This window comes from Cupriavidus sp. H18C1 (genome assembly GCF_049311595.1).
Taxonomy (GTDB): Bacteria; Pseudomonadota; Gammaproteobacteria; order Burkholderiales; family Burkholderiaceae; genus Cupriavidus; species Cupriavidus cauae.
Genome location: NZ_CP186008.1, coordinates 2,437,501 through 2,495,171 on the forward strand (window position 1 = coordinate 2,437,501; position 57,671 = coordinate 2,495,171).

Below are 57,671 nucleotides of genomic sequence, written 5' to 3' on the forward strand. Positions count from 1 at the left end.
CAGAAGGGTGACGGGGTTGCAATAAAATGGTGGCTGCGACTGTTTAATAAAAACACAGCACTCTGCAAACACGAAAGTGGACGTATAGGGTGTGACGCCTGCCCGGTGCCGGAAGATTAAATGATGGGGTGCAAGCTCTTGATTGAAGTCCCGGTAAACGGCGGCCGTAACTATAACGGTCCTAAGGTAGCGAAATTCCTTGTCGGGTAAGTTCCGACCTGCACGAATGGCGTAACGATGGCCACACTGTCTCCTCCCGAGACTCAGCGAAGTTGAAGTGTTTGTGATGATGCAATCTCCCCGCGGCTAGACGGAAAGACCCCATGAACCTTTACTGCAGCTTTGCATTGGACTTTGAACCGATCTGTGTAGGATAGGTGGGAGGCTTTGAAGCGAGGACGCCAGTTCTCGTGGAGCCGTCCTTGAAATACCACCCTGGTTTGTTTGAGGTTCTAACCTAGGCCCGTGAATCCGGGTCGGGGACAGTGCATGGTAGGCAGTTTGACTGGGGCGGTCTCCTCCCAAAGTGTAACGGAGGAGTTCGAAGGTACGCTTGGTACGGTCGGACATCGTACCTAAAGTGCAATGGCAAAAGCGTGCTTAACTGCGAGACCGACAAGTCGAGCAGGTGCGAAAGCAGGACATAGTGATCCGGTGGTTCTGAATGGAAGGGCCATCGCTCAACGGATAAAAGGTACTCTGGGGATAACAGGCTGATACCGCCCAAGAGTTCATATCGACGGCGGTGTTTGGCACCTCGATGTCGGCTCATCTCATCCTGGGGCTGTAGCCGGTCCCAAGGGTATGGCTGTTCGCCATTTAAAGAGGTACGTGAGCTGGGTTTAAAACGTCGTGAGACAGTTTGGTCCCTATCTGCCGTGGGCGTTGGAATCTTGACGGGGGCTGCTCCTAGTACGAGAGGACCGGAGTGGACGTACCGCTGGTGTACCTGTTGTCTCGCCAGAGGCATCGCAGGGTAGCTATGTACGGAAGAGATAACCGCTGAAAGCATCTAAGCGGGAAACTCGCCTGAAGATGAGGATTCCCTGGAGCCTCGAGCTCCTTGAAGGGTCGTTCAAGACCAGGACGTTGATAGGCTGGGTGTGGAAGCGCAGTAATGCGTTAAGCTAACCAGTACTAATTGCCCGTAAGGCTTGATCCTATAACCAGTGCGTTTAGATCCGCTGGTGTTGCCGCACACGTGCCATACAGCACAACCCGACGCTACATCCCAATACGCCAGATTGGCCCAGCCAGTCCGGCAACCCTTTATGCCTGGTGACCATAGCAAGTCGGAACCACCCCTTCCCATCCCGAACAGGACCGTGAAACGACTTCGCGCCGATGATAGTGCGGACTACCCGTGTGAAAGTAGGTCATCGCCAGGCTCTCCATCCCCAAAACACCCCAGATCTCCCAAGGTCTGGGGTGTTTTGCTTTGTGGCGGCGGGAAAGAAGACGACACAGACAACTCCCGCCGCGCAGACGGAATACAACAGATCGCCTCCGTGCGTGAAGTCACTGGTTCTCGCTCCGCATCGGCTCTGTTATGGTGTCGCTCGGCGCCGGCGCTTGCCCCACTTGTGGGCATCGCGGTGCCATCGTCACGCAATCAAGCCACGGCCCAACCAGGGGCGGGCAATCGGGAAGTTCGGGGGAAGGTATGGCCGCAAACATGGCCGGAATCATCGGCATGGGCCTGCGCAGGCCCCGGTTTGCAGGCGTTGTCCTGACGGCTGCGGCGACACTCGCGGGATGCGCGACATCCCCATTGTCGCCTCCCGACGCCGAGGCATCTGTGTCGAAGTCCCCCAAGGTGGCCAGGATCTCGCCGCTGGATTGCCGCAAGTTCCACCAGCGGCTGGCTGTCTCCACTGCCAAGTCGCTGCGGAACGAGGCATCGCAGCGCTCCGACTCCCCGGCCCAGCTTCGGAAAGTTAGCGACCAAAGCGAGCAGGAAGCTGCCGAGCCGATGCCGTTGCAGCAACTTCCGCTATTTTCGACATTCGGCCCAGAGCAGGCACTGCCGGTGGGCTGGCACAGCTGGACCGTCAACCGCAGCAAGACCCCCACGCAATACGCGCTGACCGAGGTCGACCAGCGCGTGGTGCTGCATGCCCGCGCCGATGGCTCCGCGTCCGGACTCTATGTTCCCCCTCAAACCGCGGGATCCCGGCAAGCTGCGCTGGGCCTGGAAGACGCGCGACGTCATTGCCGACGGCGACAACGCCAGCGGACCCCGCGAGGATGCGCCGCTACGGGTGTTCGTTGCCTTCGACGGCGACAAGAGCACGCTGTCGCTGAAGGATCATCTGATGGACGAGATGGCGCGGCTGATGACCGGGCGGGAGATGCCGTACGCGACGTTGATGTATATCTGGGGCGCCAAGCGTCCGGAAGGTACGGTCATACCGAACCCGCACACCGAGCGTGTCCGCATGATCGTCGTGGACTCGGGCACCCGGCACGCCAGGCAGTGGCGTTGCCACGAACGCGATCTGCGGGCGGACTATCGCGCCGCCTTCGGCAAGGAGCCGGGCCGGCTGTTGGCCGTCGGCATCATGACCGACACCGACAACACCAAGAGCCAGGCGGAAGCCTGGTATGGCGACATCGCGCTGGACTAGTGTGCGCAGGTCCGGCGCGTGCGCGGCCGGCAGGGGGGGCGAGCCCAGCAGGGCAGGCGTCGGTGGCGAAATCAGGGGACCACGGGATCGGTCAACGCCAGCGCCGCGAACGATGCCAGCCAGTGCGTCCCGACATAGTCCCCGCTGACCGCCTGCGCCAGCGACGCGTCCAGATGATCGACCCACGCACCCGCTGCCTTTACCCGCAACGGTTCCGGCATCGACGGTCCGAGCAGGCGCCAGCACCAGGCACGCGACAGGTTCAGCCCGTCCAGATGCACCAGCTTCGGATCGGTGCGATCGCCAACCACCACCGGTGTCAGCCACGTCGCCAGGTCGGTCGGTGCCGGTGCAAACATCTCCCACCATTCGGCGAACGCGCAGTCGTCCAGCACCCTGCGCATCAGCACCGCTTCCATCAGGCCGCCTGACAGGAACTCGTCGCCGCCCGGCTCGTAGCGGGCGGGGTAGCGCTGGTCATGGCCGAACCACCGATGCGCCCGTCGCGCGATTGCGCGGCGCAGTGCCGGATGGCTGTCCGCGCGAGCATAGCCGTCGGCCAGCACCAGCGCGAAGGCGCTGTTGGCATGCGTGCCGGTGCGGATCGGAAAGTCGGCGATATCGAGATAGTCGGTCAGCCGTCCGGCGAGATACGTCGCCAGCGGTTCGCAGGCGCGCGCCCAGCGCTGTACCTGTTCGTCGTCGCCCGGAAACTGGCGCAATTCCGCCTGCAGCCGCAGGATCCACGCCCAGCCATAGGGACGTTCGAACGTGCCCGAGCCCGACCGCCGGAAATACGCCAGCTCGGCTTCGACCGCTTCCGGCCGCCACTGGATATCGAGCGTCGCGCGGATCGCGCCCGCTTCGGGCAGGTCGGGCCGGTGCGCCAGCAGCCGGACCAGCAGCCAGTGCATATGCACGCTGGAGTGCCAGTCATAGCTGCCGAAATAGACGGGATGCAGCGTGCGCGGCTCGGCCAGGTCGCCGGCGCCCATCATCATGTGGTCGACCCGGTAGGGATAGGGCCGCAGGATGTTCTCGAGCGCGACCTGCGCGAAGGCGCTGGCGGTGGCGAGATCGAGCGCCGGCAGCGCCGGCCGGGTCGTGGCCGTGGCGGCCATACCGCCAGCATCCGTCCCGCCCGCGCCGCTCATGCCCGCCCCATCCGCGCTATCCGAACCATGCACGCCGCTCACGCCATTCACACCATTCACGCCGGCGCCAGCCATTTCTCGACCAGCTTGACGAAGAAAGTCGAGCCCACCGGCAGGATCTCGTCGTTGAAGTCGTAGCTGGGGTTGTGCAGCATGCACGGTCCGATGCCGTGGCCCGCCTCGCGGTGCCCGCCCTCGCCGTTGCCGATGAACAGATAGCAGCCCGGCCGCTCGAGCAGCATGAAGGAAAAGTCCTCGGCGCCCATGGTCGGTTCGGTATTGGCGTCGACGTTGTCGACCCCGACCAGCTCGCGCGCGACCTCGACGGCGAAGGCCGCTTCGGCGGCGCTGTTGACGGTCGGCGGATAGTTGCGGTCGAAGCTGAATTCGATGGTGCAGTCGAACGCCGTGGCGACCGCGCGCGCCACCTCTTCCATGCGGCGCTCGATCAGGTCGAGCACCGGCAGGGTGAAGGTGCGCACCGTGCCGCCGATCCACGCCTCGTTGGGCACGATATTGGTGGCGTCGCCCGCGTGGAACTGCGTGACCGAGATCACCGCCGCGTCGATCGGCCGCTTGTTGCGGGTGATGATGCCCTGCAGCGCACCGACGATCTGCGCCGCGGTGAAGACCGGATCGTTGCCGTTATGCGGCATCGCCGCATGCGCGCCCTTGCCGCGCACGACGATGCGGAACTCGTTGCTCGATGCCATCAGCGGGCCGGGGCAGGTGCCGAACGAACCGGCCGGCATGCCGGGCCAGTTGTGCATGCCGAACACCGCGTCGCACGGAAAACGCTCGAAGAGCCCGTCGCGGATCATCTCGCGCGCGCCGCCGCCGCCTTCCTCGGCCGGCTGGAAGATCAGGTTCACGGTGCCGTCGAAGTTGCGGTGCCGCGCCAGGTAGCGGGCGGCGCCGAGCAGCATCGCGGTATGGCCGTCGTGGCCGCACGCGTGCATCTTGCCGTCGTGCTGCGAGCGGTGGCCGAAGGTATTGGCCTCCTGCAGCGGCAGCGCGTCCATGTCGGCCCGCAGGCCGATGCTGCGCGTGCTGCTGCCGTTGCGGATCACGCCTACCAGACCCGTCTTGCCCAGGCCGCGGTGCACCTCGATGCCCCAGTCGGCGAGCGTGCGCGCGACCACGTCGGCGGTGCGCTGCTCCTCGAATCGCAGTTCGGGATGAGCGTGGATATCGCGGCGGATCGAACGGATCTCGTCTTGCGCCTGGAGGATTTCGGGGATCAGTGTCATGGCCGTGGCAAGAGCGGTAAGCGGTGATAAACGAGAGGGTAGAAAACCAGGGCGGAAAACCCCGGCCGGCAAACCGAATTGGGGAAAACAGCAGGGGTGAAATATCCGGATCATACGACGCCGCGCCCGAATGCGCCAAAACCATCACGGCGCGAGGTTTCCCCGATAACCCGCCCAATGGCGGCCACCATGCCGCCCAACATGCTGCCCAACGCGCCGCCCGGCATACGGCCCCGACATGCCGCCCCGACATGCCGCCCAATATACCGTCGAATATGCCGCCCCCATTCGGCGCGGTATCCACCGGAGGTGGGTTTCCCCGCATTGCAGCCGGTGCTTCTCTACTGGAACAGTTAATGCTTGCCGTACCGCGTCCGCGAGCCGGGCCCCGCTTGTATCACGACGCCTGCACCAATTTGCGGCGTCGCAGCTTGCGACGGTCACAGGCCGCTCGTTATAGTTGCCCCCACTTTTCGGGAGAATCGCTCGATGCCGCTTCGCCACCACCAGAAGGCATTTGCAACCGCTCTGCTCGCCGCAGCCATCAGCTTCGGCGCCGGCGGTCAGGCACTGGCAGCCGATTTCAAGCTGGCCATGAGCTCGCCGCCGACCTCGATGGACCCGCACTTCTACAACCTGTTCTCGAACATCAACGTGTCGGAGCACATCTTCGACAGCCTGATCAAGATGGACGCGGACAGCCGCATCATTCCGGGCCTGGCCGAGTCGTGGAAGCTGGTCAACGAGACCACTTGGGAGTTCAAGATCCGCAAGGGCGTCAAGTTCCATGACGGCTCGCCGCTGACCGCCGAGGACATCCTGTGGTCGCTGGACCGGCCTGCGACGATCCAGAACAGCCCCGGCAAGTTCGACGTCTACACCAAGGCCATCGTCGCCAAGAAGATCGTCGATCCGAACACGATCCAGCTGATCACCGCGCAGCCCTATCCGCTGGTGCTGAACGATCTGACCTCGATCTTCATCGTGCAGAAGAAGGCCACGCAGGGCCTGAACTCCGACGATTTCGCCCAGGGCAAGGGCATGGTCGGCACCGGCCCGTTCAAGTTCGTCAGCTACGCGCGCGACGACCGGGTCGAACTGACGCTCAACCCCGACTACTGGGGGCCGAAGCCCGCCTGGGACAAGGTGACGCTGCGCTTCATCCCGAACCCCGCCACCCGCCTGGCCGCGCTGCTGTCGGGCGACGTGCAGGCGATCGAGAACGTGCCGACGCCGGACCTGCCGCAGGTGCGCAAGAACCCGAAGCTGTCGTTCTTCTCGAAGATCTCGCACCGCGTGATCTACCTGTATTTCGATGCCAAGCGTGACAAGTCGCCGTACGTCACCACCAAGGACGGCCAGCCGATGGACAAGAACCCGCTGAAGGATGCGCGCGTGCGCAATGCCATCAGCATGGCCATCAACCGGCAGGGCATCAAGGACCGGCTGATGGAAGGCCTGTCCGAGCCGACCAACAACCTGGTGCCGGCGACGCTGTTCGGGCATAACCCGAACCTGAAGACGGTCAAGTACGACCCCGAGGGCGCCAAGAAGCTGCTGGCCGAGGCCGGCTATCCGAACGGCTTCGGCGTGACGCTGCATACGCCGAACAACCGCTACGTCAACGACGAGAAAATCGCGCAGACCGTCGCGCAGAACCTGACGCGGATCGGTATCGCCACGCGGGTCGAAGGCATGCCGATGGCAACGTACTCGTCCAAGGGCATCAAGCACGAGTGGTCGTTCGGCCTGCTCGGCTGGGGCGCGCAGACCGGCGAGGTCAGCTCGCCGCTGCGCGCGCTGCTGGCGTGCGAGGATGCCAAGAAGGGCTTCGGCACCACCAACTGGGGCGAGTACTGCAATCCGAAGATGGATGCGGTACTGGAGAAGGCGCTGTCGACCGTCGACGACGCCCAGCGCTCGAAGCTGCTGCAGGAGGCGACCGCGATCGCGATCAACGACGGCGGCATCATTCCGATCCATCAGCAGGTGACCACCTGGGCCACGCAGAAGGGCATCACCTACGTGCCGCGGACCGACGAACGGACCTACGCGCACAACTTCAAGCCGCAGCAGTAACCGCTGGCGGCAGGCTGTTCACTTGACAGCCCCGGCGCGCGCGGTGCCCAATGGCGCCGCGCGCCCAACCGGCCCGCGCCGCGCAGCCGGCCCCGCCGCCCGCGGGTCCGGCGATGCGCCGATCGCCACGAAAACAGCCGCCCGGCGATGATCGGGCGGCGATAGCCGTCAGCCGGTGCCGCGTCCCGCCCCATGCCTTCGCGCGATCCCTCGCGCGGGCCATGGCGGTGTGCGGCGCCGGCGGCGAAGGAAAAGCGTCCCGACTATGCTGGTCTTTATCATCCGGCGCCTGATGCAGAGCGTGGTCGTGCTCTTCGTCATGTCGCTGCTGGTCTTTCTCGGTGTGTTCGCCATCGGCAATCCGGTGGACATCCTGATCAATCCGCAGGCCGATCAGGAAGACATCAAGCGCACCATCGCCGCGCTCGGCCTCGACAAGCCCCTGTGGGAGCAGTACTGGATCTTCCTGACCAATGCGCTGCAGGGCAATCTGGGCATCTCGTTCGCGCACGGCACGCCGGCGCTGAAGCTGATCTTCGAGCGGATGCCGGCGACCATGGAGCTGGCGATCTCCGCCATCCTGCTGGCGATCGTGCTCGGCATCCCGCTCGGCCTGTGGGCCGGCCTGCGGCCCAACGGCATCGCCGGCAAGTCGATCATGACGGTGTCGATCCTCGGCTTCTCGCTGCCGACCTTCTGGGTCGGCCTGATGCTGATCATGGTGTTCGCGGTGCAGCTGGGCTGGCTGCCGTCGAACGGGCGCGGGCAGACCGTCTCGGTGCTCGGCATCCCGGTCAGCTTCCTGACCGTCGACGGCATCCGCCATCTGGTGCTGCCGGCCGTCACGCTGTCGCTGCTGAATATCGCGATGGTGATCCGGCTGACGCGCGCCGGCACCCAGGAGGCGATGCTGCAGGACTACGTCAAGTTCGCGCGCGCCAAGGGCCTGTCGAACACGCGCATCGTCGGCGTGCACGTGCTCAAGAACATCCTGATCCCGATCGTCACCGTGATCGCGCTGCAGTTCGGCTCGATCATCGCCTTCGCCATCGTCACCGAGACCATCTTCGCCTGGCCCGGCATGGGCAAGCTGATCATCGATTCGATCCAGCTGCTGGACCGGCCGGTGATCGTCGCCTACCTGATGGTGATCGTGACGCTGTTCATCCTGATCAACCTGGCGGTCGACATCATCTACAGCGTGCTCGACCCGCGCGTGCGCATCGCCGACAACAAGGGCTGATCCCATGACCATCGCTACGCAACCGGGCACGCCGGACGGGCTGCCGGCTCCCACCACCGATATCCCCGCCGGCCCGCCGGGCACCCCGACTGGCACGCCGTCCACCGCGGCGGGCGTCGACACCCCATGGCGCCGCTTCGCCCGGCAGTTCTTCTCGAGCAAGATCGCGGTGGCGGGCCTGGCCGTGCTGATCGCGATCGTGCTGATCGCGATCTTCGCGCCGTGGCTCGCGCCGCAGAACCCCTACGACCTGGCGACGCTGGACGTGCTCGATGCGCGCCTGGCGCCGGGCGAGGTGGCCGGCAACGGCATGACCTTCCTGCTCGGCTCGGACGAGCAGGGCCGCGACATCCTGTCGGCGGTGATGTACGGCCTGCGCATCAGCATCGGCGTCGGCGTGGTCAGCACGGTGATCGCGCTGGTGCTGGGCGCCACGCTGGGGCTGATCGCCGGCTTCGTCGGCGGACGCGTCGAGGCGCTGATCATGCGCGTCGCCGATCTGCAGCTGTCGTTCCCGCCGATCCTGCTGGCGCTGATCCTGCTGGCCTTCCTGCGGCCGGGCATCGGCAACATCGTGATCGCGCTGGTCGCGGTGCAGTGGGCCTACTACGCGCGCACCACGCGCAGCGCCGCGCTGGTCGAGCGGCGCAAGGAATATATCGAGGCGGCCACGTGCCTCGGGCTGCCGGCGCGGCGCATCATGTTCCGCCACCTGCTGCCCAACTGCCTGCCGCCGCTGATCGTGATCGCCGCGCTGCAGGTGGCCTCGGCGATCACGCTGGAGGCCACGCTGTCCTTCCTCGGCCTGGGCGTGCCGATCACCGAGCCCTCGCTCGGTTCCCTGATCTCGAACGGCCAGCAGTACATGCTGTCCGGCAAGTACTGGATCAGCTTCTTCCCCGGCATTGCGCTGGTGATCACCATCGTCGCGATGAACCTGGTCGCCGACCAGCTGCGCGACGTCCTGAACCCGCGCCTGCAGACGCTTTAAGAGACGCCACAAGGGGGAGTACCGGATGAGCGGCAAACCAACACTGCTGGTCGAGGACCTGGAGACGCATTTCTTCACGCGCGGCGGCGTCGCCCGCGCGGTCGATCGCGTGTCCTTCTCGATCGGCCGCGGCGAGATCATGGGCCTGGTCGGCGAGTCCGGCTCGGGCAAGTCGATGACCGGCTATTCGATCATGGGGCTGATCGACCCGCCGGGGCAGGTGGTCGGCGGGCGCATCGAGCTGACCAGCCGCGACGGCGTCACGCGCGACCTGCGCAGGCTGACGCCGGCGCAGATGCGCAACGTGCGCGGCAACCGCATCGCGATGATCTTCCAGGATCCGATGATGACGCTGAACCCGGTCCTGCGCATCGACACGCAGATGATCGAGGCGGTGCTGGCGCACGAGAAGGTCGACAAGGCGGTGGCGCGCGAGCGCGCGCGCAATGCGCTGGCGCGGGTCGGCATTCCCTCGCCGGAGGAGCGGCTGCAGGCCTATCCGCACCAGTTCTCCGGCGGCATGCGCCAGCGCGTGGCGATCGCCATCGCGCTGCTGAACAAGCCCGACCTGATCATCGCCGACGAGCCGACCACCGCGCTGGACGTGACGATCCAGGGCCAGATCCTCTACGAGATGCAGAAGCTGTGCCGCGAGTCCGGCACCGCGCTGATCTGGATCACGCACGACCTGTCGGTGATCGCGGGGCTGGCCGACAGCGTCTGCGTGATGTACGCGGGCAGGATCGTCGAGGCCGGCGACGTGCGGCAGGTGCTCGAGCGTCCCGAACATCCCTACACGCACGGGCTGATCGGCTCGGCGCCGTCGCGCAATCCGCGCGGCACGCCGCTGCGGCAGATTCCCGGCATGACGCCGTCGCTGCTGAACCTGCCCGGCGGCTGCGCCTTCCGCGAGCGCTGCCCGCGCGCCACCGAGATCTGCCGCACCGAGCCGCCGCTGAGCAGCACGCCCGACGGACGGCGCCTGCGCTGCTTCCATCCGGTGCTCGAAACCCAGGAGGCCGCATGACCGGCATGACCGATATGTCCGTGATCGACGCGCCCGCCGCCGGGGCATCGACCGCACGCCCGGCGTCGGCGAGCGAAACGCCGCTGCTCGAGCTGCGCGGCGTCTCCAAGCGCTTCGTCAAGTCGCTCGACGCCGCCGCCCGCATCGCCAATCTGTTCGGCGCGCATGCGAAGGAAGAGGTGGTGCACGCGGTCGACCATGTCGACCTGTCCATCCGCGCCGGCGAGGTGGTCGGCCTGGTCGGCGAATCGGGCTGCGGCAAGTCCACGCTGGGCCGGATGGCCGTCGGCCTGCATACGTTGACCGAGGGCACGAGGCTGTGGAAGGGCGTGGACCTGGAGCAGCTGCCCGCGGAGAAGAAGCGCGAGAAGCAGCTGGCGATCCAGATGATCTTCCAGGATCCGTACGCCTCGCTGAACCCGCGGCTGCGCGTGCTGGATATCGTCGGCGAGGCGCCGGTGGTGCACGGCATCGTGCCGGCCTCGGAGCAGAAGGCCTATGTGGAGGAGATGCTGACCCGGGTCGGCATGGATCCGACCGTGCTGCGGCGCTTCCCGCATCAGTTCTCCGGCGGCCAGCGCGCGCGCATCGGCATCGCGCGGGCGCTGGCGGTCAGGCCGGAATTCCTGGTCTGCGACGAATCGGTGGCGGCGCTCGACGTGTCGATCCAGGCCCAGGTGTTGAACCTGTTCATTCGGCTGCGCGAGGAGCTGAACCTCACCTACCTGTTCATCAGCCACGATCTGGGCGTGGTCAAGCACATCAGCGACCGCGTGGTGATCATGTACCTGGGCCGCGTGGTCGAGTCGGCGCCGACCGAGCAGGTATTCGCCGCGCCGAACCATCCGTACACGCAGGCACTGCTGGCCGAAGCGCCGAAGCTGGAGGTCGGCAAGAAGACCTATGTGGCGATCCAGGGCGAGATCCCGTCGCCGCTGCATCCGCCGTCGGGCTGCCACTTCCATCCGCGCTGCCCGTACGCGATGCCGCGTTGCCGGGAGGAGGCGCCCGCGCTGAAGGAGATCGCGCCGCTGCGGATGTCGGCCTGCCATCTGAACGACCAGCGCTGAGCGGCTCGCCGTACGGCCATCGGGGCACCGTCAGGCGGCCGTCCGTGGGCCATCGGTGAGGCGCCGGCGGGGCCTCGGTGGGCCGGTCGGCGGCGCCTCGGTGGGCCGGTCGGCGGCGCGGTGGATGGGTCGTCGGCCTGGCCGTCGGCGGGCGCCGGGCCCCGCCCGCCCGGGCGCGATCGAATACAATCGGGCACAAAGGAAAACGCCCCCCGGAGAACCCATGTCCACCCGCATCGTCCGCGCCGCCTGCCCGCACGATTGTCCCGACAGCTGCGCGCTGCTCGTCACCGTCGAGGACGGCCGCGCCGTCAAGGTGGCGGGCGATCCGGACCACCCGGGCACGCAGGGCGTGCTGTGCACCAAGGTGTCGCGTTATACCGAGCGCACCTACCATCCCGACCGCCTGCTGAGCCCGATGAAGCGGGTCGGCCCCAAGGGCAGCGGGCAGTTCGCGCCGATCGGCTGGGACGAGGCGCTCGACATCGTCGCCGAGCGGCTCGGCGCGATCGCCGCGCGCGATCCGCAGGCCATCGTGCCGTACAGCTATGCGGGCACGATGGGGCTGGTGCAGGGCGAAAGCATGGCCGCGCGCTTCTTCCACAGGCTCGGCGCCTCGCTGCTCGACCGCACCATCTGCGCCAGCGCCGGCGCCACCGCGCTGCGCTACACCTACGGCGCCAGCGTCGGCATGGATATCGAGCATGTCGAGGATGCCAAGCTGATCGTGATCTGGGGCGGCAATCCGATCGCCTCGAACCTGCACTTCTGGACGCGCGTGCAGCAGGCCAAGCGCCGCGGCGCGACGCTGGTGGCGATCGATCCGTACCGCTCGCTGACGGCCGAGAAGTGCCATCGGCACATCGCGCCGATGCCGGGCACCGACGGCGCGCTGGCGCTGGCGATCATGCACGTGCTGATCCGCGACGACCTGCTCGACCACGACTACATCGCCCGGCATACGGTTGGCTTCGATGCGCTGCGCGACCGTGCCGCGCAGTTCTCGCCCGCGCGCGCCGCGCAGATCTGCGGCATCGATGCCGAGGAGATCGAGTGGCTGGCGGGCCTGTACGGCACGCTGGCCGTGCGCGAACGGCAGCCTGTGGCGATCCGCCTGAACTATGGCATGCAGCGCGCGCACGGCGGCGGCCAGGCGGTGCGCGCGGTGGCCTGCCTGCCGTCGCTGGTGGGCGCGTGGCGCCACGCCGCCGGCGGCATGCAGCTGTCAACCTCCGGCTTCTTCCCGATCGACAACGCCGCGCTGCAGCGCCCGGACCTGCTGCCGAGCTGGCCCAAGCTGCCGCGCACGATCAATATGAGCACCATCGGCGATGCGTTGCTCGGCGAAGGGCTGCCGGCCGGCACGCCGCCGATCGAGGCGATCGTCGTCTACAACAGCAATCCGGTCGCGGTCGCGCCGCACTCGGGCAAGGTGGCGGCGGGCTTCGCGCGCGAGGATCTGTTCACCGTGGTGCTCGAGCACTTCCGCACCGACACCGCCGACTACGCCGACATCATCCTGCCGGCCACCACGCAGCTCGAGCACGTCGACGTCCACAAGGCCTACGGCCACACCTACTTCCTCGCCAACAACCAGGCCATCGCGCCGCTCGGCGAGGCGCTGCCCAATACCGAGATCTTCCGGCGGCTGGCGCGGCGCATGGGCTTTACCGAGCCGTGCTTTGCCGACAGCGACGAGGACATCGCCGCGCAGGCCATCGTGCGCAACGATCCCCGCGCGGCCGGCATCGACTGGCAGACGCTGAAGGAAAGCGGCTGGCAGAAGCTGAAGCTGCCGGCGGCGCCGTTTGCCGAGGGCGGTTTTCCGAGCCCCACCGGCAAGTGCCAGTTCTACGCGGCCGAGATGGCCAAGGACGGGCTCGATCCCTTGCCGGGCTACGTGCCGCCGTACGAGGCGCCGGCCAGCGCGCCGGAGCTGGCGGCCCGCTATCCGCTGGCGATGATCTCGCCGCCGGCGCGCAATTTCCTCAACAGCACCTTCGTCAACGTCGACAGCCTGCGCGCCACCGAGGGTGAGCCGCACCTGGACATCCATCCGGACGACGCCGCCGCGCGCGGCATCGCCGACGGCATGATGGTGCGCGCCTTCAACGACCGCGGCAGCATGCAGGCGCGCGCCCGTGTCACCGACCGCGCGCGCCAGGGGCTGGTGGTCGGACTGTCGATCTGGTGGAAGAAGCTGGCCCCGGACGGCAAGAACGCCAACGAGCTGACCAGCCAGCGCCTGACCGACATGGGCCGCGCGCCGGTCTTCTACGACTGCCTGGTGCAGGTGGAGGCCGCCGCGCAGGCGGTGACGTGATGGCACGGCGGCCGGCTCGCGTCCGCGTGGCGGCCGCGCTGGCCGCCGTCGCGTTTGGCGCGCTGCTGGCCGGCTGCGAGGCCGTCGGCTATTACGCGCAGTCGATCAGCGGCCATCTGGGCGTGATGGCCCAGGCCACGCCGCTGTCCGAGGCGATCGCCTACGCCAACGGCAGCAACGACAAGCGGCTGGCCGACCGGCTCGCGCTGGCCGGGCGCATGCGCGATTTCGCCTCGCGGGAACTGGCGCTGCCGGACAACGGCAGCTACCGCCACTACGCCAACCTGCATCGTCCCTACGTGGTGTGGAGCGTGTTCGCCACGCCCGAGCTGTCGATGGAGCTGCACAAGTGGTGCTTCCTGGTGGTCGGCTGCATCAACTACCGCGGCTACTACGCGATCGAGGATGCCCACCGCTATGCCGCCGCGCTTCGCAGCCAGGGGCTGGAGACCTATGTGGCCGGCGTGCCCGCCTATTCGACGCTGGGCTATTTCGACGATCCGCTGCTGAACACCTTCGTCTATCTGCCCGAGGGCGAGCTGGCGCGGATGATCTTCCATGAGCTCGCGCACCAGGTGGTCTACGTGCGCAACGACACCACCTTCAACGAGTCGTTCGCCTCCGCGGTGGAGATCGCCGGCGTCGAGCGCTGGCTGGTCCGCGAGGCATCGGCCGACGCGCGCGCCAGCTATCGGCAGTACGACGCGCGCCGGCAGCAGTTCCGCGCGATGCTGCTGCAGGCGCGCGCGGAACTCGACGCGCTGTACCGCAGGCCGATCGACGACGACGCCAAGCGGGCCGGCAAGGCGGCGATCTTCGCCGCGCTGCGCCAGCGCTATGCGGCGCTGAAGGAATCGTGGGGCGGCTACAGCGGCTACGACCGCTGGTTCTCGCAGCCGCTGACCAACGCCCACCTGGCCGCGGTCGCCACCTATCAGCAGTGGGTGCCGGCGTTCCTGGCGCTGCTCGATCAATGCGGCGGCGACTGGAAGGCCTTCTATGCCGAGGCCGAGCGCATCGGCAAGCTCAAGCCCGAGCAGCGCAAGGCGCGGCTGCGCGCGCTGGCGCCGAACGTCCCGGCGACCGGGGCGGCCACCGTGAACGCCGCCGCAGGCAACGCTGCGGCCGGCAACGCTGTGGCTGGCACCGCTGCGGCCGGCAATGCTGCGGCTGGCAATGCTGCGGTGAACGACGCCGCGGCGGCCCACACTGCGGCAGGCAACGATGCAACCACCGCCGCGCCGGGCGGGTCCTAGGGTATTCCCGCGCCTGCGCGCGCACCGATTCCGCGATCGACCGCCTTTACACTGGCAACGGTCCAGAGGACTTCATCTAACGTGTGGTCCTGGTGTTGTCTTAAGTGGGCCCGCCGTTTAGCATCGCCGTTTAGCGTCGCAAAAATCGAACGATCATTCAGAAACCAGGAGACGGCATATGGAAAAGCAGTGGCTGAAACACTATCCGGCAGGCGTGCCCGCCGAGATCGACGCCACCCAGTACCGGTCGCTTGCCCAACTGCTGGAGGAATCCTTTCGGGACTACGCAGACCGGCGCGCCTTCGTCTGCATGGACAAGGCAATCACCTATGCCGAGCTGGACAAGCTCTCCGGCCACTTCGCCGCCTGGCTGCAGGCGCGCGGGCTCAAGCCGGGCGCGCGGGTCGCGATCATGATGCCGAACGTGCTGCAATACCCGGTGGTGCTGGCCGGCGTGCTGCGCGCGGGCATGGTGGTGGTCAACGTCAATCCGCTGTACACGCCGCGCGAGCTCGAGCACCAGCTCAAGGACAGCGGCGCCGAGGCGATCGTGATCCTCGAGAACTTCGCCGCCACGCTGCAGCAGGTGCTGCCGGCCACGCCGGTGCGGCACGTGGTGGTCGCCAGCATGGGCGACATGCTGGGCGGCCTCAAGGGCGCGGTGGTCAACTTCGTCGTGCGCAACGTCAAGAAGATGGTGCCGGCGTGGGAGCTGCCCAACTGCGTGCGCTTCCCCACGGCGCTGGCCGAGGGCAGCCGGCTGCAGCGCAAGCCGGTCGACACCGGCCCGGACGATATCGCCTTCCTGCAGTACACCGGCGGCACCACCGGCGTGTCCAAGGGCGCGGTGCTGCTGCACCGGAACGTGGTCGCCAATGTGCTGCAGTCGCAGGCGTGGATGCAGCCGGCGCTGGCCAAGGGCGCGCCGATCGATCAGGTGGTGACGATCACCGCGCTGCCGCTGTACCACATCTTCGCGCTGACGGTCTGCGCGCTGTTGGGCATGCGCAGCGGCGGCCTGAGCGTGCTGATTCCGAATCCGCGCGACATCCCCGGCTTCATCAAGGAGCTGCAGAAGTACCGCTTCCACATGTTCCCGGCGGTCAACACGCTGTACAACGCGCTGATCAACCATCCGGACATCGACAAGGTCGACTTCTCGGGGCTGCGCGTGGCCAATGGCGGCGGCATGGCGGTGCAGGAGGCGGTGGCGAAGAAATGGCTGGCCAAGACCGGCTGCCCGATCATCGAGGGCTACGGCCTGTCGGAGACCTCGCCGTCGGCAACCTGCAATCCAACCGACACCGACGCCTTCTCCGGCACCATCGGCCTGCCGCTGCCTTCGACCGAGATCGCGATCCGCGACGACGACGGCCGCGACGTGCCGCTGGGCCAGCCGGGCGAGATCTGCCTGCGCGGGCCGCAGGTGATGGCCGGCTACTGGAACCGCCCGGACGAGACCGCCAAGGTCATGACGCCGGACGGCTTCTTCAAGACCGGCGACATCGGCATCATGGACGAGCGTGGCTATACCCGCATCGTCGACCGCAAGAAGGACATGATCCTGGTGTCGGGCTTCAACGTGTACCCCAACGAGATCGAGGGTGTGGTCGCGGAGTGCCCGGGCGTGCTGGAGGTCGCGGCGGTCGGCGTGCCGGACGAGCATTCGGGCGAGGTGGTCAAGCTGTTCGTGGTCAAGAAGGACCCCGCGCTGACCGAGCAGGACGTGATCGCGTTCTGCAAGGACCGGCTGACCGGCTACAAGCGGCCCAGGTACGTCGAGTTCCGCACCGAGCTGCCGAAGACCAACGTCGGCAAGATCCTGCGGCGGGAGCTGCGCGACTCGCGCAAGGCGGCCTGATCGCCTTCACGGCGCCGGGGCTCTCGGGAGCGTTCCCGGCGCCCGGAAGCCCGGCGCCGCGAGGAGCGGCGCCGCGGGGAGCGGCGTAGTGAGCAGCGGCGTTGAGAAGAGCGGCGCCCAGCAGCGCCGGCTCAGCACTCGTTGGACGGCGCCAGCCCCGGCTCGCGCCGTCCGTCCGCGTAGACCACGCGCACGCAGCTGCCGACATCGAGGCCCGGTGCGGCCGGGCCGTTGATGGTCGCACTGGTGCCGTCGTTCAGCTTGATCTCGTAGGCGAAGATGTCGACCTGCTGCACCGGCTGGCGATTGAGCAGCCGGCCGAGGTCGAAAGCAAGGCCGACGCCCACGCCGCCGCCGTGCCAGCCGCCGCCGCTGGCGGCGCCCACGCCCACTCCATAGCCGGAATAGCCGCGCGCCTGCTCGACGTCGACGCGCGTGACGAAGCGCTTCTCGGCGATCCGCCCCAGCTTGACGGTGGCATTGACCGGCGTGATCTGCGGCGCCGGCGGCGCGCTCGGCGACCTGGCGCAGCCGCCGGCCAGTGCGGCTACGGCGGCGGCCGCGACGGCCATCGCGGCGGCCCGCGCGGGCAGGCCGAACACACGCCACGCTTGCGGTTGCGGCCGCTGTTGCGACTTCGATTGCAACCCCGGTTGCGGCCTCGGTTGCGTCATCAGGGATTTCATGCGGACACCAGTGTCGATTTGAGGCGGCCCAGCAGCTTGAACAGCGCGCGCCGCTCCGTTTCGGCCAGCCCGTCGAACAGTTGCTCGACCCATTGCTCGTGCGCGCGCGCCATGCGCGTGAAGGCGGCGCGGCCGGCGGGCGTCAGCCGGATCAGAAAGGCGCGCCGGTCGTTGGCGAGCGGCTCGCGCGAAACCAGCCCTTCCTGCTGCAGCTGGTCGGTGATGCCGGTCACGTTGCCGCCCGTCACCATCATGCGGCGCGACAGCTCGCCCATCTTCAGGCCCTCGGGATGGCGCTCGAGCTGCGCCATCAGGTCGAAGCGCGGCAGCGTGCAGCCGAACGACTCGCGCAGCCGGCCGCGGATATCGGCCTCGACCAGGTTGGTGCAGGTCAGCAGCCGCAGCCACAGGCGCAGTGCCTCGTGGCTGGCGTCATCGGCGCGGGTTTCGAGATCGACTGGCACCGCGTTGGGCGCGGCGTCGGCGGCGGAGGTCGGCATCGCAGGCGGCAAGGGGAAAATGTTGACGCCTGAAGTATATGCGCTAAGCCGGCCGCGAGGCGCGCTCCCGCGGCCGCCGCGCCAGGGGCCGGATCAGTCGACCTTCGCGCCCGAATCCTTGACCACCTTGGCCCACTTGGCGGTCTCGGCGCGGATATGCTGGGCGAACTGCTGCGGCGTGTTGCCGACCGGCTCGGCGCCCTGCGCCTGCAGCTTTTCGCGCATGGCCGGCGTCCCCAGCGCCTTGGCCACTTCCTGCTGGATCCGCGACACGATCGCGGGCGGCGTGCCGGCCGGCGCCAGCAGCCCGAACCACGAGCTCGCTTCGTAGTTGGGCAGCTTTGCCGCCTGCGCGATGGTCGGCAGGTCGGGCAGCGCGGGTGACGGCTTGGCGCTCGTCACCGCCAGTGCCTTGAGCTTGCCGGCCTTGATCAGCGACATCGACGACGGCAGGTTGTCGAACATCACCTGCATGGTGCCGCCGGCCAGGTCGGTCAGCGCCGGGCCGCTGCCCTTGTACGGGAAGTGGACCATGAAGGTGCGGGTTTGCGTCTTGAACAGTTCTCCGGCCAGATGGATCGAGGTGCCGTTGCCGCTCGAGGCCATGTTGAGCTTGCCGGGATTGGCGCGCGCATAGGCGATCAGGTCGTTGACGCTGTTGATCTTGTTCTGCTGCGCGAACGCCGGGTTCAGTACCAGCACGTTCGGCACCGCGGCGACCTCGGTGATCGGCGCGAAGTCCTTGATCGGGTCGTAGGGCAGTTTGCTGTACAGCGACTGGTTGATGCCGTGGGTGCCGACCGTTCCCATCAGCAGCGTGTAGCCGTCGGGCTCGGCCTTGGAGACGATCTCCGCGCCGATATTGCCGCCGGCGCCGGGCCGGTTGTCGACCACCACGTTCCAGCCCGGCAGCTTCGACAGTTCCGCGGCGACCGCGCGCGCCAGGATGTCGGTGGTGCCGCCGGGGGCGAAGGGCACCACCATGCGGATCGGCTTGGCCGGATAGCCGGCAGGGTCGGCGGCATGCGCGGGCGATAGCCACGCGAGTCCGGCCAGCCCGCTCAGGGTGGCGGCCAGGGTCAGGCGCAGCGCGCGGCGGCGGGGGGGCTTGCATCGGGTCGTCTCCTTGCGCGCCTTCGGGAAGAGCAAGCGCGTCGTGTTGTCGGTGTGGTGTTGCTGCGTTGGCGCTGCGTAATTGCTGCGTTATTGCCGCGTTGTCGCGGCGTTGTTGCTCACGGGTCCGGCGGGTCGCCGGGACTGCTGCATTCTAGTGGCGCCGACGCGGCAATGCCGATGAGGTGAAGCCCTATGGCCTGGACGCCGCCGCTTGCCGGGCCGGTCTGGGCCGGCCGAGCCGAGCCGAGCCGAGCCGAGCCGAGCCGGGGCAGGGGCAGGGGCAGGGGCAGGGGCAGGGGCAGGGGCAGGGGCAGGGGCAGGGGCAGGGGCAGGGGGCAGAGCCAGGGCAGAGCCAGGGCAGAGCCGGGGCAGGGCCGGGCGGGGAGGCAGGGCGGCGCCGCGCGAGGCGTGGCCGATAAAAAAGGCACCCGAAGGTGCCTTTCGAAGACGCGCGTCAGGCCGGCGCATGGCCGGCCGTCCGTGCTCGCGTTCAGAACTTGTGGCGGATACCGATGCCCACGCCCACCATATTGTCTTCGCCTGCGCCCAGCGGGTAGCCGTTGGCGAAGCTGATGACGGCGCTGTCGAAGTTCAGGCCGGCGTTCTTGGTGTAGGCCGCGGTCAGGTAGATGTCGGTCCGCTTGGTGATGTTGTAGTCCGCCACGAAGCTGACCTGCCACGGGTTCGGTGCGTTGACGCCGTTCAGGTTCTTGACGTCGGCGTAGTAGTACGCCAGCGTCAGGCCCAGCGCGGCGGTGGCCTGGTAGTTGGCGCCGGCCCAGTAGTAGTCGTCGCGATAGACGGTGGCGTCGTTCGGGGCCTTGTTCTGGCCCCCAGCGGTAGCCTGCCATCAGCTTGGCCGGGCCGAAGGCGTAGCTGGCGGCGGCGCCTGCCTTGCGGAACGTCGCGGTGTCGCCGCCGGTGTTGGCCACCGTCGGGTTCGACTGGTCGTAGGCGATGGTCACGCCCAGCGGACCGGCCGCGTACGCCACCGCGCCACCGTAGCCGGTGTCGCGGCGGAACTGGCCCGGGACTTCGCCGGTGCCGGCGACACCGTTGCCGAACGACCAGTGCGCGATGGCCGTCACCGGACCGAACTTGCCGGTGTACTTGGCGGTGTTGTCCGAGCGGAAGTTGGTACCCAGCTGATAGGCGATCGGTTCGTACTGCGTCGCGTAGCCGGTCGGCGAGAAGTTGGCGAACGCATCGAACATCGAGGTGTACTGGCGGCCGAAGGTGAAGCGGCCGACCTGGTTGCTCTCGATACCGACATACGCCTGACGACCGAACAGGCGGCCGCCCTGCTGCATGCGGCCGTCATCCACGCCGAAGCCGCTTTCGAGCACGAACAGCGCCTTCATGCCGCCGCCGAGATCTTCCACGCCGCGCAGACCCCAGCGCGAACCGGACAGGCCGCCGGAGGTCACCCCCGAACTTGTTTTCTCCACGGCCCGGGAATCCGGCCGTGCCCGCCGCGGTCGAGGACATGTTGCTGACGTACTCGATGTTGGCGTCGACCACCCCGTAAAGCGTGACGCTCGATTGGGCCTGTGCGGTCCCGGCGAAAGCGCCGAGCGCGGCCAATGCAAGAAGCGACTTCTTCATGCTGGTTTATCTCCTGTAGTAAGAATTATTGGTGTGATGCGCGAGACAGCCTCCTGAACTCTCCATGGTCTGCGCACCCAACTTCGCGAGAAGTTGTCGGGTACTGTAACAAACGGCATTGTTTGCACAATCGCACAGTCGTTCTATTGTCGGCTTTTCACAACTCAGGGTTTTGGAGTAGCCCGCCAGCCCAAGCCAGTACTGGCAAGGCGCCCCGCGAGGGCGGTCCGAAACGGGGGCGGTACAATGCGGGAATTCCCCGAACCGACCCAAGGCGGCTCATCGTCACTTTCACCGTCACGCGGGCCGCCACCGCCGTACCGACATGGACAAATTGATCCACGAATTCGACGTCGCCCTGCGCGCCATCACCGGCGCGACCCGTGCGGGGCGCCCCAGCCCGGCCGAGTCGCTGGCCGAGCACGACGACACGCAACTCGACGCCGGCGAGCGCCGGCATGTCGCCGGGCTGATGCGGGTCAACCATGTCGGCGAGGTCTGCGCCCAGGCGCTGTACCAGGCCCAGAAGCTGACCGCGCGCGATGGCGCGGTGCGCGCGCAGATGGATGCCGCGGCGCGAGAGGAAGAGGATCACCTTGGCTGGTGCGCGGAGCGCCTGCGCGAGCTCGGTTCGCGGCCGAGCCTGCTCAATCCGCTGTGGTACGCCGGCGCCTTCGCCATCGGCTGGCTGGCCGGCCGCGCCGGCGATCGGGCGAGCCTGGGCTTCGTGTCCGAGACCGAGCGCCAGGTCGAGCAGCATCTGACCGGCCATCTGGAGCAGTTGCCCGCCGCCGATGTGCGTTCCCGCGCGATCCTCGAGCAGATGCGCGACGACGAGGCCCGCCACGGCGCCAGCGCGCGCGAAGCGGGCGGGATCACGTTACCCGCCCCGGTGCGGGCGGCGATGCGCGCGGCCTCGCGCGTGATGACCACCACCGCTTACCGGATCTGAAGCGGATCTGACGCGGATCCGACGCGGATCCGACGGTCCCGTCACCGACCCGCACGGCGCGCCGCACCGCTTTGGCCGGCGCGCGGCGCGGGCTCTCCCCAGCGGCTCTCGGCATCGAATCGTTGTATCCTTTGGCCGGGCTCGGGACCGCGGTATTTCCTTGCGCCAGCGACTTCTCCCCGCGTAGTTCTCAGGTGGTTTCTCGGCTTTCTCCCCTAAGACCTTCATTTCATTAGGAATTCACCTTCCTGGTGCGCGCTCGCCCTGCGCTAAGTCTTTGTTCTGATTCCGAAAAACGCCTTTTGGCACCGTTGACGAGCCTTGACCCGCCAATAGGCTTCCTCTAAAGTGGGGAATAGTGTGAGGAAGTGTATTTTTGTGTGAAGAAAGGGCTTCGGTGTGGGATGATGTGCACTAGCCGAAGCGGACCAGTCAACGCCACGCCAAGCCGCCGAAGGCAGGCGCGGGACGGGGGTGAACTTGTTTCAGGGAGCATCGGCGCTCTCCCTCGATGCCAAGGGTCGGATGTCCATTCCGACGCGGCACCGGGAAGCGCTGCAACAACAGGCCGAGGGCCGGGTGACGCTGACCAAGCACCCGGATGGATGCCTGCTGCTCTTTCCCCGGCCGGAATGGGAAACCTTTCGCACACGGATTGCGGCGTTGCCGATGGACGCGCACTGGTGGAAGCGCATTTTTCTGGGCAATGCCGCCGACGTCGAAATGGACAGCGCCGGACGCGTGCTGATCGCGCCGGAGCTGCGCAGCGCCGCCATGCTGGACAAGGAAGTGATGCTGCTCGGCATGGGCAGCCATTTCGAGGTCTGGGATGCCGCGACCTACGCCGCCAAGGAACAGCAGGCGATGGCCCAGGGCATGCCTGAAGCATTGAAGAACTTCTCTTTCTGAAGTGGTTATGGAACCGACCCGTACGCCGGGGCCCACCCCCCTGCGCCATCGCACCGTGCTGCTGGACGAAGCCGTCGATGCGCTCGTGTGGCGGCCCGACGGCGTCTACGTGGACGGCACCTTCGGCAGGGGAGGGCACAGCCGGGCCGTGCTGGCGCGGCTGGGACCCGAAGGGGCACTGGTCGCCTTCGACAAGGATCCGGCAGCAATCGCAGAAGCGGGCACCATCAAGGATGCCCGCTTCTCTATTGAGCACGCGAGCTTCGCCGCCATGGGCGAGCGCCTGGCCGGCGCGAAGGTGGCGGGCGTGCTGCTCGACCTGGGGATCAGCTCGCCCCAGATCGACGACGCAGCGAGGGGGTTTTCGTTTCGGTTCGAGGGCCCGCTCGACATGCGCATGGACACCACGCGCGGCATCACTGCCGCCGAGTGGCTGGCGCAGGCCGACGAGCAGGACATCGCGAGGGTGATACGAGACTATGGGGAAGAACGGTTTGCTGTACAGATTGCAAAGGCGATTGTTGCTCGCCGGAGCGAACCCGGCGATGGCGGACGCCTCGCCACTACTGCCGACCTTGCCGCGCTCGTGGCGAAAGCCGTCAAGACACGCGAGAAGGGTCAGGACCCTGCGACCCGCACCTTTCAGGCTCTACGGATTTTCATCAATCAAGAGCTTGCGGACCTCGAAAGCGGTCTGAGCGCGGCCTACGATCTGCTCGAGGTAGGGGGGACGGCTGGTGGTGATCAGCTTTCATTCGCTGGAGGACCGCATCGTCAAGCGGTTCATGCAGGCGCACGCACGCCCGCAGCAGGACGCCGATCCGGCGCTGCGGCGCGCGCCGCTGCGCGCGGCCGACCTGCCCCAGCCCACCATGAAGCTGCTCGGCCGGGTCAAGCCCGGTGCCCAGGAGACCGCCGACAATCCCCGCGCGCGCTCGGCCGTGATGCGCGTCGCTGAAAAACTGGCGCCCGCCGCGCCGCAGGGTGGGGCGCGCGCATGAACCGCCTGACCTTCTTCCTGCTCGGCGCGCTGATCCTGTGCGCGCTGTCGCTGGTCAGCGCCCAGCACGAGGCGCGCACGCTGTTCGTCGCGCTCGAGCGCGCGCAGTCCGAGGAGCGCCAGCTCGAGACCGACTGGTCGCGGCTGCAATACCAGCAGAGCGCGCTGTCCAAGAGCGCGCGCATCGCCGAGGCGGCCCGCGCGCAATTGAAGATGTCGCCGGTCAGCCCCGGCCGTACCCAATACCTGCAGGGCATCGTGCTGCCGCGCACCGAAGGCGAGGCCGCCAACGGTGCCGCCGGTGCCAATGGCGCCAATGGTGCCAACGGTGCCAACGGTGCCAACGGTGCCGAAACGCAGCAGCGCAACGCCGCGGAGGCGCGTCCATGACGATGGCCCGCCCGAGCCTGCACCGCCCGCGCAACGCGCGGCCGGCCGCCACCCGTCCGCGCTCCGGCCAGTTCTCGGCCAGCCCGGTGCTCGGCCTGCGCCTGCCGATGTGGCGCTCCAAGCTGGTGGTGTTCCTGATGTTCGCGGCCTTCGTCGCGCTGGCGATGCGCGCGCTGTGGATCCAGGGCCCGGGCAACCAGTTCTACGAGGCCGAGGGCAAGAAGCGTTTCCAGCGCACGCTCGAGCTGCCCGCGACGCGCGGCAAGATCCTCGACCGCAACGGCCTGGTGCTGGCCACCAGCCTGCCGGTCAAGGCAATCTGGGCGGTGCCCGAGGACGTGCCGTCGAGCCTGGATGCCGGCAAGCTGCGCCAGCTCGCCCGGCTGCTCGACATGTCCGAGAAGGACCTGCGCAAGAAGCTGACCGAGGACAAGAGCTTCGTCTACCTGAAGCGGCAGGTGCTGCCCGACGTGGCCGAGAAGATCGCCGCGCTGAAGATCGATGGCGTGCACCAGAGCGGCGAGTACAAGCGCTTCTACCCGGAAGGGGGAGGCGATGGCCCATATCGTCGGCTTCACCAACGTCGAGGACCGCGGCCAGGAAGGCATGGAACTGGCGCGCGAAGGCGTGCTGGCCGGCAAGGCCGGCGCGCGCCAGGTCATCAAGGACCGGCTCGGCCGCGTGGTCGAGGACATCGGCGTGCTGCGCAGCCCGCGCGACGGCCAGGACCTGCAGCTGTCGATCGACGCCAAGATCCAGTACCTGGCCTTCAACGAGGTCAAGGCGGTGGCCGAGCGCAGCAAGGCCAAGGCCGCCAGCGCGGTGGTGCTCGACGCGCAGACCGGCGAGGTGCTGGCGCTGGCCAACTGGCCCAGCTACAACCCGAACGACCGCGCGCGCCTGTCGGGCGAGCAGCTGCGCAATCGCGTGCTGACCGACACCTTCGAGCCGGGCTCGATGATGAAGCCGATCACCGCCGCGCTCGCGCTGCAGCTCAAGCGCGTGACGCCGTCGACGGTGTTCCAGACCGAAGGCCGCTACACCTTCGAGCGCGCGACGATCTCCGACACCCACAACTACGGCCCGCTGACCGTCGCCGGCGTGATCCAGAAGTCCAGCAACATCGGCACCATCAAGATGGCGATGCTGATGAAGCCGCAGGAAATGTGGGACATGTTCACCAGCCTGGGCCTGGGCCAGGCGCCCAAGCTCGGCTTCCCCGGCGCCGCCGCCGGCCGCGTGCGTCCGTACAAGAGCTGGCGGCCGATCGAGCAGGCCACCATGTCGTACGGCTACGGCCTGTCGGTGTCGCTGATGCAGATGGCGCACGCCTATACGATCTTCGCCCACGACGGCGAGCTGATTCCGATCACGATGTTCCGCACCGACGGCCCGGCCAGCGGCGAGCGCGTGATCTCGCCCCAGGTCGCGCGCGATGTGCGCGGCATGCTGGAAATGGTGACGGCGCCGGGCGGCACCGCGACCCAGGCCCAGGTGATGGGCTACCGAGTCGGCGGCAAGACCGGCACCGCCTACAAGCACGTCGGCCGCGGCTACGACCGCAGCAAGTACCGCGCCTCGTTCATTGGCCTGGCGCCGATGTCGAACCCGCGCATCATCGTCGCGGTCAGCGTCGACGAGCCGACCTCGGGCAGCCACTATGGCGGCGCCGTCGCCGGCCCGGTGTTCGCCGCGATCACCGGCGGCACGCTGCGCGCGCTGAACGTGCAGCCCGATTCGCCGATCCGGCAACTGGTGGTCACCGAGAGCGTGCCCGAGACCCTGCCCGATACGCCGCCCGAAGCCCTGTCCGCCCGCGGACCCGGGAGCACCACCCGATGACCGCTCGCAGCAAGCACGCCGCCCTCGAACAGGCCGCTGCCAAGGCAGCGGCCTGGTTGCGCCAGCACGCCGGCCAGCAGTCGGGCCAGCAGTCCGGTCATACCGCCCGCCTGACCGGCGACACGCGCCGGCTGCGCCAGGGCGATGTCTTCTTCGCCTATGTGCTCGGCAACCAGCGCCTGTCGACCGACGGCCGCCCCTATATCGGCGAGGCGCTCGCGCGCGGCGCCGCGGCGGTCGTCTACGAGAGCCGCGGCTACGAGTGGCCGCATGGCGACGCCGTGCCGCATCTGCCGATCGAGGGGCTGGAGCGGCTGGCCGGGCCGATCGCCGCCGCGTGGTACGGCAACGCGGCGCGCGGGCTGGCGATCACCGGCATCACCGGTACCAACGGCAAGACCTCGTGCAGCCAGTGGCTCGCACGCGTGCTGCAGGCCACCGGTACCTGCTGCGCGACCATCGGCACGCTGGGCAGCGGCTTTCCGGACGCGCTGCAGCACACCGGCTTCACCACGCCCGACGCGGTGCAGCTGCAGGACAGCCTGGCCGAGCTGCATGCCGCCGGCGCGGCCGCGGTGGCGATGGAAGTGTCCTCGCACGGCCTCGAGCAGGGCCGCGTCGCCGGCACGCCGTTCCAGGTGGCGGTGCTGACCAACCTGACCCAGGACCACCTCGACTACCACGGCAGCATGGCCGAGTACGAGGCGGCCAAGACGCTGCTGTTCCACTGGCCGAAGCTGCAGGCCGCGGTGATCAACCGCGACGACGCGATGGGCCGGCGCCTGCTGGCGGGCGGCATGGCGGCGCGGCAGGTGATCGAATACGGCATCGGCGGCCCCGCCGGCCCGACCGGCTTCAGCGGCGGCGCGGCATGGCTGCGCGCCACCGGCGTGACGGCGACCCCGACCGGCACCGTGTTCAAGGTGGACGGCAGCTTCGGCAGCGCCGAGGTCGCCACGCCGCTGATCGGCGAGTTCAACGTCAGCAATCTGCTGGCCGTGCTCGGCGCGGCGCTGGCCAACGGCGTCGGCTGGGACGCGGCGCTGGCCGCGCTGCGCGCGCTGCGCCCGGTCGACGGCCGCATGGAGCTGTTCGGCGGACACGAAGGGCCGCTGGCCGTGGTCGACTACGCGCATACCCCCCGACGCGCTGGAGAAGACGCTGAATGCGCTGCGTCCGGTGGTGGCGGCGCGCCAAGGCCGGCTGTGGTGCGTGTTCGGCTGCGGCGGCGATCGCGATCCGGGCAAGCGTCCGCAGATGGGCGCGGTGGCCGAGCGCCTGGCCGACGAGGTGGTGCTGACCAGCGACAACCCGCGCAGCGAGGACCCGCAGGCGATCCTCGATGCGATCGCCGACGGCATGCAGGACTTCCGCCGCGGCCGCCAGATCGAGGACCGCGCCGCGGCCATCCTCTACGCGGTCAAGCATGCCGGCGCGAACGACGTGGTGCTGGTGGCCGGCAAGGGCCACGAGGCCACGCAGGAAATCCAGGGCCGCAAGCGGCCGTTCTCCGATCGCGAGCATGTGCGCCTGGCGCTGGCGGCGCGCGGAGTATCGGCATGAGTACGAGCATGAGCACCGGCATGACGGCGATGGCCCAACCAGAACAGACGATGACCGACCTGCAGCAGGCCGCGGGCTGGATCGCCGGCGCGCGCATCGAAGGCGATGGCGCGCGGCGGTTCACCCGCGTGCATACCGACAGCCGTACCGTCGAGCCCGGCGATCTGTTCGTCGCGCTGCGCGGCGAACGCTTCGACGCGCACGACTTCATTGCCGACGTGGCAGCGAAGGCGCCGCCGCGGTGCTGGTCGAGCGCGACATCGGCGCCGCGGCGCCGGGTTTGCCGGCGATCGTCGCGCAGGATACGCGCGTCGCGCTGGGCCAGCTCGGCGCCGGCTGGCGCGCGCAATTCACGCTGCCGACGGTCGCGGTGACCGGCAGCAACGGCAAGACCACGGTCAAGGGAAATGATCGCGGCGATCTTCGCCGCGGCGGTGGGCGAGCCGCAGCGCCTGGCCACCGGCGGCAACCTGAACAACGACATCGGGTTGCCGCTGACGGTGCTGCGCCTGCGTCCGAGCCACCGGCTGGCGGTGCTCGAGCTCGGCATGAACCATCCGGGCGAGACCGCGACGCTGGCGGCGATCGCGCAGCCCACGGTGGCGGTGATCACCAACGCGCAGCGCGAGCACCAGGAATTCATGGTCAGCGTCGAGGCCGTCGCGCACGAGCACGCCAGCATCCTGGCCGCGCTGCCGGCCGACGGCACCGCGGTGTTCCCGCTCGACGCGGCCAGCGGCGGCGCGCATGCCGGCATCTGGCGCGCCGCGGCCGGCGGCCGGCCGGTGCTGACCTTCGGCCTGGCCGAAGGCGGCAACGCAAGCCAGGCCGACGTGACCGCCGAAGTCACCCTCGACGACGGCGTGCAGCGGCTGCAGGTACGCGCGCCCGGGCGCGCCTTCGAGGTCCGGCTGGCGCTGCTCGGCACGCACAACGTGCGCAACGCGCTGGCGGCGATCGCCTGCGCGCTGGCCGCCGGCGTCGACATCGAGGCGATCCAGCGCGGCCTGGCCGGCTTCGCGCCGGTCAAGGGCCGGCTGCAGGTCAAGCGCGCCGCGGCCGGCACCGTGGTGATCGACGACACCTACAACGCCAACCCGGACTCGATGCGCGCCGCCATCGACGTGCTGGCCGGCTTCGCCGCGCCGCGCGTGCTGGTGATCGGCGACATGGGCGAGGTCGGCGATCAGGGTCCGGCGTTCCACGCCGAGATCGGTGCCTATGCGCGCGCGCGCGGCATCGAGACGCTGTGGGCCACCGGCGAGGCCTCGCCGCACGCGGTGCAGGCCTTCGGCGAAGGCGCCCGGCACTTTGCCGGCGCCGACGCGCTGGCGGCGACGCTGGCCGCCGATGCCGACGGCACCGTCGCGCGGGCCAGCGCCGTGCTGGTCAAGGGCTCGCGCTTCATGCGGATGGAGCGCATGGTCGACGCGCTGGTGACGCCGCCGGCCGGGTCGGCTGGTTCGGCCGGATCGGCCGGGGCGGCGAACAAGGGTTGAGACTGAACGGTTGTGTGAAGCTTAACGATTGATTGGAATTGGCCGCCAGGCCCCTGAACGAGGGCGGCGGCAGCAGACAGGAAAACGAAGAACGATGTTATTGGCCCTGGCCCAATGGCTGCAAGATGACTACAGCTTCCTGCGGGTCGTCAACTATCTGACCTTCCGCGCCGTGATGGCCAACCTCACGGCGCTGGTGATCGGCCTCGCGCTGGGTCCGTGGGTGATTCGCAAGCTGACCGAGATGAAGATCGGCCAGGCGGTGCGCACGATCGGCCCGCAGACCCATCTGGTCAAGTCCGGCACGCCTACCATGGGCGGCGTGCTGGTGCTGCTGTCGATCGGCATCTCGACGGTGCTGTGGTGCGATTGGGGCAACCGCTTCGTCTGGGTGGTGATGCTGGTGACCTTCGGCTACGGCGCGATCGGCTGGGTCGACGACTACCGCAAGGTCGTCTATCGCGACCCGCGCGGCATGTCCAGCGGCGAGAAGTATTTCTGGCAGACGCTGATCGGGCTGGTGGCCGCGGTCTATCTGGCCTTCTCGATTTCCGAGGCCAGCAACGTCAAGGTGTGGGAGCTGTTCCTGAGCTGGGTCGAGGGCGGGCTGTCGCTGGACATGCCCTACAAGTCGAACCTGCTGGTGCCCTTCTTCAAGGAAGTCAGCTACCCGCTGGGCGTGGCCGGCTTCATCGTGCTGACCTATTTCGTCATCGTCGGCTCGAGCAACGCCGTCAACCTGACCGACGGCCTCGACGGTCTGGTGATCATGCCGGTGGTGCTGGTCGGCAGCGCGCTCGGCGTGTTCGCCTACGTGATGGGCAACGCGGTCTACAGCAAGTACCTGCTGTTCCCGCATATCCCGGGCGCCGGCGAGCTGCTGATCTTCTGCTCGGCGATGGCCGGCGCGGGCCTGGCCTTCCTGTGGTTCAACGCGCATCCGGCGCAGGTGTTCATGGGCGATGTCGGCGCGCTGGCGCTGGGCGGGGCGCTCGGCACCATCGCCGTGATCGTGCGCCAGGAGATCGTGCTGTTCGTGATGGGCGGCGTGTTCGTCGCCGAGACGGTGTCGGTGATGCTGCAGGTCACCTGGTTCAAGTTCACCAAGCGCCGTTATGGCGAAGGGCGGCGGCTGTTCCGCATGGCGCCGCTGCACCACCATTTCGAGCTGAGCGGCTGGAAGGAAACGCAGGTGACGGTCCGCTTCTGGGTGATCACGCTGCTGCTGGTGCTGATCGGGCTGTCGACGCTGAAGCTGCGCTGAGGCGCACAGGCGGAACGCAGACCGGCAAGTTGAATCGACGACAGGAAATCAAAGGCAGGAAACGAAGTGTTTGGCGAGTTGCAGACCCCTCATGTGCTGGTACTGGGCCTCGGTGAATCGGGCCTGGCGATGGCGCGCTGGTGCGGCCGGTATGGCTGCGCGCTGCGCGTCGCCGACACGCGTCCGGCGCCCGCCAATCTTGCCTTCCTGCAGGCCGAGCTGCCCTCGGCCGAATTCGTCGGCGGCGCCGCCTTTGCGTCCGCCCTGCCGGCGCTGCTCGACGGCATCGCGCTGATCGCGATCAGCCCGGGCCTGTCGCCCGCCGAGCCCGATACCGGCGCGCTGCTGGACGCGGCGCGCGAGCGCGGCATCCCGGTGTGGGGCGAGATCGAACTGTTCGCGCGCGCGCTGGCGCACCTGCAGGCGGAAGCGGGCTATGCGCCGAAGCTGCTGGCGATTACCGGCACCAACGGCAAGACCACCACCACCGCGCTGACCGGCCGGCTGGTCGAGCGCGCCGGCAAGACCGTCGCGGTCGCCGGCAATATCAGCCCGTCGGCGCTGGACAAGCTGTCGGCCTGCATCGCCTCGGCGACGCTGCCCGAGGTCTGGGTGCTGGAGCTGTCGAGCTTCCAGCTGGAGACCACGCATACGCTGGCGCCGCACGCGGCCGCGGTGCTCAACGTCACGCAGGACCACCTGGACTGGCACGGCACCATGCACGCCTATGCGGCCGCCAAGCAGCGCATCTTCGGGCCGCAAGCCGTGGGCGCCGACGGTGCCGACGGTGCCCGCTGTGTGCAGGTGCTCAACCGCAACGACCGCCTGACGATGGAGATGGCGCGCCCGGGCACGGTCCCGGTGACCTTCGGCACCGACCTGCCCGAAGTGCCGGGCAGCTTCGGCATCCTGCGCGAGGGCGGCATGCCCTGGCTGGTGCTGGCCGAGCCCGACGGCGAGGCCGACGAGGCGAAGCCGCGCCGCCGCAAGAGCGCCGCGGGCGACGAGGCCGCGCCGGTGCCGGTGCGGCACAAGCGCCTGATGCCGGCCGACGCGCTGCATATCCGCGGCATGCACAACGCCACCAACGCGATGGCGGCGCTGGCGCTGTGCCGCGCCATCGACCTGCCGCTGAACGCGCTGCTGCACGGCCTGCGCGAATACCGCGGGGAGCCGCACCGGGTCGAATGGATTGCCACCATCGATGACGTCGAGTACTTCGACGACAGCAAGGGCACCAATGTCGGCGCGACCGTCGCCGCGCTGTCCGGGCTGGACAAGCGCGTGGTGCTGATCGCCGGTGGCGAGGGCAAGGGCCAGGACTTTTCGCCGCTGGCGGCGCCGGTCGCGCAGTACGCGCGCGCGGTGGTGCTGATCGGCAAGGCCGCCGGCGAACTGCGCGCGGCGCTCGAAGGCACCGGCGTGGCGCTGCTCGACGCGGGCTCGGACGAGGGCGCGCTGGAAGCGGCGGTGCGGCTGGCCGCCGAACAGGCCCAGGCGGGTGACGTGGTGCTGCTGTCGCCGGCCTGCGCGAGCCTGGACATGTTCCGCAATTACGTGCACCGCGCGCAGGTGTTCCGCGCCGCGGTGGAAGAACTGGCGCTGTCCCGGGGGATCATGCCATGAGCGAGATGCACGCAGAGCGCCAGGCCAAGCGCAGCGGCTTCGTCGGCGCGACCATCGTCGGCGCGACCATCGGCAATGCCTGGGAAGGGCTGCGCGATGCGGTGTCGGGCGTCAAGCCGACCCGCTCGCGGATGATGGAGTACGACCAGCCGCTGCTGTGGGTGGCGATCGTGCTGCTGGCGCTCGGCCTGGTGATGGTCTATTCGGCCACCATCGCGCTGCCCGATTCGCCGCGCTTCGCCAATTACCGCGAGAGCCATTTCCTGATCCGCCATGCGTTCTCGCTGCTGATCGGGCTCGGCGTCGGGCTGCTGGCCTTCCAGGTTCCGGTCAAGTACTGGGACCGCTATGCGCCCAAGCTGTTCGTGCTGGCGCTGATCCTGCTGATCCTGGTGCTGGTGCCCTTCATCGGCAAGGGCGTCAACGGCGCGCGCCGCTGGATTCCGCTGGGCCTGATGAACTTCCAGCCGTCCGAGCTGATGAAGCTGGCGGTGGTGCTGTACGCGGCCAACTACACGGTGCGCAAGCAGGAGTGGATGCAGAGCCTGGGCAAGGGCTTCCTGCCGATGGGCGTCGCGGTGGCGGTGGTCGGCATGCTGCTGCTGCTCGAGCCCGACATGGGCGCCTTCCTGGTGATCGCCGCGGTGGCGATGGGCATCCTGTTCCTCGGCGGCGTCAACGGCAAGCTGTTCGGCGCGCTGGTGGCGATCGCGGTGGGCACCTTCGCGCTGCTGATCGCGGTGTCGCCGTGGCGGCGCGAGCGGATCTTCGCCTATCTCGATCCCTGGCGCGAGGAATACGCGCTCGGCAAGGCCTATCAGCTGACGCATTCGCTGATCGCCTTCGGCCGCGGCGAATGGGCCGGGGTGGGGCTCGGCGGCAGCATCGAGAAGCTGCACTACCTGCCGGAGGCGCATACCGACTTCATCCTGGCCGTGATCGGCGAGGAGCTCGGCTTCATCGGCGTGCTGACCGCGATCGTGCTGTTCTACTGGCTGGTGCGCCGCGCCTTCTCGATCGGCCGCACCGCGCTGCAGCTGGACCGCACCTTCGCCGGGCTGGTCGCCAAGGGCATCGGCATCTGGATCGGCTGGCAGGCCTTCATCAACATGGGCGTGAACCTGGGCCTGCTGCCGACCAAGGGCCTGACGCTGCCGATGGTCAGCTACGGCGGTTCGGGGATCCTGATGAACTGCGTCGCGTTGGCGCTGCTGCTCCGTATCGATTACGAAAATCGGGTGTTGATGCGTGGAGGGAAGGTATGACCGGAACGCAGCAACGCCCGATTTCGGCGCAGGCTAACTTCCTGCGCCAGCAGGAAGTCAAGCGAAGCGGCCGAAGCCAAAACAGCGTGTTGATGCGTGGAGGGAAGGTATGAGTTCCACGCAGCCACGCACCCTGCTCGTGATGGCGGGCGGCACCGGGGGGCCATGTGTTCCCGGGGCTCGCCGTCGCGCATGCGCTGCGCGCGCAGGGCTGGCGCGTGGTCTGGCTCGGCAACCGCACCGGCATGGAAGCGACCCTGGTGCCGAAGCACGACATCCCGATGGAGTTCATCCAGTTCGGCGGGCTGCGCGGCAAGGGGCTGCTGACCAAGCTGCTGCTGCCCCTGAACCTGCTGCGCGCGTTCTGGCAGAGCATCGGCGCGCTGCGCCGGGTGCGCCCGAGCGTGGTGCTCGGCATGGGCGGCTATATCACCTTCCCGGCCGGCATGATGGCTTCGCTGCTGGGCCGGCCGCTGGTGCTGCACGAGCAGAACTCGATCGCCGGGCTCGCCAACAAGGTGCTGGCCAAGGTCGCCGATCGCGTGCTGTGCGCGTTCCCGCAGACGCTGCCCGGCGCCGAGTGGACCGGCAATCCGGTGCGCGAGGAAGTGGCGGCGCTGACCGAACCGGCGGCGCGCTACGACGGCCGCCAGGGTCCGCTGCGGCTGCTGGTGGTCGGCGGCAGCCTCGGCGCGGCCGCGCTCAATGCGGTGGTGCCGCAGGCGCTGGCGCTGCTGCCCGAAGGCGAGCGGCCGCTGGTGCGGCACCAGGCCGGCGTCAAGCAGATCGACACGCTGCGGGCGAACTACGCCGCGGCCGGGGTCGCGGCCGATGCCGTGCCCTTCATCGACGACATGGCACAGGCGTATGCCGACGCCGATCTGGTGATCTGCCGCGCCGGCGCGATGACGGTATCGGAAGTGGCGGCGGCCGGCGTGGCCGCGCTGTTCGTGCCGTTCCCGCATGCGGTGGACGACCATCAGACCACCAACGCGCGCTTCCTGTCGGAACAGGGTGCCGCGCTGCTGGTGCAACAGAACGCATTGACCGCGGAAGGGCTGGCGCAGACGCTCGCCCGGCTGACGCGGCCGCAATTGAAAGAGATGGCGCAGCGTGCGCGCGGACTCGCCAAGCCGGATGCGACCCGGCGCGTGGCGCAGGTCTGCAGCGAGCTGGCCAGGAATTAGCCAAGGATTAGCACGGGGAACCGAGGGATCGAGGTCCACCGACAAGCAACGGATTCATGAAGCATATCGTCAAGAACATCCACTTCGTAGGCATCGGCGGCGCCGGCATGAGCGGCATCGCCGAGGTGCTGCTCAATCTCGGCTACCGGGTGTCCGGTTCCGACATGGGCAGCAACGCCGCGACGCGACGCCTGAGCGCGCTCGGCGCGACGGTGATGCACGGCCATGACGCCGCGCATATCGCCGGCGCCAACGCGGTGGTGGTGTCGACCGCCGTCAGCGGCGACAACCCCGAGGTGCTGGCCGCGCGCGCCAAGCGCATTCCGGTGGTGCCGCGCGCGGTGATGCTGGCCGAGCTGATGCGCCTGAAGCAGGGCGTCGCCATCGCCGGCACGCACGGCAAGACCACCACCACCAGCCTGGTGGCGTCGGTGCTGGCCGAGGGCGGACTCGATCCGACCTTCGTGATCGGCGGCCGGCTGAACTCGGCCGGCGCCAACGCGCGGCTGGGCACCGGCGACTTCATCGTCGCCGAGGCGGACGAATCGGACGCGTCGTTCCTGAACCTGTTCCCGGTGATCGAGGTCATCACCAATATCGACGCCGACCACATGGACACCTACGGGCATGACTTTGCCCGTCTGAAGCAGGCCTTCATCGAATTCACGCAGCGGCTGCCGTTCTACGGCATCGCGGTGCTGTGCGTCGACGACCCGAACGTGCGCGAGATCCTGCCCTTCGTGTCCAAGCCGGTGGTGCGCTATGGCTTCGCCGAGGACGCCCAGGTGCGCGCGGTCAACGCCCGCGCGGTCGACGGCCAGATGCATTTCACCGTGCTGCGCCAGCTGAACAACCATGCCGAGCCGCCGCTCGACGTGGTGCTGAACCTGCCGGGCCTGCACAACGTGCAGAACGCGCTGGCGGCGATCGCGATCGCGACCGAGCTGGAGGTGCCCGACGCCGCCATCGTCAAGGCGCTGCGCGAATTCCACGGCGTCGGCCGGCGCTTCCAGCGCTACGGCGAGGTCGCCTGCGCGGACGGCAGCGGCACCTTCACGCTGGTCGACGACTACGGCCATCACCCGGTCGAGATGGCCGCGACGCTGGCCGCCGCGCGCGGCGCGTTCCCGGGCCGCCGCCTGGTGCTGGCGTTCCAGCCGCATCGCTTCACGCGCACGCGCGATTGCTTCGAGGACTTCGTCAAGGTGCTCGGCACCGTCGACGCGCTGCTGCTGGCCGAGGTCTACGCGGCCGGCGAGGCGCCGATCGTGGCCGCCGACGGCCGCGCGCTGACGCGCGCGCTGCGGGTCGCCGGCAAGGTCGAACCGGTCTTCGTCGAGCTGATCGACGACATGCCGCAGTCGATCCTGGACGCCGCGCGTCCGGGCGACGTGGTGGTGACGATGGGCGCCGGCACGATCGGCGCGGTGCCGGGCCTGCTGGTGTCGGGCCAGGCCGCCGCGCTGTCGGCGCCGGCCTCGTCGGCATCGTCTCCCACGGCATCGGCGGCATCTTCCTCTTCGCAACCCGCTGCCTCGTCAGCGTCGCAACAACCAGGGCAAGCGGCCGTGCCGCAAGCCGGAGGCCAGGCATGAGCTTCGTCCCCAATCCCCAAATCGATCCGAAGACGCTCGGCAAGGTCGGCGTGCTGATGGGCGGCCGTTCGGCCGAACGCGAAATCTCGCTGCTGTCCGGGCAGGGCGTGCTGGCCGCGCTGCAATCGCGCGGCGTCGACGCGCATGCCTTCGATCCGGCGCTGCGCAGCGTCGCCGAACTGGCCGCGGCCGGGTTCGATCGCGTCTTCATCGCGCTGCACGGCCGCTACGGCGAGGACGGCACCATGCAGGGCCTGCTCGAGCAGCTGGGCATTCCCTACACCGGCAGCGGCGTGCTGGCCTCCGCGCTGGCGATGGACAAGCCCGCCACCAAGCGGCTGTGGAGCACGCATGGGCTGCCGACGCCGCGCTTCGCGATGCTGACGGCCGATTGCACCGAGCGCGAGTTCGACGCGGTGGCGGCGGACCTCGGCCTGCCGCTGATCGTCAAGCCGGCGCGGGAAGGCTCGTCGATCGGCCTGACCAAGGTCACGGATGCCAGCCAGATGCGCGCCGCCTACGAGAAGGCCGCCGCGCTGGACAACGACGTGATCGCCGAGGCGTTCATCGACGGCGCCGAGCTGACCTGCCCGATCGTCGGCGAGGGCCGCGACGCGGTGGCGCTGCCGGTGATCCGCATCGTCGCGCCCGACGCCAACTACGACTATCAAAACAAGTACTTCACGGACGTTACCCAGTACCTGTGCCCGGCGAACCTGGGCGAGGCGCTGGAGCAGCGCGTGCGCAGCCTCGCGGTCGAGGCCTTCCGCGTGCTGGGCTGCCGCGGCTGGGCGCGGGCCGACGTGATGCTGACCGCCGACGGCCAGCCCTACCTGCTGGAGATGAACACCTCGCCCGGCATGACCGGCCATTCGCTGGTGCCGATGTCGGCGCGGGCGGCCGGCATCAGCTACGAGGACTTCGTGCTGCAGGTGGTCTCCGCGGCGACGCTGGACCTGCATCCGAACGAGCACTGGAAACCCGAATAACCCGCGGCTGACCCCGTACAACGAAGCCATCGCGCACCCCGAACCGACATGTGGCACAACGCACGCCTGCTGAACCTGATCGCCACCACGCTCTACGCCGTGGTGGTGGTGATGGCGCTCGCGGCCGGCCTGATGTGGCTGGCGCAGCGGCCGGTGTTCGCGATCACCCATGTCGAGCTGGCGCCGATGTACGGCGGCGCGCTGCGCCACGTCAACGCGCCCGCGGTGCGGGCCAACGCGCTGGGCAAGCTGTCGGGCAACTTCTTCACGCTGGACCTGGACGCCGCGCGCCAGGCCTTCGAGTCGGTGCCCTGGGTGCGCAAGGCCAGCGTGCGGCGCGAATGGCCGAGCGGCCTGACGGTCAGGATCGAGGAACACGAGGCGCTGGGCACCTGGGGCGCGTCCGATACCGGGCGGCTGATCAATACCTATGGCGAGGTGTTCGTGGCCAATCCCGCCGAGGCGGAAGAGGATGCACGGCTGCTCGCGCTCGACGGCCCGCCGGGAAGCGAGGCGGATGTCGTCGACAAACTCGAGATCATGCGCGAGTGGTTCCGGCCGTTGAAGGCCGAGCCGCTGGCGGTGACGTTGTCCGGGCGGTATGCCTGGCGGGCCAGGCTGTCCAACGGCATGGTGGTCGAATTGGGACGGGAACAGACCGACCTTGACCGGATGGCGATGGAGGAGCGCGTCAAGCGTTTCGTCATCGCCTGGCCGCAGGTGACGGAGCAGTGGGGCAAGCAGATCGAGTACGCGGACTTGCGCTATCCGAACGGGTTTGCCATCCGGGCAGCCAATGTCCGCTTCCTGACAGAGGCCCAGGCGGCAGCCGCCGCCAAGGCCCGCGAGCAGGGAACGAGCAATGCGAACGGCGCCAGCCGTGCCAATGCAAATGGCGCGAAGCGTGGACCGGCTTCCAACAACAATCCGACGCGACTGAGAAAAGAGAACGCGGAGAAAACCCGATGAGCAAGGAATACAAGGACCTGTTGGTTGGTCTGGACATCGGCACCTCGAAGGTGGCGGCGGTGGTCGCGGAATTGCGCCCCGACGGCAGCTACGAAGTGATCGGGATGGGCCAATCCGAGTCCAAGGGGTTGAAGAAAGGGGTCGTGGTCAATATCGAGGCCACCGTGCAGTCGATCCAGAAGGCGCTCGAGGAAGCCGAGCTGATGGCCGACTGCAAGATTTCCGAGGTCTTCACCGGCATTGCCGGCAGCCACATCCGTTCGTTCAATTCGAGCGGCATGGTGGCGATCAAGGACAAGGAGGTGACCCAGACCGATGTGGCGCGGGTCATCGAAACGGCGAAGGCGGTCAACATTCCGACCGACCAGCAGATCCTGCACATCCTGACCCAGGAATTCATCATCGACGGCCAGGAGGACGTGCGCGAGCCGATCGGCATGAGCGGCATCCGCCTGGAGGTCAAGGTCCATATCGTGACTGGCGCGGTCAGCGCGGCGCAGAACATCGTCAAGTGCGTGCGCCGCTGCGGGCTGGAGGTACACGACCTGATCCTGCAGCCGCTGGCGTCTAGCCTGGCGGTGCTGACCGAGGACGAGAAGGAGCTCGGCGTGGTGCTGGTCGACATCGGCGGCGGCACCACCGACATCGCCATCTTCAGCGAAGGCGCGATCCGCCATACCGCGGTGATTCCGATCGCCGGCGACCAGATCACCAACGACATCGCGATGGCGCTGCGTACGCCGACGCCCGATGCCGAGGACATCAAGATCCAGTACGGCATCGCCAAGCAGGCGATCGCCGATCCGGAGGAAATGATCGAGGTGCCGGGCGTGGGCGATCGCGGCACGCGCACGCTGTCGCGCCAGGCGCTGGCGGCGGTGATCGAGCCGCGCATCGAGGAGCTGTACTCGCTGGTGCATCAGGTCGTGCGCGAGTCGGGCTACGAGGAATTGCTGTCGTCCGGCATCGTGATCACCGGCGGCACCGCAATGATGCCCGGCATGGTGGAACTGGGAGAGGACATCTTCCTCAAACCGGTTCGGGTTGGCGTTCCGGAGTACCGCGGCAATCTGCACGAGGTCGTCAAGAGCCCGCGCTACTCGACGGTGATGGGCCTGCTGCTGGAAGGCCGCGTGCAACGGATGCGCGGACGCAAGGTTGCGGTGCAGAGCGGTTCGGTCAAGCAGATCTGGACGCGCATGAAGGAATGGTTCGTCGGCAATTTCTGATCGGCCGGCATGAATTGGCGACGCGCCGTCGCCGACTGTCCACCGTGGCGGGCGCGGCGCGTTGATGGAGCAGTTTCTTTCTTTTGGTTCTTTGTTCAGGAACCAAGGGTTGCGGCGGGGAGGCCGCAGCGTTTGGCGACTGATTTTTCTCGGAGGCAGTGATGGACTTTGACATGATCGAATCGGAAATGCAGGACGGCACCATCATCAAGGTGGTCGGCGTGGGCGGCGCGGGCGGCAACGCCGTGCAGCACATGATCAACCGCGGGGTGCAGGGCGTCGAATTCATCTGCATGAACACCGATGCGCAGGCGCTCAAGCGCTCGACCGCTTCGCGCGTGCTGCAACTGGGCAATACGGGCCTGGGCGCCGGCGCGAAGCCGGAGGTCGGCCGCACCTGCGCCGAATCGGCGCGCGAACAGATTGCCGACGCGCTGCGCGGCGCGCATATGGTCTTCATCACTGCCGGCATGGGCGGCGGCACCGGTACCGGTGCGGCGCCGATCGTGGCGCAGGTCGCCAAGGAGATGGGCATCCTGACCGTCGGCGTGGTCAGCAAGCCGTTCGACTTCGAAGGCGCGCGCCGGGCCAAGGTCGCCGAGCACGGCTCGGCCGAGCTGGAGTCCAGCGTCGACTCGCTGATCGTCGTGCTGAACGAAAAGCTGTTCGAGGTGATGGGCGACGACGCCGAGATGGACAAGTGCTTCCAGTGCGCCGACGACGTGCTGCACAACGCGGTGGCCGGCATTGCCGAGATCATCAACGTGGACGGCCTGGTCAACGTCGACTTCGAAGACGTCAAGACCGTGATGGGCGAGCAGGGCAAGGCGATGATGGGGACGGCCACGGTGTCGGGCGTCGATCGCGCGCGTCTGGCCGCCGAGCAGGCGGTCGCCAGCCCGCTGCTGGAAGGCGTGGACCTGTCCGGCGCGCGCGGCGTGCTGGTCAACATCACGGCCAGCCGCTCGCTGAAGCTGTCGGAAACCAAGGAAGTCATGAACACCATCCGCAGCTATGCCGCGGAAGATGCGACCGTGATCTTCGGTACCGTCTACGACGACTCGATGGGCGATGCGCTGCGCGTGACCGTGGTCGCCACGGGCCTGGGCCGCGCCAGCAAGAAGCAGCAGCCGATGACGCTGCTCAAGACCGGTACCGACAATATGCCGGTGCAGATGATGGCCGGCCTGCAGCATGGCTCGGCGCTGCACAGCGCGCCGGACTACAGCGGCCTCGATACGCCGGCGGTGTTCCGCAGCTCGCGCGAAACCGCGTCGGCGCACGTGGCCGCGCTGCAGGAGAAGGGTGTCGACACGTACGACATCCCCGCCTTCCTGCGCAAGCAGGCGGACTGAGCACGGCGCGACGTCGACCCACGGCGAGCCGATTCTCTCGGCCAGCCGATCGCATCGCCGGCAGGTTGCCGGCCGCGCATCCGCGACAGCGGGGGCACGATGGGCGCTCCCCATCCGCCCGTGCCGCGCTACGGATGACGGCCGCCGGCCTTTCGCGCGAGCGAGGAGATTGACGCCGCTCGCTGTCCTCCGTCCGCATCCCGTGCCGGGACAGGCGCGCCGCCGGCCGCCTCCCCGGACTGGTCTCCCGCCGTATCCCGGCCGGGATGTGCCTTCCGTCCGCGCGGCGAGCACAAGCTCGCCGCGCCTGTTTTTGTCAGTTCTGCTTGCCCGCCTGTCGGCATCCGCCGACAGCGTCCCGCGCCGCCGTCCCACTTGGGATGCCGGTAGGCGGCAACTATGATGCAGACTGGGTTTGGCCAAGGCGTTCGCTGCGCCGACGCCCCGGCTGCCTGAGGAAATCGCCATGATCGAAATCGGTGCACGCGTGCCCGACGCGACGCTGTACGAGTACTTCGAAACCGAGGCCGGCGGCTGCGCGCTCGGTCCCAACGCCTTCTCGGCCGCCGAGCTGGCCAAGGGCCGCCGCATCGTCGTGTTCGGCCTGCCCGGCGCCTTCACGCCGACCTGTTCCGCCCGCCACGTGCCCGGCTACGTCGAGCAGGCGGACGCGCTGCGCGCCGCCGGCGTCGACGAGATCTGGTGCGTGTCGGTCAACGACGCCTTCGTGATGGGTGCGTGGGCGCGCGAGCAGGGCACCGCCGGCAAGGTGCGGATGCTCGGCGACGGCAGCGCCGACTGGACGCGCGCGCTCGGCCTGGAACAGGACCTGGGCAAGCGGGGCATGGGCGTGCGCTCGCTGCGCTATGCGATGGTGATGGACGATGGCGTGGTCACGCATCTGGCCGTCGAAGCGCCGGGCGAATTCAAGGTCAGCAGCGCCGAAGCGGTGCTCGCGATGTTGCGCGGGTAAGACGGCGTTCTTTGACCTCGGCGGCTGTAGATGTGGAGATAGCCGCATTAGATGTGATTCAAATGCCGCTTATCCGGCCTTCTGCGGCGATTTTTCCGCCGTTTCCCGCATCTTTTCCGGGCCTTTAACCGTCGAATGCCACACCGTTAACACGACGAAACAAAACTGGTGCAGCGCAATATGCTCGCCGGTGGTAAGATGCGGTTTATCGAATCTCAAGCCCGATAGATTTTAATAATTAGCAGAGGCCGTCATGCTCAAACAGCGCACTATCAAGTCCCTGGTCAAGACCGTTGGCATTGGCTTGCACTCGGGCCGTAAAGTGACGCTGACATTGCGGCCCGCCCCGACCGATACCGGCATCGTCTTCACCCGCGTCGACCTGCCCGAGCCGGTCGAGATCCCGGTGAAGGCCTCGGCCATCGGCGATACGCGCCTGGCGTCCGTGCTGCAGAAGAACGGCGCGCGCGTTTCCACCATCGAACACCTGATGTCCGCCTGCGCGGGCCTGGGTATCGACAATCTGTTCGTCGACGTCGACGCCGAGGAAATCCCGATCATGGACGGCAGCGCCGCGTCCTTCGTGTTCCTGCTGCAGTCGGCGGGCATCGAGGAGCAGCCGGCGGCCAAGCGCTTCATCCGCGTCAAGAAGGCGGTGGAAGTGCGCGAGGGCGACAAGCTCGCGCGGCTCGAACCCTACTTCGGCTTCAAGCTGTCGTTCACCATCGACTTCCGCCATCCGGCGGTCGACAAGACCGGCCAGACCTTCGAGATCGATTTCGGCGACACCAGCTATGTCCGCGAGATCGCGCGGGCTCGCACGTTCGGCTTCGCGCACGAGGTCGAGGCGCTGCGCGAGATGGGTCTCGCCCGCGGCGGCAGCCTGGACAATGCGATCGTGCTCGACGAGCACCGCATGCTGAACAACGAGGAACTGCGCTACGGCGACGAGTTCGTGCGCCACAAGATCCTCGATGCGATCGGCGACCTCTATGTGGTCGGCCATCCGCTGATCGGTGCCTACGTCGCCAACAAGTCCGGCCACGGGCTGAACAACCAGCTGCTGCGCGCGCTGCTGGCCGACGAGCAGGCCTACGAGATCGTCAGCTTCGAGCGCCAGGAAGAGGCCCCGGCCGCCTTCCTGCCGCAGCTGCAGCCGGCCTTCGCCTGACCCCAAGGCGCGCCAGCCGGCGCGCTCGCTTTTCCCCTGGCCCTTCCCCCTGGTTCTTCCGCGGGCTCTCCCGCCGGCGCTTCCGCTAGCCGCGTCCCTGGCGGTGCCGCGACAGCAGCGTCTGCACCGCGTCGCGCAGCGGCGAGTCCGGCAGCGTCTGCGCCAGTTCGCCCAGGCTGTTCAGCCCGGCCGCCGGCACGCCGGTCTTCTTCGGCCGCTCGGCCGGCTCCACGTCCCAGTCGCCGCGCGCGACGTCGGGCTGCACCCGCACCTTGACCGCATCGATCCGCGCCCCGCGCTGCTGCAGCCGCGCCAGCAGGCTGGGCACGATCTGCCGCACCCGCGCCGCGGCGGCGCCGTGGGCGGCCAGCAGCAGCAGCGTGTTCGGTTGTCCCGGGCTGCGGGTGTCCTGGCGCACGCCACCGATCGCGATGCCGGCGCGCATGCCGGGCGGCAGCAGGGCCATCACCTCGGCTTCCAGCGCGGCGAGCTCGCGCGCCGCCTGCATCAGCGAGGACATCGGTCCGGCCTTGGCCAGCCAGTCGTTCAGCGGCTTGGCGGAGGGCGTTTGCAGGGCGTGGTGGGTGAACAGGCGCATGCCGCATTCTAGCCCCAAGCCGGTTTCAAGCCGGTTTCAAGCCGGTCCCAGGCCGGCCCCAGGCGGGTCGCAAGCGGGTCCCAAGCGGGTCCCAAGCGGGTCACAAGCGCGTCACAAGCGGACCCGGGCGCGACCGCCGCGGTGCCGTGCTCGAGACACCATAGCGGCACGGTCCCGACCCGCGCGCGGCGCATCGGGAACCGCGCGGCAAGTGCGCGGGAACGGCACGGGATCGCCCGCGGAACCGCCCCCCGCGCGTGATAAACTCGGCGTTTTGCGCTAATCCTCTCTTCGCCACGCGCGCTTCGCGTCCGGCCCTCCGGCTCGGACGGCAGGACCGCAATCGTGCGCAGGTGACACCAATCGATGATCACGGGCCTTCTCAAGAAAGTCTTCGGCAGCCGTAACGAGCGGCTGATCAAACAATATCGACGGACAGTCGAGCGGATCAACGCGCTGGAGCCGAAGTTCGAAGCACTGTCGGACGACGAACTGCGCGGCATGACCGAACAGTTCCGCCAGCGCCACGCCGGCGGCGAATCGCTCGAATCGCTGTTGCCCGAAGCATTCGCGGTCTGCCGCGAGGCCAGCAAGCGCGTGATGAAGATGCGCCATTTCGACGTGCAGCTGATCGGCGGCATGGTGCTGAACGACAACAAGATCGCCGAGATGCGTACCGGCGAGGGCAAGACCCTGACCGCGACGCTGGCGGTCTACCTGAACGCGCTGACCGGCAAGGGCGTGCACGTGGTCACGGTCAACGACTACCTGGCCCAGCGCGATGCCGAGTGGATGGGCCGGCTGTACAACTTCCTCGGGCTGTCGGTCGGCGTCAACCTGTCGCAGATGCCGCACGACCAGAAGCAGGCGGCGTACAACAGCGACATCACCTACGGCACCAACAACGAATTCGGCTTCGACTACCTGCGCGACAACATGGTCTACGACCCGGGTCAGCGCGTGCAGCGGCCGTTGCACTATGCGATCGTCGACGAGGTCGATTCGATCCTGATCGACGAGGCGCGCACCCCGCTGATCATCTCGGGCCAGGCGGAGAACCATACCGACCTGTACCAGCGCATGAACGGCATTCCGAAGCTGCTCGAGCGCCAGATCGGCGAGGAGAAGGCCGACGGCACCGGCGTCGAGAAGCCGGGCGACTACTACGTCGACGAGAAGGCGCACCAGGTCTACCTGACCGAGGCCGGCCACGAGAAGGCCGAGCAGATCATGGCCCAGCTGGGCCTGATCGGCGAGGGCGAGTCGCTGTACGCGCCGCAGAACATCACGCTGATGCACCACCTGTACGCCGCCCTGCGCGCGCACAGCCTGTTCCATCGCGACCAGCACTATGTGGTGCAGAACGACGAGGTGGTCATCGTCGACGAATTCACCGGCCGCCTGATGACCGGCCGCCGCTGGTCCGACGGCCTGCACCAGGCGGTCGAGGCCAAGGAAGGCGTCACCATCCAGCAGGAAAACCAGACGCTGGCGACGATCACCTTCCAGAACTACTTCCGGATGTACGAGAAGCTGGCCGGCATGACGGGCACGGCCGACACCGAAGCCTATGAATTCCAGGAGATCTACGGCCTGGAAGTGGTCGTGATCCCGACCAACAAGCCGACCCAGCGCAAGGACTTCCAGGACCAGATCTTCAAGACCACCAAGGAGCGCTACGACGCCGTGGTGCGCGATATCCGCGAGTGCTTCGAGCGCGGGCAGCCGGTGCTGGTCGGCACCACCTCGATCGAGACCTCGGAATACCTGTCGGACCTGCTGAACAAGGAAAAGCTGCCGCACCAGGTGCTCAACGCCAAGCAGCACGCGCGCGAGGCCGAGATCGTGGCGCAGGCGGGCCGGCCCAAGATGATCACCATCGCCACCAACATGGCGGGCCGCGGTACCGACATCGTGCTGGGCGGCAACGTCGAGAAGCAGGCCGGCTTCATCGAGGCCGATGCCAGCCTGTCGGCCGAGGACAAGGCCGCGCGCATCGCGCAGCTGAAGTCGGAATGGCAGTCGCTGCACGAGCAGGTCAAGGCCGCGGGCGGCCTGCACATCGTCGGCACCGAGCGCCATGAATCGCGCCGGATCGACAACCAGCTGCGCGGCCGTGCCGGCCGCCAGGGCGACCCGGGCTCGTCGCGCTTCTACCTGTCGCTGGACGACCAGCTGCTGCGCATCTTCGCCGGCGACCGCGTGCGCGCGATCATGGACCGCCTGAAGATGCCCGAGGGCGAACCGATCGAGGCCGGCATCGTGACGCGCTCGATCGAATCGGCGCAGCGCAAGGTCGAGGGCCGCAACTTCGATATCCGCAAGCAGCTGCTGCAGTACGACGATGTCGCCAACGACCAGCGCAAGGAAATCTACAAGCTGCGCAACGAGGTGCTGGAAGCCCAGGACGTCGGCGACATGATCAAGAGCCTGCGCGAGGGCGTGCTGGTCGATCTGTTCCGCGAGTACGTGCCGGCCGAATCGATGGAAGAGCAGTGGGACATCGCCGGGCTGGAGAAGCGCCTGCGCGACGACTTCGGCCTCGAGCTGCCGCTGGCGCAGACCATCGAGAACGCGCAGAGCATCGAGGACGAGGAACTGCTGCAGATGATCGTGTCGGCCGCGGCCGAGCGCTACGAGGCCAAGGTCGCGCAGGTCGGACGCGAGGCCTTCGCCGGCTTCGAGCGGTCCGTGATGCTGCAGAGCATCGACACGCACTGGCGCGAGCACCTGGCCGCGCTGGACCATCTGCGCCAGGGCATCCATCTTCGCGGCTATGCGCAGAAGGACCCGAAGCAGGAGTACAAGCGCGAGTCGTTCGAACTGTTCGCGCGCCTGCTGGACGTGATCAAGAGCGAGGTCACCCGCATCGTCTTCAACGTCCAGATCCAGTCGCCGGAAGAGCTCGAGCAGGCCTCGGAGCAGATCGAGGACGACCTGTCGCACGTGGGCAATGTGCGATACCAGCATGACGAGTTCGGCGGCGCCGGCCCCGATACCGGCGAGCGCGCGATCGCGGCGGCGGCACGCGGCGCCCGCGACGACAGCGAAGTGGCCACCATGCCCCGCGTCGGCCGCAACGACCCCTGCCCGTGCGGCTCGGGCAAGAAGTTCAAGCAGTGCCACGGCCGGCTGAGCTGAGCCCGCCGGCGGACACTGGGTATCGCATCGAAGCAAGGAATCGAACATGGCCGTCAACTTGCCGCTGCCGCAGGCAGAGAATCTGAAACCGGTCGCCGGCGTCGAGCTGGGCTGGGCTGAAGCGGGCATCCGCAAGGCCAACCGCAAGGACGTGCTGGTGGTGCGCCTGGCCGAAGGCAGCACCGTGGCGGGCGTCTTCACGCGCAACCGCTTCTGCGCCGCGCCGGTGCAGGTGTGCCGCGAGCACCTGACGGCCGGCCGCGGCATCCGCGCGCTGGTGATCAATACGGGCAACGCCAATGCCGGCACCGGTGAGCCGGGGCTGGCCAACGCACGCGCGACCTGCGACGCGGTCGCCGGTGCGCTGGGCATCGGCGCCGACCAGGTGCTGCCGTTCTCGACCGGCGTGATTCTCGAACCGCTGCCGATGGACCGGCTGCTGGCCGGCGTGCCGAAGGCGATCGCCAACGCGCGCGAGGACAACTGGCTGGCGGCGGCCGAATCGATCATGACCACCGACACGCAGCCGAAGGCCGCGTCGCGCACGGTGCAGATCGGCGGCAAGACCGTCACGCTGACCGGCATCAGCAAGGGCGCCGGCATGATCCGTCCCAATATGGCGACGATGCTGGGCTTCATCGCCACCGATGCGACCGTGGCGCAGCCGGTGCTGCAGGCGCTGGTGTCGCACGCGGCCGATCATTCGTTCAACAGCATCACGATCGACGGCGATACCTCGACCAACGATTCCTTCGTGCTGATCGCCACCGGCCGCGCCGGGGCGCCCGCGATCGAGCGCGCCGACGGTGCGGCGTTCACGGCGCTGCGCGATGCGGTGACGTCGCTGGCGCAGGAGCTCGCGCAGATGATCGTGCGCGACGGCGAAGGCGCGACCAAGCTGATGACGATCCAGGTCGAGGGCGGACGCGATGTCGCCGAGTGCCGGCAGATCGCCTACGCGGTCGCCCACTCGCCGCTGGTCAAGACCGCGTTCTACGCCTCCGATCCCAATCTGGGCCGGATCCTGGCCGCGGTCGGCTATGCGGGCGTCGACGACCTCGATGTCGGCGGCGTCAACCTGTGGCTCGACGATGTCTGGGTCGCCAGGAACGGCGGCCGCCATCCCGACTACCGCGAGGAAGACGGCCAGCGCGTGATGAAGCAGGCCGAGATCACGGTGCGCATCGCGCTCGGCCGCGGCAACGCCACGGCCACCGTCTGGACCTGCGACCTGTCGCACGACTACGTATCGATCAACGCGGACTATCGTTCCTGATCGTTGTAGAGCGATGCCTTGCCGCCTGGCGAGGCATCGTTCGAACGATGGCGGCGGAGTCCTTTAGCGAGATCGCCATCGCTATCGCTATCACGCATCGCCCCGCCATCCCGGCCGTTCCGCTTCTCCCATCCCCCGCCTCTCCGGATTGCCGCCATGTCCGATCTCGCCTCCCGTCTCGACCAATTTCTCGCCCGGCTCGAACAGTGGCTGCCGCCGCAGCTGACCGAGGCGGACTGGCAGCAGGCCGTCGCCTTCCGCTGGCGCAAGCGGCAGAGCCTGTTCGGCAATATCGGCTATCTGCAGGCGATCCGGCAGCTGCCGCCGATCCATCTGGACGACCTGAAGAATATCGAGCGCCAGAAAGACGCCATCGTCGCCAATACGCGCCAGTTCGTGCACAAGCTGCCGGCCAACAACGTGCTGCTGACCGGCGCGCGCGGCACCGGCAAGTCGTCGCTGATCAAGGCCTGCCTGAACGCCTTCGTGGATGAGGGGCTGCGCCTGGTCGAAGTCGACAAGGCCGATCTTGGCGATCTGGGCGATATCGTCGAGCAGCTGACGCAGCGGCCGGAGCGCTTCGTGATCTTCTGCGACGACCTGTCGTTCGAGGAAGGCGAATCGGGCTACAAGTCGCTGAAGTCCGCGCTCGATGGTTCGGTGGCCGCGCAGTCGGACAACGTGTTGGTCTATGCGACCTCGAACCGCCGCCATCTGCTGCCCGAATACATGAAGGACAACGAGGGCTACCGGCACACCGACGATGGCGAGATCCATCCGGGTGAAGTGGTCGAGGAAAAGATCTCGCTGTCCGAGCGCTTTGGGCTGTGGCTGTCGTTCTATCCGCCGAAGCAGGACGAATACCTGAATATCGTCGCGCACTGGCTGCGCCAGTTCGGCTGCGGCGACGACGATATCGCCGCGGCACGCGGCGATGCGCTGGTCTGGGCGCTGGAGCGCGGCTCGCGCTCGGGCCGCGTCGCGTGGCAGTTCGCACGCGACTGGGGCGGCAAGCACGGCAGGCCCTACGGTGCCCATCAGGGCGAGCCGGCATGAGCGGCGCGCGCAAGGTCACCGAGGTCGCGGTCGGCGTGCTGGTACGCCCGGATGGCCGCTTCCTGCTGGCGCAACGGCCGGCCGGCAAGCCTTACGAGGGCTACTGGGAGTTTCCGGGCGGCAAGCTCGAAGCGGGCGAGTCGGTCGAAGCGGCGCTGGCGCGCGAGCTGCACGAGGAACTGGGGCTGGACATCACGGCCTCGACGCGCTGGCACGTGCTCGAGCACGATTACCCGCACGCCTATGTGCGGCTGCACTTCTGCAAGGTCACGGGCTGGGCCGGCGAGCCGGTGGGACGCGAAGGCCAGGCGTTCTCGTGGGAGCAGGTGCCCGTCACGGTCGGCCCCTTGCTGCCGGCGACGATTCCGGTGGTCGAGTGGTTGGGGGAGGAGGCGGCCTGAGGGCTGCGAGACGGTCTGAGGGCTGAGTGGCGGGCTGAGGGCGGACCGTCGGGCTGAGCGTGGGTGCTCAGCTTTTTTCGCCGTCGTTCAGTCGTTATTCAGCCGTCGCTCAGTCGTCGTCCCGGTCCTGCTGGTCCTCGGCCGGATTGGCCGGCTTGCCCTCGATCACGTATTTCTCGGCGGCCCAGGCGCCCAGGTCGATCTGCTTGCAGCGTTCGGAGCAGAAGGGGCGGAACTTGTTTTCCGGCGCCCAAACCACGTCCTTGCCACAGGTCGGGCATTTGACTACGGATGGCATGGCAAATCAGAAATTGCAGAGTTTGAGCAGGAAGGGGATGTCGGCGTCGACCGAGCGCGGTCGCATATCGCCGTCCTGCTGGGTGAAGCGCACCCACAGCATGTACTTGTTGGCGCTCATCTCGGGGATGAAGGCCAGCAGCGAATCGTCGAGCAGCACCTGCATCAGCTGGTAGCTGCGCCCGGACAGCATCTGCTGATAGCTGCCGCCGGTGGCGATCACCTTGCCGCTCTGTCCCGATTCGCGCAGCAGCCGCAGCACGGCGCTGGTGCCCACGCGCAGCGGAATCAGCGGACGTACCCACTTCAGGATGTCGGCGCGCCGTTCCTCGGCCGGCCGATGCTGCCAGGCATAGTACGAGGGCAGGTCGAACTCGCAGGTGCCGCCCGGAATGATCGCGCGGCTGCGGATGCTGGTCAGCCACTCGTTGTCGGTCAGCAGCTGGCCCGCCTTGCCGACGGTCTGGTTCAGCTGCGCGATGGCCTGCTCGAGTTCGCCGATCACCGCGTCCAGCGTCTGCTGGTCGATCTGCGGGCTCGAGCGCAGCGCGCTCAGCGCCTGCCGCTGGCGATCGAGTTCCTTGATCAGGTCGGTTTTCAGGTCGGCGCGGCCAGCGACGTCGATGATCTCGAACAGCGTGGTCAGCGCGACATGATGCTGCAGCGCATGTTCCTGTCCGAGAAAGTAATCCAGCCGATCGAACAGGTCCTCCAGACGCAGGAGTGTCCTGATGCGTTCGTTGAAAGGATATTCGTACAGAATCAAGGGGAAGTCCGTGCAGCGCGGCGTCGGCCAGCTTGCCGGCCCGGTGCTGGATTCGACAGACGAATCGGCTCAGGCTGGCGCGCGAGGCGATCGGTACAGAATGCATGCGAGGCTCGCATGCGACCGTATGCATGCACTTGGCAGCATATTCCAACGCATTCTATGCGAGACAGCGCGCAAGGACAATGAAACGCCGCCGATGGTGCCCTCGGCGGCGCCTGATGCGAAGCGTCTGGTGAAGCGTATGGCGGAGCGGGTGCCTCGGGGATGCTCAGCGTGTGGCGGGCGCGCGCGACGCGGGCTGCATCGCGCGATAACGGCGATCGAGCGTCTCGACCTGCGGCGGCAGCGCCTCGACCGGTCCATCGTTGTCGATCACATCGTCAGCGACCGCCAGCCGCTGCGCGCGCGTGGCCTGCCTGGCCATGATGGCCTCGACCTGCTCGCGCGAGAAGCCGTTGCGCGCCATCACGCGCGCGATCTGCGTCGCTTCGCTGCAGTCGACCACCAGCACGCGATCGACGCGCTCGCGCCAGCGGCCCGATTCGACCAGCAGCGGCACCACGTGGATCAGGTAGGGATGGGCGCCGCCCGCGCGGATCCGGGCCGCGCGCTGTTCGGTGACCTCGCGGATCAACGGGTGCGTGATCGCCTCGAGCCGCGCCTTCGCGGTCGGATCGGAGAACACCAGCGCGCGCATCGCGTCGCGGTCCATCGCGCCGTCGGCGCGCAGGCACGTGGGGCCGAAGGCCTCGACCAGCGCGGGAATCGCCGCGCCGCCGGGCGCGGTGATCTCGTGCGCGATCAGATCGGTATCGATCAGCGCGGCGCCGCGCTCGGCAAACAGATCGGCGACGCGGCTCTTGCCGGAGCCGATGCCCCCGGTCAATCCGATTTCCAGCATATGTCTCCAGGTCAGTGGGCGTTGTTGGGGCGCTATTGAAGCGTTATTGGGACGTTGGTGGGACGTTGGTGGGACGTTGTTGGGCCGTTGTTGCGGCGTAGCGGGCGTTGTCGCGGCGTTCGTGAAGAGGCGCAGGTCAGTGGTTCACCGTCGCGCCCGCGATGCCGGCACCCGGCGCCAATGCCGGCAGCAGCCAGTCGCCCCCCGCGAACAGCACCAGCAATCCGGCGCCGGCAATAAACGGCCCGAACGGGAACGGCGTATCGCGATCGTGGCGGCGCAGCGCGATCTTGGCAAGACCGTACACCAGTCCGACCACCGACGACACCAGCACCAGCGCGGGCAGCGCCTGCCAGCCGAACCAGCCGCCCAGTGCGGCCATCAGCTTGAAGTCGCCATAGCCCATGCCCTCCTTGCCGCGCAGCAGCTTGAACAGCCAATAGGTGGTCCACAGCAGCAGGTAGCCGGCGGCCGCGCCGATCACCGCATCGGCGATTGGCGCGAACACGCCCATCAGGTTCAGCAGCAGGCCGAGCCACAACAGCGGCTGCGTGATCTGGTCAGGCAGCAGTTGCGTATCGGCATCGATCAGCGCCAGCGACAGCAGCGACCAGATCAGCACCATCGCGGCCAGGGTCTGCCAGGTCGGCCCGAAATGCCACGCGGCCAGCGCGCACAGCGCCGCGCTGGCCAGCTCGACGGCGGGATAGCGCAGCCCGATCGGCTTCCTGCAGGCCGAGCAGCGGCCGCGCAGCAGCAGATAGCCGAGCACCGGGATGTTCTCCCACGGGGCGATCGCATGGCCGCAGTGCGGGCACGACGAGCGCGGCACCACCAGGTCGTAGCGTTCGGGGTAGGGCGCGGGCTCGTGGCGCAGCGCGGCCAGATAGTTGGCCTCGTCGCGCTCCATCATGCGCGGCAGCCGATGCACGACCACGTTCAGGAAGCTGCCGACCACCAGCCCGAGCAGCGCCGCCGCGCCCAGCTGGAACCACGGCGGCAGCGCGGCCAGCGTGGCGATGGTCCAGGTGCCGGCCGGCATGGCGGCGTTCCAGTTCGACAGGAAGCCTTGCATCTCAGACCACCTGTGCGAGCTTGAAGATCGGCAGATACATCGCGATCACCAGCCCGCCGATCAGCACGCCCAGCACCACGACGATCAGCGGCTCGACCATCGCGGCCACCGCGGCGACGCCCTCGTCGACCTCGCGCTCGCAGCATCGCGCGACATGCAGCAGCATCGTGTCGAGCGCGCCGGATGCCTCGCCGATGCGGGTCATCTGCAGCGCCATCGGATCGAACACGGCGCTGGCTCGCATCGCGGTGGCCAGGCTGGCGCCGCAGCGCACCGCGCGTTCGATCTGCCGGGTGGCGTCGCGATACACGCGATTGCCGGCCGCTCCCGCGACCAGCGCCATCGCCTCCACAACGGGCGTGCCCGCGGCGGACAGCGTCGCCAGCGTGCGCGTCCAGCGCGCCACCGCCGCCTTGCGCAGCAGCGGACCGGCCAGCGGCAAGCGCAGCAGCGCCCGGTCGCGCGCATGGCGCAGCGGCGGCGAGCGGTCCAGCGCATGGCGGATGGCCAGCCACGCCAGCGGTGGCAGCGCCAGCAGCAGCTGCCAGTGCGCGACGAAGCCGTCGGACAGCGCGATGACGAATTGCGTCGGCGCCGGCAATTGCGCGCCGGCACCGAAGCCGACGAAGACCTGCTTGAAGGCGGGAATCACGAACAGCATCAGGATCGTCGTCACGGCGGCCGCAACCGCCAGCACTACCAGCGGATAGCGCAGCGCGGCGCGCACCTGGCGGCGCAGCGCGGTCGCTTGTTCCTGGCAGGCACACAGCCTGTCGAGCATGCCACCCAGCGCGCCGCTTTGCTCGCCGGCGTCGACCAGGCCGCAGTACAGCGCGTCGAACGCGCGGGGATGCCGGCGCATGGCCTGGGCCAGGCCACTGCCGCTTTCGATGTCATTGCGCAATTGCGCCAGCAGGCGGCGCCACGCCGGCTGGCCGTGGCCGCGCGCGATGATGTCGAGCGCGGGCAGCAGGGGCACGCCGGCGCTCAGCAGCGTCGACAGCTGGCGCGTGAAGCGCGCAATCTCCGCGGCACGGAATCGTGGTGGCGCGAGCGAGCGCGCTACGGCGGGAAGGCGGACCGCGGCGCGCGAGGCGGGCGCCGCCATGGTGGACCCGGATGGCATGATCGTTCGGTCGATCTTCGTTATGGATTGGTGGTCGCCAGCACCTCGGCCAGCGAGGTCGTGCCCGCCCTGACCTTGAGCAGCCCGGCCTCGCGCAACGATAGCACGCCCTCGCGGCGTGCCTGCTGCGCGAGCGCACGCGCACTGCCGCGCGACAGGATGATGCGCTGCATCGCGTCGGAGACCGGCATCACCTGGTGGATGCCGCAGCGGCCGCGATAGCCGCTGCCGCGGCACGCGGCGCAGCCGACCGGCTGGCAGGGCTGCCAGTTGCCATCGAGCAGGGCGTCCGCGAAGCCCGCCTCGCGCAGCGCGGCCAGCGGCACCGGGCCGGGCCGTTTGCAGGCGCACAGCATGCGGGCCAGCCGCTGCGCCGTGATGACCAGCACGCTGGCGGCCAGATGGAAGGGCGCGACGCCAAGCTGCGCCAGCCGTGTCAGCGTGCCCGGCGCATCGTTGGTATGCAGCGTCGACAGGACCAGATGGCCGGTCTGCGCGGCCTTGACCGCGATATCGGCGGTCTCTGCGTCGCGGATCTCGCCGACCATGATCACGTCCGGGTCCTGACGCAGCAACGCGCGCAGCACAGTCGGGAAGTTCAGGCCGACCTTGTCGTGGATATTGACCTGATTGATGCCGGTCAGCTGGATCTCGGCCGGGTCCTCGGCCGTCGAGATATTGCGCTCGTCCTGGTTCAGCAGATTCAGGAAGGCGTACAGCGAGACGGTCTTGCCGCTGCCCGTAGGCCCGGTGACCAGCACCATGCCGTGCGGACGGCGCAGGCGCTCCAGCAGCACGGCGCGCTGCGCCGGCTCGAAGCCGAGGCCGTCCATGTCGAGCCGCACGCTGGAGGCGTCCAGCATGCGCAGCACGATCTTCTCGCCGAACAGCGTCGGCAGCGTGGATACGCGCAGGTCGACGGCCCGCGTTGCCGCGCCCTCCGCCCCCGCACCGCCTTCGCGCCGCGGCACCACGAAACGCATGCGGCCATCCTGCGGCACTCGCTTCTCGGCGATGTCCAGCCGCGCCAGCACCTTGATCCGCGTCGCGATGCGGTCGCGGATTTCCAGCGGTGGCCGCGCGACCTCGTGCAGCAGTCCATCGATGCGAAAGCGCACGCGGTAGAAGCCTTCGTACGGTTCGATGTGCAGGTCCGAGGCGCCGCGCCGCCAGGCCTCGGTCAGCAGCGTCTGGACGAATCGCACGACCGGCGCATCGTCGGCCGAGGGCATGGCGGGGTCGTATTCGATCGGCGCATTGGCGGTGGCGATCATGGCGAGATGGCGGGGCAGCGCGCAGTGCAGGAGTGGCCCAGTGTGCGATGCGCCGGCGGAGACGGGAATGCGCGCAGTCTCAAAATGGAATAGACGGCGCGATGCGCGCGTACCTGCCCAAGTCCTTGCCCAAGTCCCTGCGTAATAGCGGCGTGCAGCGGCGTGCCGAAAGGAACCGCGTGCCGAAACGAACCGCGCGCCGAAAGGAACCGCGTGCCGAAACGCCGCGCCGCGGCCAGCGACGCGACGCCCCGGCACGACAGAGCAGCAAAACAACGACAGAGCAGCAAAACAACGACAGAGCAGCAAAACAACGACAGAGCAGCAAAACAACGACAGAGCAGCAAAATAAAAGGGCCGTGCATCGCTGCACGGCCCTTCTGAAAAACTGGTCGGGGTGAGAGGATTCGAACCTCCGGCCTCTACGTCCCGAACGTAGCGCTCTACCAGGCTAAGCTACACCCCGTTTTTGCTTCCCGCCGCGTCAGGACTGACGTTGCAGCGAGAAAGCACATAACTTTATCAGTGTTTCCTTCAGTTGTGAAGGGGGAAATTGCATTGCCGCGCGTTCGGCCGCATCGGCCTCGCGTTTTGCGGCCTCGAACGTCGCATCCAGCGCCCCGCATTGATGGATGGCCGAGAACACCGCGTCGAAATGTTCGGTGCCGCCCTGGACGATCGCCTCGCGCGCCAGCGCGCGCTGCTCGGCGGTGCCATGCTCCATCAGATGCAGCAGCGGCAGCGTCGGCTTGCCCTCGCGCAGGTCGTCGCCGGCGTTCTTGCCCATCTGCTCCGCGCTGGCGGTGTAGTCCAGCATGTCGTCGATCAGCTGGAAGGCGGTGCCGATGCGGCGCCCGTATTCGGCGGCCGCTTCCTCCATCTCCGCGTCGGCGCCCGCCAGCACCGCGCCGAGCTGGGCCGAGGCCTCGAACAGCTTGGCGGTCTTGTAGCGGATCACCTGCAGGTAGCGCTCCACCGTGACGTCGGGGTCGTGCATGTTGAGCAGCTGCAGCACCTCGCCCTCGGCGATCACATTGGTCGCGTCCGACAGGATCTGCATGATGCGCATGCTGCCGGCATCGACCATCATCTGGAAGGCGCGCGAATAGAGGAAGTCGCCGACCAGCACGCTGGCGGCGTTGCCGAACACCGCGTTGGCGGTCTGGCGGCCGCGCCGCAGCTCGGATTCGTCGACCACGTCGTCGTGCAGCAGCGTGGCGGTGTGGATGAATTCCACCACCGCGGCCAGTTCGTGATGGCGATGTCCGTCATAGCCGAGGGCGCGTGCGGACAGCAGCAGGATCACGGGGCGCAGGCGCTTGCCGCCCGCACCGATGATGTATTCGCCGATCTGTTCGATCAGGGGCACTTCGGAAGACAGGCGCTGCCGGATGACTGCATCGACGGCGCGCATGTCGGCAGCGACCGGAGCGAGCAAGGCAGAGGCGGAAGACTCGGACAAGATGATCACCGTTACGCAGAACGAGCGATTATATGCGATGGCCGTGTCCAGATGGCTTGTCATGCGCGCCGTCTAGCGCCATCGCGCACCGGTCTGGCGGCCGGTCTTGCCCGCTGCGGGGGCGCCGCCGCAGCGGCGCACGAGCGGCCCGACCAGGCGGTCCCACGCGGCGCCTATAATGCGCGGATGAACAAGCCCGCCGCTCCCGATGGCCATGGCCGCCGTTCCTCCCGCCGCCTCGCGTGGTGGGTCGCGTTCGCCGCCCTGGCTGGATTCCTGCTCGCCGAGGCGACCTGAGCGTCGGCTCCGGCAAGTGCGTTGCCCGCCTCTGCGGGCCTATGTGTTTGTTTTCTTTGCACTTTTCCGGCCGCTCGTATAGAATGCCGAGTTTCCTCCGGCTGAACTGCTGTTGTTGCGTCCGTGCCGGCGGGAGATAACCGGGCCGAAAGCGCGTTGCCTGGCCGCTTCGCCTCACCGCGAAGCCGCGCCGGCGCTGGCTTTTGGGCGTTTATTCACATCGAGAGGTTCGACAATGTACGCGGTCGTAAAAACCGGCGGCAAGCAATACAAGGTTGCTGCTGGCGAAAAACTGAAAGTAGAACAGATACCGGCAGACATTGGCGCAGAAATCACGCTCGACCAAGTGCTCGCAGTGGGCGCTGGCGACCAGATCAAGTTTGGTACGCCGCTGGTCAGCGGGGCTTCCGTCAAAGCTACCGTTATCTCCCAAGGTCGTCACGACAAAGTGAAGATCTTCAAGATGCGCCGTCGCAAGCATTACCAGAAGCGTCAAGGCCATCGCCAGAACTACACCGAACTGCGCATCGAAGCGATCGTTGCCTGAGTCCCCGCGGACCGCAACGAGAGCAAATCGAGCGACATCTAGGTAAAGCGACAGGAGTTAAGTCATGGCACAGAAAAAAGGCGGCGGTTCCACACGGAACGGCCGCGATTCCGGATCGAAGCGTCTGGGCGTGAAGGTGTTTGGTGGCCAGGCCATCAACGCCGGCGGCATCATCATCCGCCAGCGCGGTACCCGCGTGCATGCCGGCGAGAACGTCGGCGTGGGCAAGGACCACACCCTCTTCGCCCTGGTTGACGGCCACGTGAAGTTCGCCGTCAAGGGCGCTGCCAAGAAGCAGCAGGTCAGCGTCGTTCCGGCAGCCTGATCACTGCCTTGCAGCACGAAGGCCCCGCAACCCTTGCGGGGCTTTTTCTTTTCTGGCGACAATGTCGAACGTCGCCCGCCGCCGGCAACGCCTGACAGGGCCTTGCGACGCGGCACGCTCCATCACGGATCACCATCATGAAGTTCATCGACGAAGCCCGAATCGAAGTCATTGCCGGCAACGGGGGCAATGGCAGCGCGTCGTTCCGGCGCGAGAAGTTTGTGCCGTTCGGCGGGCCGGACGGCGGCGATGGCGGCCGTGGCGGCAGCGTCTACGCGGTGGCCGATCGCAACATCAACACGCTGATCGATTTCCGCTACGCCAAGAAGCACGTCGCCCGCAACGGCGAGAACGGCCGCGGCTCCGACTGCTACGGCGCGGCCGGCGAGGACGTGACCCTGCGCATGCCGGTCGGCACGCTGATCACCGACATGGACAGCGGCGAGGTCATCGCCGACCTGACCGAGCACGGCCAGAAGGTGTGCCTGGCCGAGGGCGGCATCGGCGGCTGGGGCAACCTGCATTTCAAGTCCAGTACCAACCGTGCGCCGCGCCAGCAG

The 57,671-nt window shown here is 68.0% G+C and carries 42 protein-coding genes, 1 tRNA gene, 2 rRNA genes and 7 pseudogenes (2 of these 52 only partly in view); 37 read left to right on the forward strand and 15 right to left on the reverse strand.

Annotation, left to right across the window (positions count from 1 at the left end):
* The 3 genes from OJJOAM_RS11360 to OJJOAM_RS11370 all read left to right on the forward strand — a co-directional run.
* Positions 1–1,162 (forward strand): 23S ribosomal RNA (locus OJJOAM_RS11360); it begins 1,819 nt to the left of the window's first position.
* 112 nt (positions 1,163–1,274) lie between these two features.
* Positions 1,275–1,388 (forward strand): 5S ribosomal RNA (gene rrf, locus OJJOAM_RS11365).
* Positions 1,389–2,114: 726 nt separating this feature from the next.
* On the forward strand, positions 2,115–2,627 hold the full coding sequence (locus OJJOAM_RS11370) for a DUF3047 domain-containing protein (protein ID WP_422648007.1): 513 nt from the start codon (positions 2,115–2,117) through the stop codon (positions 2,625–2,627).
* 71 nt (positions 2,628–2,698) lie between these two features.
* Here OJJOAM_RS11370 and OJJOAM_RS11375 read toward each other — a convergent pair whose 3' ends face one another.
* Together OJJOAM_RS11375 and OJJOAM_RS11380 are read right to left on the reverse strand one after the other, a co-directional pair.
* A complete protein-coding gene (locus tag OJJOAM_RS11375) occupies positions 2,699–3,748 on the reverse strand; it encodes a DUF2891 domain-containing protein (RefSeq protein ID WP_422648008.1) in 1,050 nt (349 codons plus the stop codon).
* Between the two features lie 89 nt (positions 3,749–3,837).
* Complete coding sequence (locus OJJOAM_RS11380) at positions 3,838–5,031, reverse strand: M20 aminoacylase family protein (protein ID WP_422648009.1); 1,194 nt, start codon at positions 5,029–5,031, stop codon at positions 3,838–3,840.
* 489 nt (positions 5,032–5,520) lie between these two features.
* Between OJJOAM_RS11380 and OJJOAM_RS11385 the strand changes: the two genes are divergently transcribed.
* From OJJOAM_RS11385 to OJJOAM_RS11420, 8 genes are all read left to right on the forward strand, one after another.
* A complete protein-coding gene (locus tag OJJOAM_RS11385; protein WP_422648010.1) occupies positions 5,521–7,110 on the forward strand; it encodes an ABC transporter substrate-binding protein in 1,590 nt (529 codons plus the stop codon).
* A gap of 265 nt (positions 7,111–7,375) precedes the next feature.
* Positions 7,376–8,353 carry an ABC transporter permease gene (locus OJJOAM_RS11390; RefSeq protein WP_422648011.1) on the forward strand — a complete coding sequence of 326 codons (978 nt, stop codon included), beginning with the start codon at positions 7,376–7,378 and terminating at the stop codon, positions 8,351–8,353.
* A 4-nt stretch (positions 8,354–8,357) separates the two neighbouring features.
* On the forward strand, positions 8,358–9,344 hold the full coding sequence (locus OJJOAM_RS11395) for an ABC transporter permease (protein ID WP_422648012.1): 987 nt from the start codon (positions 8,358–8,360) through the stop codon (positions 9,342–9,344).
* 25 nt (positions 9,345–9,369) lie between these two features.
* Complete coding sequence (locus tag OJJOAM_RS11400; RefSeq protein ID WP_422648013.1) at positions 9,370–10,371, forward strand: ABC transporter ATP-binding protein; 1,002 nt, start codon at positions 9,370–9,372, stop codon at positions 10,369–10,371.
* Between the two features lie 5 nt (positions 10,372–10,376).
* Entirely contained in the window at positions 10,377–11,441 is a 1,065-nt protein-coding gene (locus tag OJJOAM_RS11405) for an ABC transporter ATP-binding protein (protein ID WP_422649575.1), read from the forward strand.
* 223 nt (positions 11,442–11,664) lie between these two features.
* Positions 11,665–13,764 (forward strand): molybdopterin-containing oxidoreductase family protein, encoded by a 2,100-nt coding sequence (locus OJJOAM_RS11410; protein ID WP_422648014.1) that lies wholly within the window; start codon positions 11,665–11,667, stop codon positions 13,762–13,764.
* Entirely contained in the window at positions 13,764–15,020 is a 1,257-nt protein-coding gene (locus OJJOAM_RS11415) for an aminopeptidase (protein WP_422648015.1), read from the forward strand. Before OJJOAM_RS11410 ends, OJJOAM_RS11415 begins: the two co-directional genes overlap by 1 nt.
* A gap of 178 nt (positions 15,021–15,198) precedes the next feature.
* Positions 15,199–16,881: a long-chain fatty acid--CoA ligase gene (locus OJJOAM_RS11420; protein WP_422648016.1), complete on the forward strand. Its 1,683-nt coding sequence runs from the start codon at positions 15,199–15,201 to the stop codon at positions 16,879–16,881.
* A gap of 131 nt (positions 16,882–17,012) precedes the next feature.
* On the opposite strand, the gene OJJOAM_RS11425 is transcribed toward OJJOAM_RS11420, so the two are convergent.
* From OJJOAM_RS11425 to OJJOAM_RS11440, 4 genes and pseudogenes are all read right to left on the reverse strand, one after another.
* On the reverse strand, positions 17,013–17,453 hold the full coding sequence (locus OJJOAM_RS11425) for a hypothetical protein (RefSeq protein ID WP_422649576.1): 441 nt from the start codon (positions 17,451–17,453) through the stop codon (positions 17,013–17,015).
* A 110-nt stretch (positions 17,454–17,563) separates the two neighbouring features.
* The gene (locus OJJOAM_RS11430) at positions 17,564–18,067 is read right to left on the reverse strand and encodes a MarR family winged helix-turn-helix transcriptional regulator (RefSeq protein WP_422648017.1); all 504 of its coding nucleotides are present in this window, start codon (positions 18,065–18,067) and stop codon (positions 17,564–17,566) included.
* Positions 18,068–18,160: 93 nt separating this feature from the next.
* The gene (locus OJJOAM_RS11435; RefSeq protein WP_422648018.1) at positions 18,161–19,216 is read right to left on the reverse strand and encodes a Bug family tripartite tricarboxylate transporter substrate binding protein; all 1,056 of its coding nucleotides are present in this window, start codon (positions 19,214–19,216) and stop codon (positions 18,161–18,163) included.
* Between the two features lie 457 nt (positions 19,217–19,673).
* A pseudogene (locus OJJOAM_RS11440) lies at positions 19,674–20,788 on the reverse strand (porin).
* Between the two features lie 325 nt (positions 20,789–21,113).
* Between OJJOAM_RS11440 and coq7 the strand changes: the two are divergent.
* The 18 genes and pseudogenes from coq7 (at position 21,114) to lpxC (ending at position 42,566) form a co-directional block, all read left to right on the forward strand.
* Entirely contained in the window at positions 21,114–21,740 is a 627-nt protein-coding gene (coq7, locus tag OJJOAM_RS11445) for a 2-polyprenyl-3-methyl-6-methoxy-1,4-benzoquinone monooxygenase (RefSeq protein WP_422648019.1), read from the forward strand.
* A 480-nt stretch (positions 21,741–22,220) separates the two neighbouring features.
* On the forward strand, positions 22,221–22,649 hold the full coding sequence (gene mraZ, locus OJJOAM_RS11450) for a division/cell wall cluster transcriptional repressor MraZ (protein ID WP_006577764.1): 429 nt from the start codon (positions 22,221–22,223) through the stop codon (positions 22,647–22,649).
* A gap of 7 nt (positions 22,650–22,656) precedes the next feature.
* Positions 22,657–23,650, forward strand: a pseudogene (gene rsmH / locus OJJOAM_RS11455) (16S rRNA (cytosine(1402)-N(4))-methyltransferase RsmH).
* Positions 23,647–24,039, forward strand: coding sequence for a cell division protein FtsL (gene ftsL / locus OJJOAM_RS11460; RefSeq protein WP_422648020.1), 393 nt, complete (start codon positions 23,647–23,649; stop codon positions 24,037–24,039). Before rsmH ends, ftsL begins: the two are co-directional and overlap by 4 nt.
* A pseudogene (locus tag OJJOAM_RS11465) lies at positions 24,036–25,881 on the forward strand (peptidoglycan D,D-transpeptidase FtsI family protein). Before ftsL ends, OJJOAM_RS11465 begins: the two are co-directional and overlap by 4 nt.
* A pseudogene (locus OJJOAM_RS11470) lies at positions 25,878–27,444 on the forward strand (UDP-N-acetylmuramoyl-L-alanyl-D-glutamate--2,6-diaminopimelate ligase). The pseudogenes OJJOAM_RS11465 and OJJOAM_RS11470 overlap by 4 nt, the downstream one beginning before the upstream one ends.
* 50 nt (positions 27,445–27,494) lie before the next feature.
* Positions 27,495–28,943: pseudogene (locus OJJOAM_RS11475) on the forward strand (UDP-N-acetylmuramoyl-tripeptide--D-alanyl-D-alanine ligase).
* Positions 28,944–29,037: 94 nt separating this feature from the next.
* Positions 29,038–30,207: a phospho-N-acetylmuramoyl-pentapeptide-transferase gene (gene mraY / locus OJJOAM_RS11480; protein ID WP_023264842.1), complete on the forward strand. Its 1,170-nt coding sequence runs from the start codon at positions 29,038–29,040 to the stop codon at positions 30,205–30,207.
* 66 nt (positions 30,208–30,273) lie between these two features.
* The gene (murD, locus tag OJJOAM_RS11485; RefSeq protein ID WP_422648021.1) at positions 30,274–31,833 is read left to right on the forward strand and encodes a UDP-N-acetylmuramoyl-L-alanine--D-glutamate ligase; all 1,560 of its coding nucleotides are present in this window, start codon (positions 30,274–30,276) and stop codon (positions 31,831–31,833) included.
* Positions 31,830–33,098 (forward strand): putative lipid II flippase FtsW, encoded by a 1,269-nt coding sequence (ftsW, locus tag OJJOAM_RS11490; RefSeq protein WP_422648022.1) that lies wholly within the window; start codon positions 31,830–31,832, stop codon positions 33,096–33,098. Before murD ends, ftsW begins: the two co-directional genes overlap by 4 nt.
* Positions 33,099–33,207: 109 nt before the next feature.
* A pseudogene (gene murG, locus OJJOAM_RS11495) lies at positions 33,208–34,285 on the forward strand (undecaprenyldiphospho-muramoylpentapeptide beta-N-acetylglucosaminyltransferase).
* Positions 34,286–34,341: 56 nt separating this feature from the next.
* Positions 34,342–35,880 carry a UDP-N-acetylmuramate--L-alanine ligase gene (murC, locus tag OJJOAM_RS11500; RefSeq protein ID WP_422648023.1) on the forward strand — a complete coding sequence of 513 codons (1,539 nt, stop codon included), beginning with the start codon at positions 34,342–34,344 and terminating at the stop codon, positions 35,878–35,880.
* On the forward strand, positions 35,877–36,869 hold the full coding sequence (locus tag OJJOAM_RS11505; RefSeq protein WP_422648024.1) for a D-alanine--D-alanine ligase: 993 nt from the start codon (positions 35,877–35,879) through the stop codon (positions 36,867–36,869). Before murC ends, OJJOAM_RS11505 begins: the two co-directional genes overlap by 4 nt.
* A 48-nt stretch (positions 36,870–36,917) precedes the next feature.
* Positions 36,918–37,838: a cell division protein FtsQ/DivIB gene (locus OJJOAM_RS11510; protein ID WP_422648025.1), complete on the forward strand. Its 921-nt coding sequence runs from the start codon at positions 36,918–36,920 to the stop codon at positions 37,836–37,838.
* Positions 37,835–39,067 carry a cell division protein FtsA gene (ftsA, locus tag OJJOAM_RS11515; RefSeq protein ID WP_149316571.1) on the forward strand — a complete coding sequence of 411 codons (1,233 nt, stop codon included), beginning with the start codon at positions 37,835–37,837 and terminating at the stop codon, positions 39,065–39,067. Before OJJOAM_RS11510 ends, ftsA begins: the two co-directional genes overlap by 4 nt.
* 161 nt (positions 39,068–39,228) lie before the next feature.
* Entirely contained in the window at positions 39,229–40,422 is a 1,194-nt protein-coding gene (ftsZ, locus tag OJJOAM_RS11520) for a cell division protein FtsZ (RefSeq protein ID WP_422648026.1), read from the forward strand.
* A gap of 466 nt (positions 40,423–40,888) precedes the next feature.
* On the forward strand, positions 40,889–41,395 hold the full coding sequence (locus OJJOAM_RS11525) for a peroxiredoxin (protein WP_422648027.1): 507 nt from the start codon (positions 40,889–40,891) through the stop codon (positions 41,393–41,395).
* 253 nt (positions 41,396–41,648) lie between these two features.
* Positions 41,649–42,566 carry a UDP-3-O-acyl-N-acetylglucosamine deacetylase gene (gene lpxC, locus OJJOAM_RS11530; RefSeq protein WP_150082112.1) on the forward strand — a complete coding sequence of 306 codons (918 nt, stop codon included), beginning with the start codon at positions 41,649–41,651 and terminating at the stop codon, positions 42,564–42,566.
* Positions 42,567–42,651: 85 nt separating this feature from the next.
* Here lpxC and OJJOAM_RS11535 read toward each other — a convergent pair whose 3' ends face one another.
* Positions 42,652–43,164 (reverse strand): DciA family protein, encoded by a 513-nt coding sequence (locus OJJOAM_RS11535; RefSeq protein WP_149316575.1) that lies wholly within the window; start codon positions 43,162–43,164, stop codon positions 42,652–42,654.
* Positions 43,165–43,530: 366 nt separating this feature from the next.
* Between OJJOAM_RS11535 and secA the strand changes: the two genes are divergently transcribed.
* The 4 genes from secA to OJJOAM_RS11555 all read left to right on the forward strand — a co-directional run bounded on the left by secA (position 43,531) and on the right by OJJOAM_RS11555 (position 49,038).
* Entirely contained in the window at positions 43,531–46,305 is a 2,775-nt protein-coding gene (secA, locus tag OJJOAM_RS11540; RefSeq protein WP_422648028.1) for a preprotein translocase subunit SecA, read from the forward strand.
* Between the two features lie 46 nt (positions 46,306–46,351).
* Positions 46,352–47,581, forward strand: a complete 1,230-nt coding sequence (gene argJ, locus OJJOAM_RS11545; protein WP_422648029.1) for a bifunctional glutamate N-acetyltransferase/amino-acid acetyltransferase ArgJ — start codon at positions 46,352–46,354, stop codon at positions 47,579–47,581.
* 156 nt (positions 47,582–47,737) lie between these two features.
* The gene (locus tag OJJOAM_RS11550; RefSeq protein ID WP_422648030.1) at positions 47,738–48,637 is read left to right on the forward strand and encodes an ATP-binding protein; all 900 of its coding nucleotides are present in this window, start codon (positions 47,738–47,740) and stop codon (positions 48,635–48,637) included.
* The gene (locus tag OJJOAM_RS11555; RefSeq protein ID WP_149316579.1) at positions 48,634–49,038 is read left to right on the forward strand and encodes an NUDIX domain-containing protein; all 405 of its coding nucleotides are present in this window, start codon (positions 48,634–48,636) and stop codon (positions 49,036–49,038) included. The genes OJJOAM_RS11550 and OJJOAM_RS11555 overlap by 4 nt, the downstream gene beginning before the upstream one ends.
* Before the next feature lie 109 nt (positions 49,039–49,147).
* Here OJJOAM_RS11555 and OJJOAM_RS11560 read toward each other — a convergent pair whose 3' ends face one another.
* From OJJOAM_RS11560 to OJJOAM_RS11585, 6 genes and pseudogenes are all read right to left on the reverse strand, one after another.
* Positions 49,148–49,336 (reverse strand): DNA gyrase inhibitor YacG, encoded by a 189-nt coding sequence (locus tag OJJOAM_RS11560; RefSeq protein WP_149316580.1) that lies wholly within the window; start codon positions 49,334–49,336, stop codon positions 49,148–49,150.
* A gap of 6 nt (positions 49,337–49,342) precedes the next feature.
* Positions 49,343–50,101 (reverse strand): cell division protein ZapD, encoded by a 759-nt coding sequence (gene zapD / locus OJJOAM_RS11565; RefSeq protein ID WP_422648031.1) that lies wholly within the window; start codon positions 50,099–50,101, stop codon positions 49,343–49,345.
* A 271-nt stretch (positions 50,102–50,372) separates the two neighbouring features.
* Positions 50,373–51,005 carry a dephospho-CoA kinase gene (gene coaE, locus OJJOAM_RS11570; protein WP_422648032.1) on the reverse strand — a complete coding sequence of 211 codons (633 nt, stop codon included), beginning with the start codon at positions 51,003–51,005 and terminating at the stop codon, positions 50,373–50,375.
* A gap of 136 nt (positions 51,006–51,141) precedes the next feature.
* Entirely contained in the window at positions 51,142–52,080 is a 939-nt protein-coding gene (locus tag OJJOAM_RS11575; protein ID WP_422648033.1) for a prepilin peptidase, read from the reverse strand.
* 1 nt (position 52,081) lies between these two features.
* A complete protein-coding gene (locus OJJOAM_RS11580) occupies positions 52,082–53,206 on the reverse strand; it encodes a type II secretion system F family protein (RefSeq protein WP_422648034.1) in 1,125 nt (374 codons plus the stop codon).
* A gap of 20 nt (positions 53,207–53,226) precedes the next feature.
* A pseudogene (locus tag OJJOAM_RS11585) lies at positions 53,227–54,456 on the reverse strand (GspE/PulE family protein); the annotation flags it as partial.
* A 149-nt stretch (positions 54,457–54,605) separates the two neighbouring features.
* On the opposite strand from OJJOAM_RS11585, the gene OJJOAM_RS11590 reads away from it, so the two are divergent.
* Positions 54,606–54,881 carry a hypothetical protein gene (locus OJJOAM_RS11590; RefSeq protein WP_422648035.1) on the forward strand — a complete coding sequence of 92 codons (276 nt, stop codon included), beginning with the start codon at positions 54,606–54,608 and terminating at the stop codon, positions 54,879–54,881.
* Here the strand turns inward: OJJOAM_RS11590 and OJJOAM_RS11595 are convergent.
* Together OJJOAM_RS11595 and ispB are read right to left on the reverse strand one after the other, a co-directional pair.
* Positions 54,870–54,946 (reverse strand) — tRNA-Pro (locus OJJOAM_RS11595). The two genes, OJJOAM_RS11590 and OJJOAM_RS11595, sit on opposite strands and share 12 nt — an antisense overlap.
* A gap of 18 nt (positions 54,947–54,964) precedes the next feature.
* Complete coding sequence (gene ispB, locus OJJOAM_RS11600; RefSeq protein WP_422648036.1) at positions 54,965–55,894, reverse strand: octaprenyl diphosphate synthase; 930 nt, start codon at positions 55,892–55,894, stop codon at positions 54,965–54,967.
* A gap of 580 nt (positions 55,895–56,474) precedes the next feature.
* Here ispB and rplU point away from each other — a divergent pair.
* The 3 genes from rplU to obgE form a co-directional block, all read left to right on the forward strand.
* Positions 56,475–56,786, forward strand: a complete 312-nt coding sequence (rplU, locus tag OJJOAM_RS11605) for a 50S ribosomal protein L21 (protein WP_006576525.1) — start codon at positions 56,475–56,477, stop codon at positions 56,784–56,786.
* A gap of 64 nt (positions 56,787–56,850) precedes the next feature.
* Positions 56,851–57,111, forward strand: a complete 261-nt coding sequence (rpmA, locus tag OJJOAM_RS11610; RefSeq protein ID WP_422648037.1) for a 50S ribosomal protein L27 — start codon at positions 56,851–56,853, stop codon at positions 57,109–57,111.
* A gap of 137 nt (positions 57,112–57,248) precedes the next feature.
* A protein-coding gene (gene obgE / locus OJJOAM_RS11615; protein ID WP_150082120.1) for a GTPase ObgE crosses the window boundary here: on the forward strand, positions 57,249–57,671 show its 5' portion. 675 nt of this gene lie beyond the right edge of the window; the window shows 423 of its 1,098 coding nt (coding positions 1–423); its start codon is at positions 57,249–57,251; its stop codon lies beyond the right edge, outside the window.

What these genes read in the sequence shown, in the direction of transcription:
- OJJOAM_RS11420 (WP_422648016.1), top strand. Translation starts at nt 15,199, where the DNA reads ATGGAAAAGCAGTGGCTGAAACACTATCCGGCAGGCGTGCCCGCCGAG.
- rpmA (WP_422648037.1), top strand. Translation starts at nt 56,851, where the DNA reads ATGGCACAGAAAAAAGGCGGCGGTTCCACACGGAACGGCCGCGATTCC.
- ftsA (WP_149316571.1), top strand. Translation starts at nt 37,835, where the DNA reads ATGAGCAAGGAATACAAGGACCTGTTGGTTGGTCTGGACATCGGCACC.
- OJJOAM_RS11430 (WP_422648017.1), bottom strand. Translation starts at nt 18,067, where the DNA reads ATGCCGACCTCCGCCGCCGACGCCGCGCCCAACGCGGTGCCAGTCGAT.
- OJJOAM_RS11550 (WP_422648030.1), top strand. Translation starts at nt 47,738, where the DNA reads ATGTCCGATCTCGCCTCCCGTCTCGACCAATTTCTCGCCCGGCTCGAA.
- OJJOAM_RS11505 (WP_422648024.1), top strand. Translation starts at nt 35,877, where the DNA reads ATGAGCTTCGTCCCCAATCCCCAAATCGATCCGAAGACGCTCGGCAAG.
- OJJOAM_RS11560 (WP_149316580.1), bottom strand. Translation starts at nt 49,336, where the DNA reads ATGCCATCCGTAGTCAAATGCCCGACCTGTGGCAAGGACGTGGTTTGG.
- OJJOAM_RS11535 (WP_149316575.1), bottom strand. Translation starts at nt 43,164, where the DNA reads ATGCGCCTGTTCACCCACCACGCCCTGCAAACGCCCTCCGCCAAGCCG.
- OJJOAM_RS11390 (WP_422648011.1), top strand. Translation starts at nt 7,376, where the DNA reads ATGCTGGTCTTTATCATCCGGCGCCTGATGCAGAGCGTGGTCGTGCTC.
- OJJOAM_RS11405 (WP_422649575.1), top strand. Translation starts at nt 10,377, where the DNA reads ATGACCGATATGTCCGTGATCGACGCGCCCGCCGCCGGGGCATCGACC.
- OJJOAM_RS11415 (WP_422648015.1), top strand. Translation starts at nt 13,764, where the DNA reads ATGGCACGGCGGCCGGCTCGCGTCCGCGTGGCGGCCGCGCTGGCCGCC.
- OJJOAM_RS11510 (WP_422648025.1), top strand. Translation starts at nt 36,918, where the DNA reads ATGTGGCACAACGCACGCCTGCTGAACCTGATCGCCACCACGCTCTAC.
- OJJOAM_RS11370 (WP_422648007.1), top strand. Translation starts at nt 2,115, where the DNA reads ATGCCCGCGCCGATGGCTCCGCGTCCGGACTCTATGTTCCCCCTCAAA.
- lpxC (WP_150082112.1), top strand. Translation starts at nt 41,649, where the DNA reads ATGCTCAAACAGCGCACTATCAAGTCCCTGGTCAAGACCGTTGGCATT.
- OJJOAM_RS11375 (WP_422648008.1), bottom strand. Translation starts at nt 3,748, where the DNA reads ATGGCCGCCACGGCCACGACCCGGCCGGCGCTGCCGGCGCTCGATCTC.
- ispB (WP_422648036.1), bottom strand. Translation starts at nt 55,894, where the DNA reads ATGCGCGCCGTCGATGCAGTCATCCGGCAGCGCCTGTCTTCCGAAGTG.
- OJJOAM_RS11575 (WP_422648033.1), bottom strand. Translation starts at nt 52,080, where the DNA reads ATGCAAGGCTTCCTGTCGAACTGGAACGCCGCCATGCCGGCCGGCACC.
- OJJOAM_RS11385 (WP_422648010.1), top strand. Translation starts at nt 5,521, where the DNA reads ATGCCGCTTCGCCACCACCAGAAGGCATTTGCAACCGCTCTGCTCGCC.
- coaE (WP_422648032.1), bottom strand. Translation starts at nt 51,005, where the DNA reads ATGCTGGAAATCGGATTGACCGGGGGCATCGGCTCCGGCAAGAGCCGC.
- rplU (WP_006576525.1), top strand. Translation starts at nt 56,475, where the DNA reads ATGTACGCGGTCGTAAAAACCGGCGGCAAGCAATACAAGGTTGCTGCT.
- murC (WP_422648023.1), top strand. Translation starts at nt 34,342, where the DNA reads ATGAAGCATATCGTCAAGAACATCCACTTCGTAGGCATCGGCGGCGCC.
- ftsL (WP_422648020.1), top strand. Translation starts at nt 23,647, where the DNA reads ATGAACCGCCTGACCTTCTTCCTGCTCGGCGCGCTGATCCTGTGCGCG.
- OJJOAM_RS11580 (WP_422648034.1), bottom strand. Translation starts at nt 53,206, where the DNA reads ATGCCATCCGGGTCCACCATGGCGGCGCCCGCCTCGCGCGCCGCGGTC.
- argJ (WP_422648029.1), top strand. Translation starts at nt 46,352, where the DNA reads ATGGCCGTCAACTTGCCGCTGCCGCAGGCAGAGAATCTGAAACCGGTC.
- mraY (WP_023264842.1), top strand. Translation starts at nt 29,038, where the DNA reads ATGTTATTGGCCCTGGCCCAATGGCTGCAAGATGACTACAGCTTCCTG.
- secA (WP_422648028.1), top strand. Translation starts at nt 43,531, where the DNA reads ATGATCACGGGCCTTCTCAAGAAAGTCTTCGGCAGCCGTAACGAGCGG.
- coq7 (WP_422648019.1), top strand. Translation starts at nt 21,114, where the DNA reads ATGGACAAATTGATCCACGAATTCGACGTCGCCCTGCGCGCCATCACC.
- OJJOAM_RS11395 (WP_422648012.1), top strand. Translation starts at nt 8,358, where the DNA reads ATGACCATCGCTACGCAACCGGGCACGCCGGACGGGCTGCCGGCTCCC.
- OJJOAM_RS11380 (WP_422648009.1), bottom strand. Translation starts at nt 5,031, where the DNA reads ATGACACTGATCCCCGAAATCCTCCAGGCGCAAGACGAGATCCGTTCG.
- OJJOAM_RS11555 (WP_149316579.1), top strand. Translation starts at nt 48,634, where the DNA reads ATGAGCGGCGCGCGCAAGGTCACCGAGGTCGCGGTCGGCGTGCTGGTA.
- OJJOAM_RS11425 (WP_422649576.1), bottom strand. Translation starts at nt 17,453, where the DNA reads ATGGCCGTCGCGGCCGCCGCCGTAGCCGCACTGGCCGGCGGCTGCGCC.
- OJJOAM_RS11525 (WP_422648027.1), top strand. Translation starts at nt 40,889, where the DNA reads ATGATCGAAATCGGTGCACGCGTGCCCGACGCGACGCTGTACGAGTAC.
- ftsW (WP_422648022.1), top strand. Translation starts at nt 31,830, where the DNA reads ATGAGCGAGATGCACGCAGAGCGCCAGGCCAAGCGCAGCGGCTTCGTC.
- OJJOAM_RS11410 (WP_422648014.1), top strand. Translation starts at nt 11,665, where the DNA reads ATGTCCACCCGCATCGTCCGCGCCGCCTGCCCGCACGATTGTCCCGAC.
- ftsZ (WP_422648026.1), top strand. Translation starts at nt 39,229, where the DNA reads ATGGACTTTGACATGATCGAATCGGAAATGCAGGACGGCACCATCATC.
- OJJOAM_RS11400 (WP_422648013.1), top strand. Translation starts at nt 9,370, where the DNA reads ATGAGCGGCAAACCAACACTGCTGGTCGAGGACCTGGAGACGCATTTC.